This is a genomic window from Paratractidigestivibacter sp. (assembly GCF_963660155.1).
In the GTDB taxonomy this organism is placed as follows: domain Bacteria; phylum Actinomycetota; class Coriobacteriia; order Coriobacteriales; family Atopobiaceae; genus Paratractidigestivibacter.
In genome coordinates, this window is sequence record NZ_CAVKWG010000013.1 from 1 (window position 1) to 51,898 (window position 51,898).

Annotated in this window: 47 protein-coding genes and 1 riboswitch; of the genes, 26 read left to right on the forward strand and 21 right to left on the reverse strand. The window is 63.9% G+C overall.

Annotated features, from left to right (window positions below):
• The 3 genes from U5709_RS01660 to U5709_RS01670 form a co-directional block, all read left to right on the forward strand.
• On the forward strand, window positions 1-720 hold a 720-nt coding region (locus U5709_RS01660; RefSeq protein ID WP_321972625.1), incomplete at its 5' end, for a SpaA isopeptide-forming pilin-related protein.
• A gap of 33 nt (window positions 721-753) precedes the next feature.
• Complete coding sequence (locus U5709_RS01665) at window positions 754-1,635, forward strand: class C sortase (RefSeq protein WP_321972626.1); 882 nt, start codon at window positions 754-756, stop codon at window positions 1,633-1,635.
• Window positions 1,616-2,371, forward strand: coding sequence for a hypothetical protein (locus tag U5709_RS01670; RefSeq protein WP_321972627.1), 756 nt, complete (start codon window positions 1,616-1,618; stop codon window positions 2,369-2,371). The genes U5709_RS01665 and U5709_RS01670 overlap by 20 nt, the downstream gene beginning before the upstream one ends.
• 143 nt (window positions 2,372-2,514) lie before the next feature.
• Here U5709_RS01670 and U5709_RS01675 read toward each other — a convergent pair whose 3' ends face one another.
• Together U5709_RS01675 and U5709_RS01680 are read right to left on the reverse strand one after the other, a co-directional pair.
• Window positions 2,515-5,766 carry a response regulator gene (locus U5709_RS01675; protein WP_321972628.1) on the reverse strand — a complete coding sequence of 1,084 codons (3,252 nt, stop codon included), beginning with the start codon at window positions 5,764-5,766 and terminating at the stop codon, window positions 2,515-2,517.
• 85 nt (window positions 5,767-5,851) lie between these two features.
• Window positions 5,852-6,595 carry a hypothetical protein gene (locus U5709_RS01680; protein ID WP_321972425.1) on the reverse strand — a complete coding sequence of 248 codons (744 nt, stop codon included), beginning with the start codon at window positions 6,593-6,595 and terminating at the stop codon, window positions 5,852-5,854.
• Window positions 6,596-6,697: 102 nt separating this feature from the next.
• On the opposite strand from U5709_RS01680, the gene U5709_RS01685 reads away from it, so the two are divergent.
• Window positions 6,698-7,762 (forward strand): YdcF family protein, encoded by a 1,065-nt coding sequence (locus tag U5709_RS01685; protein ID WP_321972424.1) that lies wholly within the window; start codon window positions 6,698-6,700, stop codon window positions 7,760-7,762.
• Window positions 7,763-7,931: 169 nt separating this feature from the next.
• Here the strand turns inward: U5709_RS01685 and U5709_RS01690 are convergent, their stop codons facing one another.
• Both U5709_RS01690 and U5709_RS01695 read right to left on the reverse strand, forming a co-directional pair.
• Window positions 7,932-8,375: a hypothetical protein gene (locus U5709_RS01690; protein WP_321972629.1), complete on the reverse strand. Its 444-nt coding sequence runs from the start codon at window positions 8,373-8,375 to the stop codon at window positions 7,932-7,934.
• A gap of 398 nt (window positions 8,376-8,773) precedes the next feature.
• Window positions 8,774-9,094: a hypothetical protein gene (locus tag U5709_RS01695; RefSeq protein ID WP_321972422.1), complete on the reverse strand. Its 321-nt coding sequence runs from the start codon at window positions 9,092-9,094 to the stop codon at window positions 8,774-8,776.
• A 324-nt stretch (window positions 9,095-9,418) separates the two neighbouring features.
• On the opposite strand from U5709_RS01695, the gene U5709_RS01700 reads away from it, so the two are divergent.
• A complete protein-coding gene (locus U5709_RS01700; RefSeq protein ID WP_321972630.1) occupies window positions 9,419-11,119 on the forward strand; it encodes a Wadjet anti-phage system protein JetD domain-containing protein in 1,701 nt (566 codons plus the stop codon).
• A 284-nt stretch (window positions 11,120-11,403) separates the two neighbouring features.
• On the opposite strand, the gene U5709_RS01705 is transcribed toward U5709_RS01700, so the two are convergent.
• From U5709_RS01705 to U5709_RS01730, 6 genes are all read right to left on the reverse strand, one after another.
• Entirely contained in the window at window positions 11,404-11,961 is a 558-nt protein-coding gene (locus tag U5709_RS01705) for a TetR/AcrR family transcriptional regulator (RefSeq protein ID WP_321972420.1), read from the reverse strand.
• Between the two features lie 203 nt (window positions 11,962-12,164).
• Window positions 12,165-13,190, reverse strand: a complete 1,026-nt coding sequence (locus tag U5709_RS01710) for a YeiH family protein (RefSeq protein ID WP_321972631.1) — start codon at window positions 13,188-13,190, stop codon at window positions 12,165-12,167.
• 2 nt (window positions 13,191-13,192) lie between these two features.
• Window positions 13,193-13,804 (reverse strand): HAD family phosphatase, encoded by a 612-nt coding sequence (locus U5709_RS01715; protein WP_321972418.1) that lies wholly within the window; start codon window positions 13,802-13,804, stop codon window positions 13,193-13,195.
• 310 nt (window positions 13,805-14,114) lie between these two features.
• Window positions 14,115-14,591, reverse strand: a complete 477-nt coding sequence (locus tag U5709_RS01720) for a hypothetical protein (protein ID WP_321972417.1) — start codon at window positions 14,589-14,591, stop codon at window positions 14,115-14,117.
• 486 nt (window positions 14,592-15,077) lie between these two features.
• The gene (locus U5709_RS01725; RefSeq protein WP_321972416.1) at window positions 15,078-15,731 is read right to left on the reverse strand and encodes a rhomboid family intramembrane serine protease; all 654 of its coding nucleotides are present in this window, start codon (window positions 15,729-15,731) and stop codon (window positions 15,078-15,080) included.
• Between the two features lie 18 nt (window positions 15,732-15,749).
• Complete coding sequence (locus tag U5709_RS01730; protein WP_321972632.1) at window positions 15,750-16,979, reverse strand: CapA family protein; 1,230 nt, start codon at window positions 16,977-16,979, stop codon at window positions 15,750-15,752.
• Between the two features lie 379 nt (window positions 16,980-17,358).
• Here U5709_RS01730 and U5709_RS01735 point away from each other — a divergent pair, with 379 nt between their 5' ends.
• Entirely contained in the window at window positions 17,359-18,024 is a 666-nt protein-coding gene (locus tag U5709_RS01735) for a YczE/YyaS/YitT family protein (protein WP_321972414.1), read from the forward strand.
• 156 nt (window positions 18,025-18,180) lie between these two features.
• Here U5709_RS01735 and U5709_RS01740 read toward each other — a convergent pair whose 3' ends face one another.
• Both U5709_RS01740 and U5709_RS01745 read right to left on the reverse strand, forming a co-directional pair.
• A complete protein-coding gene (locus U5709_RS01740; protein WP_321972633.1) occupies window positions 18,181-20,313 on the reverse strand; it encodes a HelD family protein in 2,133 nt (710 codons plus the stop codon).
• Window positions 20,314-20,396: 83 nt separating this feature from the next.
• A complete protein-coding gene (locus tag U5709_RS01745; protein WP_321972412.1) occupies window positions 20,397-20,882 on the reverse strand; it encodes a hypothetical protein in 486 nt (161 codons plus the stop codon).
• 239 nt (window positions 20,883-21,121) lie between these two features.
• On the opposite strand from U5709_RS01745, the gene U5709_RS01750 reads away from it, so the two are divergent.
• Window positions 21,122-21,319 carry a hypothetical protein gene (locus U5709_RS01750; protein ID WP_321972634.1) on the forward strand — a complete coding sequence of 66 codons (198 nt, stop codon included), beginning with the start codon at window positions 21,122-21,124 and terminating at the stop codon, window positions 21,317-21,319.
• Between the two features lie 194 nt (window positions 21,320-21,513).
• Here U5709_RS01750 and U5709_RS01755 read toward each other — a convergent pair whose 3' ends face one another.
• The gene (locus U5709_RS01755; protein ID WP_321971549.1) at window positions 21,514-24,156 is read right to left on the reverse strand and encodes a DEAD/DEAH box helicase; all 2,643 of its coding nucleotides are present in this window, start codon (window positions 24,154-24,156) and stop codon (window positions 21,514-21,516) included.
• 120 nt (window positions 24,157-24,276) lie between these two features.
• Here U5709_RS01755 and U5709_RS01760 point away from each other — a divergent pair, with 120 nt between their 5' ends.
• The 3 genes from U5709_RS01760 (at window position 24,277) to U5709_RS01770 (ending at window position 26,616) form a co-directional block, all read left to right on the forward strand.
• Window positions 24,277-24,792: a nitroreductase family protein gene (locus U5709_RS01760; RefSeq protein WP_321971548.1), complete on the forward strand. Its 516-nt coding sequence runs from the start codon at window positions 24,277-24,279 to the stop codon at window positions 24,790-24,792.
• 179 nt (window positions 24,793-24,971) lie between these two features.
• Window positions 24,972-25,562: a TetR/AcrR family transcriptional regulator gene (locus U5709_RS01765; protein WP_321971547.1), complete on the forward strand. Its 591-nt coding sequence runs from the start codon at window positions 24,972-24,974 to the stop codon at window positions 25,560-25,562.
• Between the two features lie 46 nt (window positions 25,563-25,608).
• On the forward strand, window positions 25,609-26,616 hold the full coding sequence (locus U5709_RS01770; RefSeq protein WP_321971546.1) for a DUF5692 family protein: 1,008 nt from the start codon (window positions 25,609-25,611) through the stop codon (window positions 26,614-26,616).
• A 232-nt stretch (window positions 26,617-26,848) separates the two neighbouring features.
• Here the strand turns inward: U5709_RS01770 and U5709_RS01775 are convergent, their stop codons facing one another.
• Together U5709_RS01775 and pyrE are read right to left on the reverse strand one after the other, a co-directional pair.
• Window positions 26,849-28,018, reverse strand: coding sequence for a hypothetical protein (locus tag U5709_RS01775; RefSeq protein WP_321972635.1), 1,170 nt, complete (start codon window positions 28,016-28,018; stop codon window positions 26,849-26,851).
• A gap of 250 nt (window positions 28,019-28,268) precedes the next feature.
• Window positions 28,269-28,931 carry an orotate phosphoribosyltransferase gene (gene pyrE / locus U5709_RS01780; RefSeq protein ID WP_321971544.1) on the reverse strand — a complete coding sequence of 221 codons (663 nt, stop codon included), beginning with the start codon at window positions 28,929-28,931 and terminating at the stop codon, window positions 28,269-28,271.
• A 108-nt stretch (window positions 28,932-29,039) separates the two neighbouring features.
• Here pyrE and asnS point away from each other — a divergent pair, with 108 nt between their 5' ends.
• The 3 genes from asnS (at window position 29,040) to U5709_RS01795 (ending at window position 32,619) form a co-directional block, all read left to right on the forward strand.
• Window positions 29,040-30,449: an asparagine--tRNA ligase gene (asnS, locus tag U5709_RS01785; RefSeq protein ID WP_321971543.1), complete on the forward strand. Its 1,410-nt coding sequence runs from the start codon at window positions 29,040-29,042 to the stop codon at window positions 30,447-30,449.
• A gap of 111 nt (window positions 30,450-30,560) precedes the next feature.
• Window positions 30,561-31,808: a CapA family protein gene (locus U5709_RS01790; protein WP_321972636.1), complete on the forward strand. Its 1,248-nt coding sequence runs from the start codon at window positions 30,561-30,563 to the stop codon at window positions 31,806-31,808.
• Window positions 31,809-32,124: 316 nt separating this feature from the next.
• Window positions 32,125-32,619 carry a hypothetical protein gene (locus U5709_RS01795; protein WP_321971541.1) on the forward strand — a complete coding sequence of 165 codons (495 nt, stop codon included), beginning with the start codon at window positions 32,125-32,127 and terminating at the stop codon, window positions 32,617-32,619.
• Window positions 32,620-32,966: 347 nt separating this feature from the next.
• Here U5709_RS01795 and U5709_RS01800 read toward each other — a convergent pair whose 3' ends face one another.
• The 4 genes from U5709_RS01800 to U5709_RS01815 all read right to left on the reverse strand — a co-directional run bounded on the left by U5709_RS01800 (window position 32,967) and on the right by U5709_RS01815 (window position 37,063).
• Window positions 32,967-33,713, reverse strand: a complete 747-nt coding sequence (locus U5709_RS01800; protein WP_321971540.1) for an energy-coupling factor transporter transmembrane component T — start codon at window positions 33,711-33,713, stop codon at window positions 32,967-32,969.
• Entirely contained in the window at window positions 33,706-35,472 is a 1,767-nt protein-coding gene (locus tag U5709_RS01805; RefSeq protein WP_321972637.1) for an energy-coupling factor transporter ATPase, read from the reverse strand. The genes U5709_RS01800 and U5709_RS01805 overlap by 8 nt, the downstream gene beginning before the upstream one ends.
• Window positions 35,473-35,666: 194 nt before the next feature.
• Complete coding sequence (locus U5709_RS01810; RefSeq protein WP_321971538.1) at window positions 35,667-36,239, reverse strand: hypothetical protein; 573 nt, start codon at window positions 36,237-36,239, stop codon at window positions 35,667-35,669.
• Window positions 36,240-36,538: 299 nt separating this feature from the next.
• Window positions 36,539-37,063, reverse strand: a complete 525-nt coding sequence (locus tag U5709_RS01815; protein WP_321971537.1) for a hypothetical protein — start codon at window positions 37,061-37,063, stop codon at window positions 36,539-36,541.
• Between the two features lie 363 nt (window positions 37,064-37,426).
• Between U5709_RS01815 and U5709_RS01820 the strand changes: the two genes are divergently transcribed.
• The 3 genes from U5709_RS01820 (at window position 37,427) to U5709_RS01830 (ending at window position 40,651) form a co-directional block, all read left to right on the forward strand.
• A complete protein-coding gene (locus U5709_RS01820; RefSeq protein WP_321971536.1) occupies window positions 37,427-37,876 on the forward strand; it encodes a MarR family winged helix-turn-helix transcriptional regulator in 450 nt (149 codons plus the stop codon).
• Between the two features lie 80 nt (window positions 37,877-37,956).
• Window positions 37,957-38,805 carry a DegV family protein gene (locus tag U5709_RS01825; protein ID WP_321972638.1) on the forward strand — a complete coding sequence of 283 codons (849 nt, stop codon included), beginning with the start codon at window positions 37,957-37,959 and terminating at the stop codon, window positions 38,803-38,805.
• Between the two features lie 532 nt (window positions 38,806-39,337).
• The gene (locus U5709_RS01830) at window positions 39,338-40,651 is read left to right on the forward strand and encodes an NCS2 family permease (protein WP_321971534.1); all 1,314 of its coding nucleotides are present in this window, start codon (window positions 39,338-39,340) and stop codon (window positions 40,649-40,651) included.
• Window positions 40,652-40,742: 91 nt separating this feature from the next.
• Here the strand turns inward: U5709_RS01830 and U5709_RS01835 are convergent, their stop codons facing one another.
• Window positions 40,743-41,084 carry a hypothetical protein gene (locus U5709_RS01835; RefSeq protein ID WP_321972639.1) on the reverse strand — a complete coding sequence of 114 codons (342 nt, stop codon included), beginning with the start codon at window positions 41,082-41,084 and terminating at the stop codon, window positions 40,743-40,745.
• A gap of 183 nt (window positions 41,085-41,267) precedes the next feature.
• On the opposite strand from U5709_RS01835, the gene U5709_RS01840 reads away from it, so the two are divergent.
• The 5 genes from U5709_RS01840 to U5709_RS01860 all read left to right on the forward strand — a co-directional run bounded on the left by U5709_RS01840 (window position 41,268) and on the right by U5709_RS01860 (window position 45,899).
• Entirely contained in the window at window positions 41,268-41,390 is a 123-nt protein-coding gene (locus U5709_RS01840) for a hypothetical protein (protein WP_321971532.1), read from the forward strand.
• Window positions 41,391-41,432: 42 nt separating this feature from the next.
• A complete protein-coding gene (locus tag U5709_RS01845; protein ID WP_321972640.1) occupies window positions 41,433-42,155 on the forward strand; it encodes a hypothetical protein in 723 nt (240 codons plus the stop codon).
• A 182-nt stretch (window positions 42,156-42,337) separates the two neighbouring features.
• Window positions 42,338-43,633: an ABC transporter permease gene (locus U5709_RS01850; RefSeq protein ID WP_321972641.1), complete on the forward strand. Its 1,296-nt coding sequence runs from the start codon at window positions 42,338-42,340 to the stop codon at window positions 43,631-43,633.
• 213 nt (window positions 43,634-43,846) lie between these two features.
• Window positions 43,847-43,932: riboswitch (ZMP/ZTP riboswitch) on the forward strand.
• A gap of 83 nt (window positions 43,933-44,015) precedes the next feature.
• Window positions 44,016-44,654 (forward strand): IMP cyclohydrolase, encoded by a 639-nt coding sequence (locus U5709_RS01855; RefSeq protein WP_321971529.1) that lies wholly within the window; start codon window positions 44,016-44,018, stop codon window positions 44,652-44,654.
• Window positions 44,655-44,717: 63 nt separating this feature from the next.
• On the forward strand, window positions 44,718-45,899 hold the full coding sequence (locus U5709_RS01860; protein WP_321971528.1) for a phosphoribosylaminoimidazolecarboxamide formyltransferase: 1,182 nt from the start codon (window positions 44,718-44,720) through the stop codon (window positions 45,897-45,899).
• A gap of 138 nt (window positions 45,900-46,037) precedes the next feature.
• On the opposite strand, the gene U5709_RS01865 is transcribed toward U5709_RS01860, so the two are convergent.
• Window positions 46,038-46,610, reverse strand: a complete 573-nt coding sequence (locus tag U5709_RS01865) for a manganese efflux pump MntP family protein (RefSeq protein WP_321972642.1) — start codon at window positions 46,608-46,610, stop codon at window positions 46,038-46,040.
• 608 nt (window positions 46,611-47,218) lie between these two features.
• On the opposite strand from U5709_RS01865, the gene U5709_RS01870 reads away from it, so the two are divergent.
• From U5709_RS01870 to U5709_RS01890, 5 genes are all read left to right on the forward strand, one after another.
• A complete protein-coding gene (locus U5709_RS01870) occupies window positions 47,219-48,088 on the forward strand; it encodes a transporter substrate-binding domain-containing protein (protein ID WP_321971526.1) in 870 nt (289 codons plus the stop codon).
• Between the two features lie 78 nt (window positions 48,089-48,166).
• Window positions 48,167-48,820: an amino acid ABC transporter permease gene (locus U5709_RS01875; RefSeq protein ID WP_321971525.1), complete on the forward strand. Its 654-nt coding sequence runs from the start codon at window positions 48,167-48,169 to the stop codon at window positions 48,818-48,820.
• 90 nt (window positions 48,821-48,910) lie between these two features.
• Window positions 48,911-49,672: an amino acid ABC transporter ATP-binding protein gene (locus U5709_RS01880; protein ID WP_321971524.1), complete on the forward strand. Its 762-nt coding sequence runs from the start codon at window positions 48,911-48,913 to the stop codon at window positions 49,670-49,672.
• Between the two features lie 142 nt (window positions 49,673-49,814).
• Window positions 49,815-50,984 carry an ATP-binding protein gene (locus U5709_RS01885; RefSeq protein ID WP_321972643.1) on the forward strand — a complete coding sequence of 390 codons (1,170 nt, stop codon included), beginning with the start codon at window positions 49,815-49,817 and terminating at the stop codon, window positions 50,982-50,984.
• Window positions 50,985-51,020: 36 nt separating this feature from the next.
• Window positions 51,021-51,827 carry an HAD-IIB family hydrolase gene (locus U5709_RS01890; RefSeq protein ID WP_321971522.1) on the forward strand — a complete coding sequence of 269 codons (807 nt, stop codon included), beginning with the start codon at window positions 51,021-51,023 and terminating at the stop codon, window positions 51,825-51,827.
• The last annotated feature ends 71 nt before the right edge of the window (window positions 51,828-51,898 follow it).

A 51,898-nucleotide genomic window follows, 5' to 3' on the forward strand; every position in this document is an offset into this window, starting at 1 on the left:
CTGCCGACGAGCGACATGGTCTCCACCGGCACCATGAACGGCACCAACTCCGCGACGCTCTCCTACAACACCAGCGCTGCGGACACTCGGTTCACCACCACCGCCTCGAATACCACCGTGTACACCTACGGCCTCAAGCTGACCAAGTTCGGCTCGCTTTCCGACGAGAAGCTGGCCGGCGCTAAGTTCCAGGTCTTCGCCGATGCCGTGTCAACGGATGCGATGAGCTTCATCCCGTTGAAGGATACTTCCGGCAACATCATCTACTACCAGTACACGACCGACGCCAACGCCAGCGGTGCGGTAACCGAGATTGAAACCGGCGATGACGGCACCTTCCAAATTCGCGGCATCGACGCCGCGAGCAACAAGTCGCTCTACATCCAGGAGACCGTGGCGCCCGCGGGCTACAAGGTTCCTTCCGGCCGATTCGCGGCAACGCTAGCTTCCGATAAGAGTGCCACGGACGGCGAGCACAATGGCAAGCTGTCCAACATGTCTTCCTTTACTGCGCAGCAGGCTGCCGACACGCCGCTGGTACAGAAGGTTTCCGTTGATGACGCCAATCTGTGGCAGCTCGACGTCGAGCTGAACAACGCCAACACCCACGTGCTGCCCACCACGGGCGGCATGGGCACGGTGCTCTTCGCCGTTGTCGGCGTCGCGCTGATGGCTGCCGCCGCGGGCGCCTTCGTGGTCGTCCGCCGTCGTCGCCAGTAGGCGCATGCCTGGGGGCAGGGCATGCCGGCACACATGGCAAAACGTCATTCTCGCGCGGGTCGTGTGCTGTCGAATGCTCTGATCGCACTTGTTTTCCTGCTGGGGCTGGCGATCCTGCTTTACCCAGCCGTCAGCAACCTGTACAACCAGTGGCGGCAGGACCAGCTGCTGGGCGACTACGAGACGGCCGTCCAGCAGCTGAGCACCGAGGACTACTCCGAGGTGCTCGCCGCCGCCGAGGCCTACAACGCGGCGCTGAGCCCGACGTTCACCGACGCTTTTACGGACGCGGAGATCCCCGCCGACGACGAGTACTGGTCGCTTCTGAACGTCGCCGGCAACGGGGTGATGGGCTACATCGAGATCCCCAAGATCCAGGTGCGCCTGTCCATCTACCACGGCAGCGACGAGGAGGCGCTTCAGACCGGCGTGGGGCACCTGTACGGGACCTCGCTTCCCGTGGGCGGCGAGGGCACGCACGCGGTCCTCTCCGCGCACCGAGGCCTGCCCTCGGCGCTGCTGTTCACGGACCTGGACCAGCTTGAGGTGGGCGACCGGTTTGCCCTGCACGTGTTGGGGGTGACCCTGGCCTACGAGGTGGACCAGATCCTGGTGGTCGACCCCACCGATGTCTCGAGCCTCACGGTCCAGGCCGGCGAAGACTACGTGACGCTCGTGACCTGCACGCCGTATGGCGTGAACACCCAGCGGCTGCTCGTGCGCGGGCACCGCGTGGACTCCATGGGCGACGCCGGCGAGGTCACCGTCGCGGGCCAGGTGGCGCAAAGCTTTGCCTGGTGGCAGGTGGTCGTGCTCCTGGGCGCCTTGGTGTTCTTGGCGTTCGTGATCTGGCTTTCCCGCGGGGTGGCCAACAAAGAAAGGAGGCGAGAAGGCCTTGATCAGCAAGAACCGTAAGGTGCGCGCGCTGCTCGCGGCGCTTCTCGCCGTTGTGTGCGTGCTCGCGGCGCCGGCGCGCGCGTGGGCTGCGGGCGCCTGCTCGCTTTCCGTCGAGTGCGAGGTCTCCGGAGCCGCGGTGGCGGAGGCGGGGTTCTTCCTGTATCGCGTCGGTGACGTGGGGGAGGACGGCGCCTTCGGGTTGACCGAAGAGTTTGCCGGCGCGGGCGTCGACCTTGCGGGATGCGCGCTCGCGAGCGAGTGGGGCAAGGCTGCCGAGGAACTTGCCGCGTTCGCGAAGGCACAGGGCGCCGAGGCCGTTGCTTTCGGCGTCACCGGCGCCGACGGTGTGGCCACGTTCGCGGGGCTCGAGCCGGGCTTGTACCTGGCGCCTGCCGCCACGGTCAAGACCGCGGCGGGGGAGGGCTACGTGAGCTCGGCGTTTCTCGTCGCGCTGCCCGGCCAGGACGCCGACGGGAGCGCGGCCTACGCCGTGACCGTGGAGCCGAAGCTCGAAAAAGCTGCCGACAACAGTGACGTGAATGGCGATAGCGATTGGAAGAACAGGCCTGGTGGGGACGCCGATTCCGGCGACGGCTCAGGCGCTTCTCTGGCCAACGGCGCCTCGGGCGCGGCCGCGCGTTCCGGCTCCGGCCGCGTCGCCACCACCGGCGAGACCATGGCCGTTAGCGTCGCCGCCGGTTTTGCCCTTGTTGGCATCGCCTTTATGGCCGCGTCTCGGCTCCGCCGCAGCTAGCGCTTTGCCTGCAATTTGGGGACAGTCCCCTTTTTGCACACGTGTGGCCGCTGCGGCCTCGTCGCCGAACCATTCGGCGAATTGCTTGAAACAGCGGTTCGTGTGCAAAAAGGGGACTGTCCCCAAACTGCAGGCCGGTTGCGTTACTTGGCGGCGTACTTGCGGATGACATCGATGGTCTTCTCGATGTCGATGGGCTTGGTAATGTAGTCGTTCATGCCGGCCTGCTCGGCCAGGGCGCGGTCCTCGTCAAACGCGTTCGCCGACATGGCCACAATCGGAATTTCGGCCACGCCCGCTTTGCCCAGCGAGCGGATGGCGCGCGTGGCGTCGTATCCGTTCATGCGCGGCATCTGGATGTCCATGAACACCAGGTCATAATCGCCGGCTTTGGCCTTGCTCAGTACTCTGACGGCTACCTCGCCGTCATCCACCACGTCAACCACAATCCCGCGCTGCGAGAGAATCGCCTCAGCGATCTCCTGGTTCATGGTGTTGTCCTCGACGAGAAGCACGCGCGTGCCGGCAACGTCAGAGTCATCGCACGCCGCTTCGGCTTCCAAAGCCTCCGTTGCCGCAGTCTTATCCGCCCCCTCACCGCTGGCCTCGCGGCAAAGAACTCCGCGCAGCTCAGACATAAAGATCGGCTTTGACACGAACGCCGTCACGCCGGCCGCACGCGCCTCATCCTCGATGTCGGCCCAGTCGTATGCCGTAAGGATCACGATGGGCACAGAGTCGTTTCCGATGTGGCGGCGGATCTGGCGCACGGTTTCGATGCCGTTCATGTCGGGCATGAGCCAATCGATGATGTAGGCGCCGTACGCGTCGCCCTCGTCGACGGCCACGCGCGAGCGCAGCACGGCTTCCTTGCCCGAAAGCGTCCAGTCGCAGCGCATGCCCACGCTCTTCAGCATGTTGCTCACGTTGACGGCGGTGTCGGAGTCGTCGTCGGCCACGAGCGCGCGAATGCCACGCAGCTCCTCGATCTCGCCGATCTCCACGGGGGCGTCCGCCGTGCGGCAGTCCAGCGTCACCACGAAGGTGGACCCGCGGCCCAGCTGGCTCGACACCGAGATCTCGCCGCCCATCATATCCACGATATTCTTGGTGATGGCCATGCCGAGGCCCGTGCCCTGTATGCCGCTCACCGTGGAGCTCTGCTCCCTGGTAAACGGCTCGAAGATATGTTGCTGGAACTCGCGGCTCATGCCGATGCCCGTATCGCGCACGCTGAACTCGTAGCGCGCGTAGCTCGAGCTGGTTCCGGGCTTCTCGGTGACGCGCAGACCCACGGTGCCGCCCACCTCGGTGAACTTGACCGCGTTGCTCAGCATGTTGAGAAGCACCTGCTGTAGACGCAGGCTGTCGCAGATCACGTTCTCGTGCACTACGTCCACGGTGTCGATAAGGAAGTTGAGCTGTTTGGCGCTCACGTTGGCCTGCATGATCGTGCGGATGTCGTGCATGACGTCGGGCAGGCTCGTCTCCTTCTCCTCGATGCTCACCTTGCCCGACTCGATGCGGCTCATGTCCAGCACGTCGTTGATCAGGCTCAGCAGGTGGCTGCTCGAGACGGAAATCTTGCTGAGGTAGTCGCTGACCTGCTCTTTGTTGTCCAGGTGCGCGGCCGCGAGCGCAGTGTAGCCCATGATGGCGTTCATCGGCGTGCGGATGTCGTGGCTCATGTTGTTCAGGAAGGTGGTCTTGGCGTGGCTGGCGTGCTCGGCGGCGGCGAGCGCGTCCTTGAGCAGCTGCTCCTGGCGAAGCTGCTCGCGCATGATGTCGTCGACGTCGTAGTGGTAGCCGCGCAGCTCATAGCCGCCCTCGATCGACCGACTCGTGCTGCCGCAGCGCACCCAGCGCTCGCCCAGGGTGGGGTGCATATACAGGTAGGTGTTCTCATCGCGCTTGCCGGCCTCCATGGCGGTCGCGCTGTCCAGCACCGACTGCGCGGTTTCGGGCTTGATGCGGCTGTACCAGGCGTCGTAAATCTCTTCGGGCGACATGTTGTCGCTTATGTCAGCAAGGCCGAGAAGCTCGAGCATGCGGCGGTCCGGGTACATCCGCCCGGGTTGGCCCTCAACGAGCTCGATGCGCCAAGTGCCCATCTCGGCCGCCTCGATGATGGCGTGCATGGTGGAAAGCTCGGCGTTCTTGCGCTGCTCCTCCTCCACGATGCTGGTGATGTTGCGGAAACCGATAACCAAGAACGGCTGGCCGTCCTCGTCGGTGAACTTGGCGGAGATCAGCTGGTAGTGGTAGGTCTCGCCGTTCCAGATGCGATTGTAAGTGATGGTGTGGATGCCTTGCTCGGGCGTGTCGCGCACGAGGGCCCCGCTGTCCACCAGGCTGTGCAAGCGCTCGCGGTCCTCGGGCGCGACGAAGTTGTCGAAGTAGACGCCAAAAGCCTCGATGTAGTTGCTGTGCGGCAAGACGGCGTCCAGGGCGCCCTTGTGCATGCCGGTCTCGTCGAGGCGAAGGTCCAGGTAGGTCTCGTCGGCGATGCGCACCAGGAAGAGGTTCTCGAACTCGCTGCCCAGGGCGTTGATGATGCCAAAGTTCTCGCGCAGCTGCCTTTCCTGCTTGTTGCGGTCGGCTATGAACTCGGTAATGTCGGTAATAAATCCCTGGTAGAACGTGGTGCCGTCCACGCTGATCTTCATCGTGGAGTCGGTGACCCAACGCCAGCCGCCTTGCTTTGCTGCCAGGCGGTAGACCTCGTCCTGTGGAGTTTCGCCCTGCGTGGACTCGATACGCTCCACGTAGCTTGTCGTGAGCTTGCGGTCGTCCGGGTGCACCAGGTTGATGAAGCGGTTGTCGAACTTGGTGCGAATCTCCTCCTCGGTCCAGCCCAGGATGTCCAGGAAGCGCTGGCCGATATAGAGGAAGGTGTAGTAGGGGTCGTCCGCGCAGCGGTGGTAGCCGCCGGGCAGGCTGGCGAACATGGACTCGGTGAGGACGGTCTTCTTCTCGAGTTCGGCCTGGCGTTGCATGAAGTTGGTCATGTCCGTGCAGACGCTGAGAATGGCCAGTCGCCCGTCCTCGGCGCGCACGAACTCGCCGCGGTCGACGGTCCAAAACCAGGTGCCGTCCTTGCGGGGCATGCGGTACTGGGTCACATAGGTCATGCCCTCGTGCCAGTCGGAGCCGAGGTCTGCCGTTACGTGGTCCATGTCGTCGGGGTGGATGGTGTTTGCCACCAAGCCGTCGATGCCGCGCCTGAGGTCGTCGAGGTCGTCGTAGCCGAGCATCCTGACCATGGCCTCGTTTGCGTGGAAGAGCGGGAAGCCCTCCTCGCAGTAGCCGCCGATGATGCCGGAGCCCTCGTTTTTGCCAGCGAGTCCCGAGATGACGGCGTTGACGTCAACGCCGGTGATGTTTTCAGAGCTCATTTGCCCACCTTTCACAGATAGCGGAGATTATACGTGAGGGGTGGTTGCGCGGGCAGGTGCTGCGTGGTCGGACGGCGGGCCTGCGCTAAAACAGCATGAGGTGGTTGACGAGGGCGTAGGCCACGACTGCGCCGAGCGCCGCCGCGACGGTCGCGAAGCAGATGAGGCGGTCTTTGCGGGTCTTCTGGATGGCGAAGGTCATCACAAAGATGGTGGCCACGCACACAATGACGGTGAGCAGGTGGAAGGGCGGGGTTCTCAGCACCTGCGCCGCGTAGTTGATTGCCATGACAGCCAAGATGGCGTTGCCGAGGCCCAGGACGATGGCGCCCAAGGGGTCCTGGCGCTTGATGAGGTGCGCGACAAAGCCGCCGGGCAGCGTGAACAGGGTGGCCGGGCCCCAGATGGTGCGGTAGTAGTAGATGGCCATGTCCAGCTGTAGGTTGCCGGTGAGGACCTCGATGGCGTAGACCAAAGGCTGGCTGATCAGGAAGAACACGAAGATCTTGAGCGCAGCCTCCCAGCCCTTCCCGCAGTTCGCGGCGATGATAAAGGCGAGGATGACCCAGCACTCGTAGGAGACGCAGATGTCGTGGAAGGACGTGGGCGCCAGCGCGGGGATGGAGCCCATGATGCCGGTGTAGAGGCCGGCGGCAAGGGCAAAGATGATGACGGCGGGCCAGTTCATCTTGAGGCCGCCGAAGAGCTTCTGGGCTGCGGCGAGCAGGGGGTTTTGGCTGGCCTGCCCGGCGGCGGGCGTGGCGGCGGGGGCGGGGCTGCCGGCGGGGGCTTGGCTGCTGGCGGGAGCTTGACTGAGGTGCTTGGGCATGGCGGTCCTTCTTATTTGCGCAGGGAAGCGATGGGGCGGAGTTTGCAAGAGACATCGTAGCGCTACCATGGGGAGGTTGGGTTAAAACTCGAAAGGAACCGTATGTTTCTAAAGGGTGCTGTCTGCTGCGTTTTGGGGGTCGTGCTCGGCCTCGTAACGTATTTGCGCATGAGGCGCCGCGCGAACCTCATCTCGACCGGCTTCGGGTTCGAGCTTGGGTTTCTGCTGGTCGCGGGCGGGGCGGTCGATATGCTCTGGGGCGCCGTGCTCGACGGCGTCGTCGAGGTCACGCCGCTTATGGAAGTGGTGTTCATCGGGGTGATCTTCGGGCGCGGGATCCTGTACGCGCTCATCGGCGTCGCGCTTCTTGCCGACGGGGCCTACCTGGTGAGGCGAGAGGGGTTCTCGCTCGCGCACCTGCTGCCTTTTGGGCTTGGCGTCGTTATGCTGGCGGTTGCGTATTTGATTACGCTGGGGCCGGGAACGGGTGATTCTCAAGGGCTTATAGAATGGGCCGAGAATTTGATCTCCATGGTCAGGATGCTCGCGAGCTACATTCCGATCGCGCTCTTTGGCGTGTGGATCTCCAACGAAATCTGCTACCGGTCGCGCCGGCCGCCCGAGCGCGAGTACGTCATCGTGCTGGGGTGCGGCCTGCGCCCCGACGGCAGCGTGACGCCACTTCTGCGCGGGCGCCTCGACGCCGCCATCCGCGCCTACGAGGAAGGCGGGCAAGAGGCGAAGATTATCTGCTCGGGCGGGCAGGGGGCCGACGAGATCGTCTCCGAGGCGCGTGCCATGGCCAACTACCTTGTTGAGCAGGGTATTCCCGAGCGCGACGTTCTGCTGGAGGACAAGTCCACGACCACCGAGGAGAACCTGCGCTTCAGTCGAGCCATTATCGACGAGTGCGGCGGGGCAAGCCACTGTACCATCGCCACGAACTCCTATCACTGCCTGCGCGCGGCCATGTGCGCGCGCCGCGCCGGGATCCGTGCGAGCTGCGTTGGCGGGCGCACGGCGCTGTTCTACTACCCGGCAGCGTTTTTCCGCGAGTACATCGCGCTCGTGGTGCGCAACCGCTATGCCGTGGGCATCTTCTTTGCGCTCACCATGGTCCGCTTCGCGCTCTACCTCACGGGTGTCCTGCCCGAGGGCGTCTTCTAGACCCGCCCGAGCTGCACCGGGTGACAGGTTCGTTGCCTGCGGTTTGGGGACAGCCCCCTTTTTGCACACGCGTGCTTGCTGCGGACTCGTCGCCGAATCGTTGGGCGAATTGCTTGAAGCTGCGGTTCGTGTGCAAAAAGGGGACTGTCCCCAAACCGCAGGTCGCGACTTATTCGTAGGCTTTCTGCAGGTCGGCGACGGTGCCGTTACCGTAGTCGACCAAGACGGACTCCACGGCGGACACGTTGCCGCCCTCGAGGCGGTACTCGGTGAGGACCAGATCGAGGCTTGCCGCGCCGTCCTGCGACTTGAGCTTGACGGAGAGCTTCTTGCCGTTGCGGGTCACGGTGTCGATCTCTTGGCCGGGGATGGAGCCGCCGGAGAGCTGCAGCTGGATGTAGTCGTCGCGCGGGGCCCAACCGTCGCCCGGCATGGCAATGACGCTGCCGCCCGCGACCCGCATGGTAAGGACGGCGAGGCTGTCGTCTTGCGTGGCGGCCCAGGTCTCGGCGACGTTCTTGCCCGAGTCGCCGGCTGCGCAGCCCGCCAGTCTGAGGCCGCCGAGTATTGCTGCCGTGCCGCCGATAAATGACCTTCTGCTCATGTGCGTCATCGCTGCTCCTTTTGCGCTCGAGTCCTGTGGTGTTTGAGGCCCTTGTTCCCGCGGCGCGGGCTTTCTTTCTTGGGCGCGGGGTTATCGCGATGCAAATGAGCGCAAATATGGCCCACGATTATGCGCGAAACGGCAGCCTCAGGCCACTCGGCTGCAAAAAATCGGGGATGGCGGCAGTTTTTCGGGAACCCTCCGAGTATCCTGCGCTTTGCATCCGACAAAACCGCAGGTAGACGGGTTGCTCGAAATTCGTCTACTTGGACGGTTCGCAAAAAACTGCCGCCATCCCTGTTTTTTTGCGCGCTCCGGCCCGCGTCGAGCGTCTCACGCCCTCTGGTCAAGAAAAAAGCGGGCACACGAGGTGCCCGCTGACAGTTCGGTCCGGTGCTGTCGCGTTCTTACTCCATGACGACCCAGGCCCAGGTGCCGTCTCCGTCGTCGATGTCCATCGGGGCCAGGGCAACGAAGCCCTCGTGGCGGGTCTCGGGGACGACGATGTGGCAGACCTCGGCCTCGACCGGGCTGCGACCCAGGGTGTTGGCGGGAAGGTCGATCCAAACATTGCCGACGAGCTCGGAGTGGACGTCCTCGCCGGGGCGGCCGTCGACGGTAAAGCTGCCGAGGACGCAGCGCTGGGGCTCGCCCCAATCGAAGCCGTCGAGCGCGTTGGCCAGGGCCTCATAGGCGATGGCGAGCTTCTGAACCTGCGGGTTGCTCATGTAATCCCCCTTAGTTGGGCGCGGCTGGGGGCCGCGATGGATGGCGTGCGTTAGAGGCGAGTATGGGCGCTGGCGGCGCCTCGGGTCGCAACGATTTGGTGTGCGACGGCAAATCGTCGGCGGTCGGTTGCGCAGGGAAGCCGTTGTGTAGCTCGGCAAAAAAGGCCCGCGGACCGCGGGTAAGCTGCCAAAATGCTGAGATTCGATTTAAGTGGATGATTTGAACGTTTGGGAATGGCCTGCGCATTGTGTGGTCGATTAGGCCGCAGGGGCGCAATAGCGTACACTGATTCGGCCGTATATTTCATTGAAAGGACCCTCTTTATGGCTCGCAAGCTCACCGAAGAGGAGCGTAATAACATCAACCTTCTTACCGCCGCGTTTGTGGCGGCGCTGCCGTCGCACCTGCGCAGCCACGCGAGCGCCATCGCGAGCTCGCTCGTGCGCATCCCGCGCGAGACCATCAAACCAGCCGACGTGAACCGCATCGTCGGCCGCTGCGGTGAAGATGCGAAGCAAAAAGACGAGCTCAGAGCCGCGATTCGCGAGCTGGCGCTCGAGCCGGTCGAGGCCGAGAACGGCACCGGCGAGCAGTTTATGCTGCGGATTCCGGAGGCCGATGAGCCGGTTGCGGAGACCGCCGCCGCGCACGCGGAAGAAGTCGCGGCTCACGAGTCTGCGCCTGTCGAGACTGTCGAGGCCGCGGTTGCGGTTGAGGAGACCGCGCCGGCCGCGATTGCCGCGCCGGCCGCGATTGCCGCGCCGGCCGAGGCCCCTGCGGACGAGCCCGAGGCGAAGCCGAAGCGCCGTCGCACGCGTCGCTCTCGCAAGAAGGCCGCCCCGGCAGAAGAGCAGAATGAGCCGCAGATAGACGCTGCGGCCGAGGTTTCGGTTGCCACCGAGAAGCCTCTTGCTGGGGCGGGTACCGCCGCCGCGCCCGAGGCCGAGGCGCCCGCCCCCGAGCCCGCTGCCGAGCCTGAGTCCGTAGCCGTGGACGTCGCCGCCGACCCGGACGTCGTCTCCGACGCGGATTCTACCTCCGAGCCCCCCGCCGAGCCCGAAGCCCCCTCGGCTCCCGAGCCTGCCGTCCCCGCGCAGAGCGTCTCTCGCGGCCGCGGTCGTCGCGGCGGCGCTGGCCGCTCGCAGAACGGCAACCCGAAGCAGCAGGGAAAAACCCTCGCCGAGGTCCCCTATATCCGTCGCGGCGGCCAGACCGAGGCCGACCTGCGCGCCCGCATCGTGCAGCTCGGCCAGCGCTTCTGGATGAACGGCTGGCTGCTCTCGCACCCCGGCGCCTTTCAGCTCTATGAGAAGGAGCTTCTCGCGCTCAATGAGTTCGTGGTCAGCGGCACCATGATCGGCGACGTCACGCGCCGTCAACTCGCCTACCAGATGGGCGGCGACGAGAAGTTCTTCGAGTACGGTTCCGACGGCTTTAAGCTGCTGCGCTCCATGGGTGTCGAGGATCTGATCCGCCATCGCCCCATGCCCAAGGCCGACCTGGTCTTCCACGCGCCGCGCCGGCGCAAGCACATGCGCGTCCTTGTTACCGAGAACCTGGACCCCTGGCTTGACGTGCACGACCTTATGTATGAGGACGGTGTTTCGCAGATCCTGGGGGAGCGCATCCACGCGGTTGTGCTCGGCGGCGGCATGCCCGTGCTCGAGCAGAATCGCCTGCACCTGCTGCTCGACACCCTTGGCGCCGACAGCTACGAGGTCCTGTACTGGGGCGACATCGATCGCGCGGGCCTCGATATCCTCATCAAACTGCAGGCCCTTCTGGACGGAAAATTCGAGGTCAAGCCGTTTACGCCGGCCTACCAGCTCATGTGCGACCGCGCGATGGAGCGCTTCCCAGACCCGCAGAGCAACGAGCGCACGGGGCAGATCAACATCGAGGTGGGGGACACCTCGGTGATCTGCGGTGGCCTCACGCCCGAGGCCGCCGACTACGCGCGCGCCGTCATCGTGGGTTGCGGCCTCGTTCCGCAGGAGATTTTGACCAAGCGCGATCTTAAGTAGGCGCATCGAAGTAATAACGGCGGGCCCGCAGCTGTGGGGTCCGCCGTTTTTGCTTCTTGATGACGCGGCTTTTGACGACTCAGCCCATTCGCGGGGCACTTTGAACATGTCGACCGACTTTTCCGGGACTAAATTTGAAATGTCTCGGTAGACTCATTCGCTCAACTGGGAAAACGTAGCGGAAATAGCCCCTGCTACTCGGCAATCGCCAATTTAGTCCCGGAAAAGTCGCGCGAATGGTTTTCGGACCTCGCACACCGTGCCGAATCTGGCCCAAATGAGCGTCAAGTGGTCAGTTTTTCGGCGGCGGAACAGATTGCGGCCTTCACTTCGTCCTTGGTGAGGCTCTCGGGGTCCTCGCACCACTGCCCGGCAAGGCCGATGCAGCCGTCGAAGAGCAGGTCGAACACGAGGCCGTCGGACCCGGGGCACGCCACTTGTTCCCAGTGGGCGCGGGCAAGCTCGCGGAGCTGTTCGCGGCCGCAGCCGGTCGCCTTCGGCCCCGCGATCCACGCCAGCGATTCGCGGTCCTCGAGCAGGGCGTCGCAAAGGATGGTGCAGGCCTCGGGCACGGTGGTCGTCAGGGTCCTTGCCAGCGCTTCTTCGCAGCGAGCGGCGATGGCGCCGGCGACGTCGGACTCGATCGCCGCCGCCAGCTCGTCGAGGTTCGCGAAGTGCGCGTAGAAGGTCGCGCGGTTCACGTTGGCGAGCGACATGACCTCTTTGACGGTGATCTGGTCGGCGCCCTTCTCGCGGCTCAGCGAGAGAAAGCTCTCTTTGATGGCGGCGCGGGTCCTGCGGACCCGGCGGTCGAACGGTGCCTTGGTCCTCGTCGTCTCCATTTGGCCCCTCGAACGTTTCGGCAACAGTTTTACTGCCTAATCGTAGGAGCCGAGTGTTAAGGCATTTTTGCGTCTCGCAACAGATGTTGGTTACGTTCGGTTGCGGCAGTGTTTCGGGCGCCGGAGCCGCCTGTCGGTGTCGCGCTCACGCCGGGGCGGCGCCACCCGCCGGCGTGGCGCCGCAGCCCGGAGCCCGCAGCCCGCTACCAGATGCCGAGCACGCGCTGGCCACCCAGGCTCACGAGCGCGATGGCGACCCAGCAGCACGCTCCCAGCGCGATCGGCTTTCCGCCGCTGCGCACGAGCTTGACGATGTCAGTGTTGAGGCCGATGGCGCTCATGGCCATGACGATGAGGAACTTCGAGAGGGTCTTGAGCGGCGCCGTCACGGCGGCGGGCAGCGCGAACACCGTGGTCGCCACGCTTGCCAGCACAAAGAGGCCGACGAACGCAGGGAAGGCGCGGCGCAGGCTGAAGGTGTTGCCGCCCTCGCCGCCGGCGCGGCGGTCGGCGCGCATCTGCCACACGGCGAGGACCAGCGTGATAGGGATGATGGCCAGCGTGCGCGTGAGCTTGACGATGGTCGCGGCGTCGAGCGTGTTGGCCCCGGGGTGCATGCCGTCCCAGGCCGCAGCCGCAGCGGTCACGGAGGACGTGTCGTTGACGGCCGTGCCCGCAAAGAGCCCGAAGCCCTCGTTGGTAAGCCCGAGCATGCCGCCGAGCGTCGGGAAGATAAGCGCGGCGACCACGTTGAACAGGAAGATGACCGAGATGGCCTGCGCCACGTCTTCGTCGTTCGCGTGGATCACGGGCGCGGTGGCCGCGATGGCCGAGCCGCCGCAGATGGAGGAGCCGACGCCGATGAGCGTTGCGATCTTTCCCGGCACCTTGAGAACACGGCACATCACAAAGGCAACTATAAGCGACGTGGCGATCGTCGATGCGATAATGGGCAGGCTCGTCACGCCGACCTTCGCGACCTGCGAAAGGTTGAGTCCGAAGCCCAAAAAGACAACGGCGGCCTGCAGCACGTACTTCGACGTGAACTTGACGCCGGGCTGAAGCGTCGCGGTGTCGCGGCCGCGCAAGGCGACGGCGAGCAGCATGCCGAACAGGATGCCGAAGACCGGCCCGCCGACGACCTCCACCTGCGTGCCGCACACCCACGCGACGGCGGCGATGGCGAAGCAGAGTGCCATTCCTTTGAGCTTCTCGGTAACGCTTTGCATGCTTAGTCCTCCAATGCGGCGAGAATGGCCGCGACGTCTCCTGTGTATTGCACGGCGCGCATGCCGGCCACGCGGGCGCCCTCGCAGTTGTCGGCGTTGTCGTCCACAAAGAGGCACTCGCCGGGCTCGAGGTCGTATCGCTCGCAAAGCAGCTGGTAGATGGCGGGGTCGGGTTTCATCATCCGCTCACAGCCCGAGACCACGGCGCCGTCCATGAGCCCCCATGCGGGCATGTGGTCGAGTTGCTCGTGGATGCGCGTGCCGGCGTTGGAGAGCAGGTAGATGCCGTACCCCTCGCGCTTGAGCTCGGCTGCCAAGGCGTTCGTCTGGTCGATGGGGGAGGAGTAGGCGGCCCAGCCGGCAAAGCACGCATCGAGGTTCGGCCAGAGGCGCTTCTCGAGGTGTGCCTTGGCGACGCGCAGCGCGGTGTCGTAGCCCACGGTGCCGGAGTCCAACAAAGCCCAGGTAGTGCTGCCAAAAAGCGCGCGGTGAAGCGCATGTGCGTCCGCCTCGCAGTCGGTGAACTGCGCCGCGAAGTGCGGCCCGTCGAAGCGCATGAGCACGTTGCCCATATCGAAGACGATGTTTTTGATCTGCGCGGTCCGCAATGCCATGCGAGCGCCTTTCTCCGTGTCCAAACAACCCTTAAATAGGATACTCGCCTGCACCGGGCGACAGGTTCGCGCCTGCCATTTGGGGACAGTCCCCTTTCTGCAGCGCTTTTGGGACAGACCTGCACGTGGTGACAGGTTCGATGTGCTGCACGATAAACCTGTTGCCTGCAGCTGCGCAAAATGGCGGGTTTGCGGCTTACTCGCCGAGCGCCTGAGGCGGCGCTGCTTGCCTGCGTCGCGTCCTCTTCGTCGCCGGCCCCGGCCCCGGCGCCCTGCGTATCGTCATCGCCGGCAATCGTGTCCAGCACGCTCACCGGCAGCGTGGGTAGCCGTTGCTGAATTTGTTCGCGTTGACGCCGCCGCCGGTAAGCTTGAGCGAGCAGCCGACCATGCTCGACTCGCTCAGCTTTCTTGCGTCGACGGGCACATCGAGCGAGACCAAGCTCCTGGTGCCCGAAGCCGCCGTGTTCTTGGCGTTGAGCACGGAATCAGGGGAAAGGCTCAGACGGCCGGCGGGCGCGTCAAAGCCGCGGATAATCGCTGCCTTCTCGAACGTCGTGTCCTCGTTGGAGGCGCGCACGGCGATGGTCTTCGCCCCGTTCACGTATCCGCTGACGCCATAGTCGTTGGTCTGCGCGGCCACGATGCCGGCCACGACCCGGGCCGACGTCTCGGACGTCTCGGATGCGGCATCGGCCTCGAGCGCTACCAACGCGGTGCCCGTATAAGCCTGGGCGCTCTCGGTTGCGGGATCCGTGCTCAGCGTTTCGTCGTCTGAGGTCAGCACTTCGTCGTCTATCGAGAGCTCGCCGCCCCCGCCCGCACCCTCGTCCTCGGTGACGGTGAGCTAGTTCCGAAACGCCGACAGCACCTTGCTCAAGGGCGCCCACTTCCGGCTCCACGAGAAGGGCAACGAGGGGAATGTGCTGGTCAACGACCTCGAGATCGAGTTCAGCAGCGCGAACGTCGTCGACTCCGCGGACCGAGGCACGGACTCCGAGGACAAAAAGCCCAGGTCCAGAGCGCTTATGAGGGCCGCGACTGCCACGCTATGGGCGACGACCGGGGCGGATGATTCGGGGGCCGTTGACGTCTCGGAGATTATGATCGGCGGCTCCGATAGCAGCGACGACGGCTCCGATAGCAGCGACGACGCGGCTAAACATTTCGGCCGCGGGACGCCGGCGACGGGCGACCCGCTCGGCTTCATGGGCGTCGCGTCTCTTGCCGCGGGCGCGCCTGCAATTTGGGGACTGTCCCCAAATCGCAGGCGTTACTTGGCGTCGTGCGCTTTGGCCTGGTTGAGGGCAAAACCCGCCGCGCAGCCGATGAAGCCGCCCACGATGTGCGCGAACTGCGAGATGCTGTCGGCGGTGAGGCCGTTCACGACCTCGCGGCCGATGTAGAGCACGGCCACGAGGATGAGAGTGGCCGGTACGGTGCCTTCTTGGTAGCTGGCAAAGCTCGAGAGCAGTATCAGCGCGAAGGCGACACCCGACGCGCCGATGAGCCCCGTGTGGAATAGCAGGTTGTTCACCGCGGCGGTGGCAAAGGTCGTGACCAGGATGAGGACCAGCGTGCGGCGGCTGCCGTACTTCTCCTCGATCATAGGGCCGACGATGAGGATGATGAGGAAGTTGGAGAGCCAGTGCTCGAAGCTCGAGTGGCCGAGCACGTAGGTAAACATGCGAAGCCACATCAAGGGGTTAAGCATCGAGCCGTGGCGCGTGATGAACAAGAGCCTGTTGGCGATGCCTCCCGTAAGGTAATTGGAGAGCATCGCCGCAAAGCTGAGTGCCGTGAAGGCAAGGATCACCGGAGCGTTGAAGGCGATGCGGTGGCGGCGCTTGGGCGCAGGCCCGGTGCCCGATGAGGTGTTGCTGCCGGCCTTGCCGCCACTGGTGTAGTCGGAAAGAAAATCGCTCATCTAGCTGCTTCTTATTGCTTATGCGTCAATCTGGAAGTTGCTGCCCACGACCTCAATGCTTGTCTGCTTGAGCCAAGCCACGGGGTCCTCGAGGCCGCTGAAGATCGAGTCCTGCGCCGCGAGCTCGTTCGTGTAGTCCTTGAGGGCGTAGATGCGGTAGGTCTCGCCGTCGGTGTGGTTGACAAGCGGGGTCCAGACCACGTTCTGCACCGTGACCGCGCCGTCGTCTCCGCGCACGAAGTCGCAGCTCAGCATGCCCTCGAGTTCGTTTCTGGGCTTCGGGGACTCATGGCGAGAAAGGAAGTTGCCCAGCGAATAGGCCACCAGGGTCTTCTTGCCGCTCGTGCCCTCGACCCACTGCATAGGGCCGATGACATGTGGGTGCGAGCCGAGGACCACGTCGACCCCCAGGTCGGCGAGGTACTGCGCGTACTCAACCTGCGTCTCGTCGGCCTCCATGAGGTTCTCGGTGCCCCAGTGCATGGCGACGAGCACGACGTCGGCGGCCTCGCGCGCGCGGGCCACGTCGGAGGCGATGCGGTCCTTGTCCATGAAGTTGACGGCGTAGCTCGGCAGGTCGGGCTGCTCGTAGCCGTTGACGCCGTAGGTGTAGTCGAGCAGCGCGAAGGTGATTCCGTTGCGCTCGATGGTTGCGATTTTGTTGGCGTCATCCGCGTTGTCGGCAGTACCGGTAAACACGACGTCCTTGGTCTTCCACAGTTCGCAGGAGTGGTCGTTCGCGCCGAAGTAGCCCCAGTCGTAGGAGTGGTTGGAGGCGGAGGCCACTAGGTCGAAACCAGTATCTACCAGGGCGTCCGCCATGGAATCGGTGGTGTTGAAGGAGGGGTAGCCCTTTGGGCCGATGTCGTCTCCGCCGCAGTGGGTCTCTTCCTTTACGTAGGCGAGGTCGGCTGATTCAATATAAGGTTTGATGTTCTCGTAGATGCTCGTGTAGTCGTAGTTGCCGTCGCCGGTTGTGCCGGCCTGGGCGTCGGCGTAGGCTCCGATCTGCTCTTCGGGCAGGTTGTCGCCCACGGCAACGAAGTGGACGGTGGCGGGGGAGGGCGCGGCCTGGGTCTCGCTGCTGCTGCTGCTCTCGGCGGGGCTCACCGCCGGCGTGAAGCACGACGAGACGATGCTGCCGAACGCGAGCGCAAAGAGCACTGCGATGGCGATAAGCGCAGGTGCAAGGGGGCGCGGGCACGCCTGCGGCTCCTTGTGGTCCATGCGGCGGCGCTGATCGCTCACGGGGCGGCGCATGGTGTCGGCGGAGGTTCGGGTGCTTGCGGCGCGGTGCGCGGCGGGCTCGCGGCGGGCGGCGTCATCGACGCGCGCGCGTTCCCGCGCATGCTCGCGTGCCTCGGCTCGCGCTTTGGCGCGTGCTTGGCTGCGCGCCTGTTGTTCCGTCGCAGAATATCGCCTGGCCCCAGATCTTCTGCTGGGGCGATGGTAATTCTGGTCGTCCCCCATTGGTTCTCCCTTGTGCGGGAAGTTGCGTGAATTAATTGTATCGCGGGGGCGCCCGCGGCATCCGGCCTGCTGGCAAACGGCTGTAAGATGCAAGGGCGCCTCTTTGCGCGCACATCCCGAGTCAATTAAATAGATTATGCAGGTGAATTATACACGCATGGATGGATTCAACACGAACAACCTTGGTAAGCGGCTCTTTTGGTTCTGTTTAGGGCTTGCTGTCAACTCGTTTGGCATTGCATTAATTACAAAGGCGGGGCTCGGCACGTCGCAGATCTCGAGCATCCCGTACGTGTTGTCGTTCCAGTTCACGTGGCTGCCGTTTGCCGTGGGCACCTTCATCATGAACCTCGTGTTCATCGTGGTGCAGATCGTGCTCATGGGGCGGCGCTTCTTCCCGGTCCAGTTGCTGCAGATCCCGGTGAACATCGTCTTCAGCTCGTGCCTCGGCGTGGCCATGGAGGCGCTCGGCTGCGTGAACCCGACGTTTTTGCCGCTGCAGATCGCGACGCTTCTGGCCGGATGCTGCGTGCTTGGGTGCGGAATTGCCATCGAATGTGCCCCTGACCTGGTGTTTGTTCCCGGCGAGGGCATCGTCTACGCCATTGCCGAGGCCATCGGCAAGAAGCTCGGGTCGGTCAAGGTGATCTTTGACCTTGTGCTCGTGGCGTCGTCCGTCACGCTGAGTCTCGTGCTCTTCGGCGAGCTGCGTGGAGTGGGGGTGGGCACCATCGCTACGGTCTTCATCACCGGCAACGTCGTCAACTTTGCCAACGACCACTTCGGCTTCCTCACCCGCGTCCGCGCCCTCGCCACCGCATAACCCTTGCTCTCGCCCACCTCCCCTGCAATTTGGGGACAGACACCTTTGCGCACACGCGTCGTGGTTGCGAGGTAGATGCCGAACCTTTGGGCCAATTTGCCAAAACCGAGGTGCGTGTGCGCAAAGGTGTCTGTCCCCAAATTGCAGGGGAACCTGTCACCAGGTGCGGGCGAGGGGGGTTAGGGGGCCTTGGGCGAGGATCGTCACGCGGTGCATGGCGCGGCTTATGGCGGTGTACAGGCGGCGGCGGCAAAGCGGCGTGTCCGGGTAGACCTCGGCCTGCGCGTCGGGTATAACGACATGGTCGAACTCGAGGCCCTTCGCCACGCGCAGGGGGAGCAGCACGACGCCCGCGGCCGGCAGGTCCGAGTCCTTGCCGAGCACCGTCACCGCCTCGCCCAGCTGCTTGGCCAGCCAGCTCACGCGAGAATCGCTCTCGGCCACGATGGCGGTAAGGCCCTCCTCGGCCGCGGCCTCCTCGGCAATGCGCCGCAGCTCAGACACGTAGGCGTCCACATCATCGGCGTCCATCTCGCGCACCACGGGCGCCACGCCCGCGCGCTGGACGCTCGTCAAGGTGAGCTGCTCGTCGGAGTCGAGCAGGCCCGTGAACATGGCCGTGATCTCGGGGCTCGAGCGGTAGCTCGTGAGCAGGCGGCACTCCTCGACCTGCCCGTGCGTCTCGCCGAAGACCTCCGCGATCTGCGCGAAGCTCGCCGTTCCCTCAAAGATCGCCTGGTGCTCGTCGCCCAGCAGCAGGAAATGCGCCCGCGAGAAGTGCCGCGCGAGCACCATGAGCTGCGCCACGGTGTAGTCCTGCACTTCGTCGATCATCACGTAGCGTGCGTTCTTGTCGCCGGAGCCGGTGATGCAAAGCCGCAGGTAGAGCCACTCGGTGGCCGTGAGGGCCTGCGTGCCCAGCAGCCTCATGCCGATGCGGTCGAAGCGCAGCCAGCTGAGGTCGTCGATGCGCTCGTGCGCCTCGGCGTACGCCTGCTCAACGTAGCGGCGCGCAAGGCCCGCGCTCTCCTCCTCGTTTTCGGGGCTCACCGTCTCGCCGAACCAGTGGACCTGCTCGTCGAGGTCGAAGCCGAGGACCTTCTCCTGCAGCTCCTCGTCCTTGGACATGGCGGTGAAGCGGCGCTCCAGGCGCTCGTGCAGCTCGTCGGTCACAAGGGCGCAGAAGCGCGAGCCCACGCCGAAGCGCTCGAACTTGCGCACCGCGCCCTCGATCTGCGAGGGCTTGAGCAGGACCGCGTCGTCCACGCGGATCTCGCGCAGATCGCCTGTCTCGATGGACAGGTCCTTTACCGCCGCCTCAATGCGCCGCAGCTCAGCGGGGTCGGTCTTCTCGCCGCCGCTGCGCTGGCCCGCGCCTTGGGCCTCCACGAAGTCTCGCCACGTGAAGACCTGCGGGTTGGACTCGCCCATGGAGGGCAGCACCGTGTCGATGTAGCGCTCGAACACGTTGTTCGGCGTAAAGAGGTAGACCTGGTCGGGGTCGAGCGTCTTGCGCTCGCGGTAGAGCAAAAACGCGATGCGCTGCAGCAGCACCGACGTCTTGCCCGAGCCCGCGATGCCGTTGACCAGCAGCGCCGGTACATCCTCGTGCCGCACGATGGTGTTCTGCTCGCGCTGGATGGTGGCGGTGATGGCCTGCAGCTTCTCGGAGTGGTGCTTCTTGAGCGCGCCGAGCAGCAGCGAATCCTCGATGGCCACCGTCGTGTCGAAGTACATGTTGAGCTTGTCGCGCACGATGTCGAACTGGCGGCGGAGCTCGAGGTTCACGGTGCGCTTCTTGCCGTCGACGTTGTAGCTGGTCTCGCCCATCTGCTGGTTGTAATAGGTTTCGGCCACGGGGCTTCGCCAGTCCACGACGAGCGGGATGGAGTGCTCGTCGGTCATGCCGGCGGCGCCGATGTAGACGTCGCGCGCGGGGCGGCCGGGGCGCATCTGCAGGCGGACCTTGGCAAAGTAGGGCTGCATGAGCAGCAAGACGACGCGGCGGAGCTTGTCCACGTTGAAGTCGTGGTACTGGTTGTACGCGTCGATGACGGAGTTCAGGGTCTCGATGGAAGCGAGCGTCTCGATGGTCTCGTCGGCGCCGCCGAAGTCTAGGCGGACCTCCTCGGACATGTCGATAAGGTCCTGGCGTGCGCCTTTGTGGTTGGTCTCGAGGTCCTCGCCGATGGCGTCGCGCATCTGCAGCAGCTTGGCGTAAAGCTTGGAGAGATGTTCCTGCTCCTGCTGGAAGATGGGGTCGTTCGTCTGTTCGAGCTCGTCGGACATGCTTTGCTCCTGCCGTTCGCGCGATATTTTGAGTTTCTTATCGTACGACATTTGGGCATGCGGATTAAACCCTGCAATCGGGGTCAGTTTGAGGGGCGAAAGTGACCCCAATTGCAGGGTTTTGCGTGGCGGGCCGCCGGCAGTTTGTGGACCGGCCGCCCCTTGCCCTCCATGTAAATGCGGGCCAGGTACTCGTCGATAATGCCCAGCGTGAGCAGGATGAGCCCGCCGATGAGCAGGATGAGCCCGCCGATGGTGGGGTAGTCGTCGGGCATGTTGCGCAGGCCGTTAGCTTGCGGATCGACCACTTGCTCGTGCCGGCCGCGCGCGGCGACGTCGCGACGGAACACGCGGAAGTAGGAGGCGCCGGGGATCATGTCGTCGCAGTCCTCGGTCGCGGCCTTAAAGGTGCGGTAGAACATGCGCTTGAGAAACGCCTGAGCCGCGCCTTCGTGGCGTTTGGCCTGGTAGGCGGCTACGCAATCGAGCACAGGATTAGCCATGAGCTCGCGATATATCGCCAGCAGCGTCTCGGGCTCCTGCTGCAGGACGGGCCGCCCTACGTGCACATTCCCATAATGACCACGCTGCGCTGTCCGTACAGCGTCTGCGTCGACCAGCAGCTTTAATACTCCGTGGGCGATAACTTCAACAGCGGCGTCATCTACCTCGGCGAGCGTAAGGTGGGGGAGAGCGCGAGGTTCGGTCTTATCGCCTACGCCGGGCCGAGCTGCAGACACTCGGTACGCGTCCTTCTCAGCTCCTCGGTATGCGACCTGGTCGTCGCCAAACGCTGGATTTGGACGAGATGCAGCGGCAGCTTGTCCTGCTCGATTCAAATGAGGTGCAGGTAGAGAACTATGAAGATGGGCATGTGGTGATTAATTTCTCGGCCGATGAGGACGAGACGCCGGGGCTTGTTGCCGGCTGCGCGATCAGCGCGGTGAGCGTCGCCGCGTTCGGCGCGTGGCGCGCGGTTTCTCGCCGCCGGACCTGCAGCTGGTGACAGGTTCCTGCTGCTGCACGAAATGACAGGTTCACCCCTGCCATTTGGGGACAGTCCCCTTTCTGCAGCGGTTTGGGGACAGTCCCCTTTCTGCAGCGGTTTGGGGACAGACCTGTGCCAGCTAACCTGCACGGGGCGACAGGTTGGCTGCTGCTGCACGGGGAGCCTGTTACCAGCTGCAGGCGCGGCGGTGGCTAGTCGTCCACGAAGCCGACGCGGTACTTGCTAAAGACGACGGCGCCCTCTTCCTGCGTGGCGTCGAGGTCCACGTCGCCCCAGATGCCGAAGTCGCGGTCGTCGTCGGAGTCGCGGAACACCTGGTGAATGTGCCAAACGTGCCCACCGTCCTCGCGGGCGCGCTTCTCGTCGGCCTCGTCGATGGTGTAGTACGCGGCCGAGCGCGCGTCGCCGTCGAGCAGGATCTCGTCGTGCTCGTCGCGGAAGCGCGCGAGCGCCTGGTCCCACACCGGCTTGCGGTAGCCCCAATCGGCGTCGAGACGGCCGAGCTCCTCGGTCGAGTCGAACGCTGCCAGGCGCACGCGGGCAAACAGCGCGTTGCGTACCAGCAGCGTGAGCGCGCGGCGGTCGTGGACGACCTCGTCTGCGGCCTCGGGCGGTGCCGCATCGACGCCCTCCGCGCTGCCGGCGGCGCTCCACTCGTCCACGAGCGACGAGTCGACGCTGCGCACAACGAGCCCGAGCCAGCTGATGATGTCCTCGAGGCGCTCGTCGCGCTTGTCCATGGGCACGGTGCGGTCGAGCGAGCGGTAGGCCTCGGAGAGGTAGCGAAGCAGCGTGCCCTCCGAGCGCGAGATTCCGTAGCGGCCCACGTACTCCTTGAAGTCGCTGGCTGTCTCCACCATGTCGCGCAGCACGGACTTAGGCGAGAGCGCGAAGTCGCGCGCCCACGGCACCTTGTCGCAGTACTCGGCGAAGGCGGGCTCGAGCAGCTCTTCCAGCGGTTTTGGCCAGGTGACCTCCTGCAGGCGCTCGATGCGCTCGTCGTACTCCACGCCGTCGGCCTTCATCTCGGACATCGCGCGGTCGCGGGCGACGCGCTGCTGGGCGCGAAGGATCTGCCCCGGGTCCTCGAGCGTGGCTTCGGCCATGGAAATGACGTCGAGGGCGTAGGTCTCCGACTCGGGGTCCAGCAGCTCGAGTGCCGCGAGCAAGAAGGGCGAGAGCGGCTGGTCGAGCGCGAAGTCGTCGGGCAAATCGACGGTCGTCGAGAAGACCGCGCGGGTCTGCCCGTCGTCGTCCGTCTCCTCTTCGCGCGTAACCACGCTAGCGTCCATAAGGGTGGCGATGATCTCGTCGGCCCGCTGGTGCAGCACCGCCTTCTCGGTGTCCGGCTGAGCGGAGTCGTCGACCAGTTTGTGTACGCGCGCCATGGCATCGCCGCCCTGCTCAACCTCGGCGAGCACCATAGAATGCGAAACCTTCATGCGGGGGCGCAGGGGCTCGGGGACTGCTACTTCCAGGCGCTCGAAGGTCTTCTTGTCCCAACCCACGTAGCCCTCGGGCGGCTTTTTGGCTTTCGATTTCTGCTTGGCCTTCTTGGGGTCGCCGCCGGCCTTGCGCAGCGCGCGGGCGTTTTCGATGTCGAACTCGGTGGCCTCGGCGATAACGCGCCCCTCGGTATCAAAACCTGAACGACCTGCGCGGCCGACGATCTGGTGGAACTCGCGCGCGTTCAAGTGCCGCATGCGCCGGCCGTCGAACTTGGAGAGGGCCGTGAGCACCACGGTGTGGATGGGCACGTTGATGCCCACACCCAGCGTGTCCGTGCCGCAGATGACGGGAAGAAGCCCCTGTTGGGCGAGCTTCTCGACGAGCAGGCGGTAGCGCGGCAGCATACCTGCGTGGTGGACGCCCACGCCGCAGCCGAGCAGGCGCTGGAGGGTCTTGCCGAAGGTCGTGGTAAAGCGCGTGCCCTTGATGGCGGCCTTGACGGCCTCGCGCTGCTCCTTGGTGCTGACGCCGTAACTTGCGAGCGACTGCGCCGACTTGAGCGCCGCGTCCTGCGAGAAGTGCACGATGTAGAGCGGCGCGTCGCCCGCGCGCAGGGCGAGCTCGACCGTGCCCTCGAGCGCCGTGTCCACGAACTCGTACGAGAGCGGCACCGGGCGCGGGGCGTCTGCCAGCACGTCCACGGCTCGGTCGGTGTGGTCGGCCAAGGTTTTCTCGATGCCCGCCGTGTCGCCCAGCGTGGCGCTCATCAGGAGGAATTGCGTGTGGGGGAGGGTGAGCAGCGGGACCTGCCAGGCCCAGCCGCGGTCGTGGTCGGCGTAGAAGTGGAATTCGTCCATGGCAACGCAGCCCACGTCGCAGTGCTCCCCCTCGCGCAGGGCCTGGTTGGCCAGGATCTCGGCCGTGCAGCAGATGATGGGCGCGTCGGCGTTGATGGACGCGTCGCCCGTGATCATGCCCACGTTCTCCTTGCCGAAGAGCTCCACGAAGTCGAAGAACTTCTCGCTGACCAGGGCTTTAATGGGCGCCGTGTAGTAGCTGCGCCGATCGGTGCATACGCTCATGAAGGCGAGGCCGAGAGCCACCATGGACTTGCCGGAGCCGGTCGGGGTGCCGAGGATCAGGTGGTCGCCGGCCGCGAGGTCGAGCAGCGCCTCCTCCTGGTGGTCCCACAGCTTGATGCCGCGCGACTCGACCCAGCCGAGGAAAATCTCGAGGGCCTCGTCGGCGGGGATGTTGGGGTAGGTCTCGTCGTCTGGCCAGGGGATGAGACGGCCGAGCGAGCCGTGGCCGTTGGGGCCATCGTCGATGAGCTGGTCTTCGTTTGAGTCCGCGGTTGCGATTCGCGTCGCGTCGTGTTCTGCCATGGGTGGCCTTTGCGTCGTTGCTGCTTGTTTTCGGCCTTCCATTCTAGCGCGGCGACATGCCCCGGCACGGCGGTATACTCAGCCCATCAGCAGTCGTTTCTTGGGAAGAAAGGCCCCGCCATGTCCGATTTCCTCTCGCTCGCGCAGTCTCGCTACTCTTGCCGCATGCTCAGCGATAAGCCCATCGAGCCCGAGAAGATCGAGCAGATCCTGGCCGCCGCCATTTGCGCGCCCACCGCGGTGAACAAGCAGCCGTGGCACGCGTGGGTCGTCACCGACGCCGACGCCGTCGCCCGCGTCAACGAGACGACGCGCTTCGGGTTCGGCGCGCAGGTTTTCATCGTTGTGGGCGCCGCCGCCGATGCGGCTTGGGTGCGCAAATTCGACGGCCGCAACTTCGCCGACGTCGACGCGAGCATCGTGGCCACGCAGATCATGCTCGAGGTTCAGGACCTGGGCCTGGGGACCACCTGGGTCGGCCATTTCGACGCGCCGGCGCTCAAGGAGATGTTCCCGCAGATGGCGGATTACGACCTCATCGCCATCTTCCCCATTGGCTACCCAGCAGATGACGCGCAGCCTGCGCCCATGCACGCTACCCGCAAGCCCCTTGCCGACCTCGTCGACCGCATCTAACCTGCAAAAAGGGGCACCCGCTTGTGGACGAAGGGACAGTCCCTTTGTCCACAAGCGGCTGTCCCTTTCTACAGGCGGGCCCGTTGCATGTCCCGGAGCTTTCCGCCATTTTTCCTCCACAATTGCGCTATGCTAAGAAAGTTGACACACCGTCAACGCCCTGAGCACGGAGAGGATACATGGAAGAGCCTTCGGTTGCGGGAAAGCGCCGCGAGCAGATCGTGAGCGCCGCCTGCTCCCTCTATGAGCACAAGGGCATCGACCGCACCTCAGTCAAGGACATGACCGATGCCGTCGGCATCACGCGCAGCCTCTTTTATCACTACTTTTCTAGCAAGGACGAGGTGACCGATGCGGTGCTCGATCGCTACGTCGAGGGCTTCGTGGCCGAGGTACGCATCTGGAACGAGCTGCGCGTCGAGCGCGACGTCGCTGGCGCCCTGCGCTCGGCGGTCAAGCTCCTGCGCGGCCTGCTGCTCGAGCGCGATTCGCTTCGCCTCATGCTGCTCAAGGACGAGAACGCCTCGCTTTACCTGCGGTTTGCTCAGCGGGTGTCCGAGGCTGTGGCGCACTACCTGACAGACACCACCGCCGTTGACTACGCAAAGTTCCACACGCTGGAGATTAAGCGCGTTTACGAGAGCTTCTACCTGCTGACCTTTGGGCTCATCGGCTACGTTCGCCAGCACCCAGAGGCCTCCGACGAACTTCTCGCCGACCTCATCGCCGATACGCTGCACCTCGATCTGTCCGAGGCGCACGGGAATTAACGTGCGCGGCATGAAGCTGCGCCCAAAGCATGGAAAGAAGGTTCATATGCTGTTTGACGTTTGGGATTCCAATACTCTGTATCACTGGCTCGGATGGGCCATGGTTTTCGTGGGCCTAATCGTGGCCAACGAGATCGGCCGCCGCACCAAGATCGGCGCGGCGCTTATCTTCGGCGTCTGCCCACTGGCGATGACCATCTACTGCCTGGCCATCGCGATTGGCGTCGGACAGGGCGCCGAGTGGGCGCTGGCCAACCCGACGCACGTGTACCAGAACAGCTGGTTTCACTACGCCAAGGTCTACGCGGCGCTGACCGGCTGCTGGGGCTTCATCGCCATCAAGTACCAGTGGGGCAAGATCGGCAAGGCCAAGTGGTTCCGCGCCTTCCCGTTCCTCATCGTGGCCATCAACATCCTGATCGCCGTGGTGTCCGACTTTGAGAGCGCCTATCACTTCCTGGCGCTTGGCGAGAGCACGTGGGTGACCTCCGAAGGCGCCACGCAGCTTGCCGGCTGGAACAACGTGTTCAACGGCATCGCCGGCCTGATCAACATCTTTTGCATGACCGGCTGGTGGAGCGTCTACGCCTCCAAGGACGAGTCCGACATGCTGTGGCCCGATATGACCTGGGTCTACATCGTGGCCTATGACATCTGGAACTTCTGCTACACCTACAACTGCCTGCCCAACCACTCCTGGTACTGCGGCTTTGCCCTGCTGCTTGCCCCGACCGTGGCCAACTTCTTCTGGAACAAGGGCGGCTGGATCCAGAACCGCGCCTTCACGCTGGCCATCTGGTGCATGTTCGCGCAGGTGTTCCCGTACTTCCAGGAGGAGTCCGTCTTTGTGACGCACTCCAACCTCAACCCGACTGCCGCCACCGTGGTTTCCGTGCTGGCGCTTGTTGCCAACATCGCCGCGATCGCTTACATCGGCTACCGCGCCAAGAAGCTTGGCCGCAACCCGTACAAGCAGGACGTCTTTGAGGGCACGAAGGACTGGAACCAGGCTACCGCTCGCCGCGGCGAGGTCGACTACGCCACCCAGGCGTAAGCCCCGCCCGCAATAGCCCGCCAAAAGCGCGCCAAAAGCCCGGCAACCTACCGGTTGCCGGGCCTTTTTCGGCCTTTATAGCTGCTAAAACGTTGCCTTGTTAAACATCTCTGCGTTCTAATTCGGACTTACCAAGTAGGACGCTTGGAGCGGAGGAAGTTTTCCCAGTTGGTTGAGGGGCAATGTACGGTGCTACTCTGCAAGTTGAGATTAAAACGCAGAGATGTCGTATTCAGTCCGCAAAAACTAGATCTGGAAGCTGTCCCCAGTCAATTAGGACCCTGTTTCTGAGCGATTCAGCCGCTTCAAGTTCCTTTTGGGTCTTGGGGCGCTGTTTGGTTTCGAGGCTGTATCCCACTGCGTGGGAGAGCGCCTTAAATCGTCGCGCGCTTTTGAGCTGCCCGAAGGTGACGGGCAGCACCTCGATCCCCATCAGCTTTAGAGCTGCGGTTCGGTCGGAGTCCGATATGAAGCTATCTGCGTTGTCATGGTGTTGGGCGCTTTGGCACTCGACGTCCAGTCCGCTCTCCCAATACAGGTCGCACAAGCAATAATCGCGCCCCGCCAACAGCCTGGCTTCGGCCGAGAGGTCTATCCTCTCGTTGTGCCGGATGTCTTTGTGGCCCTCTCCACCGAGGTTTCTTGGGAGCCCCAACAACATTCCTGTTTGGACTTCGAACGGCGAGGCAGCTCCGGGCAGTACGAGCGACGCAGCCTTTGCGAGACGACGGCACCCGCGGCGGGAGTCGGACCTGCTTGCAACCAAGGCGAGGTCAGTAGGGTGGATGAGCGGGGGTCTCATCCAGAGGTCGGTGAGCTTGCCGTTGCTGAGCGACGGCTGCCAACCATCGATTATGGGGAGCTCCCCACGGTTAAGAAGCGCCTGCAGAGCATTTGCGATGCACGTTGGTGCGCGGTAAACCGAGAACGAGCCGCAGAGTTCGGAGGCCAGAAGGACTGTCGATATGAGGTCTACCTGGCTTGCGAGTTGAAGCATGGTGAATTCCGGGCGCGTGACGGAGATGTCCTCGGTTAGCTCCATGGTCGAGCCCGACGGCAGGTCGGCGCTCCAGAGGCATGGATGGATGAGCCCGGAGCTGTGGCAGTTGCGATGTTGCTTCACGAGCACGTCGATAGGGGATTGCGCCCATGGGGCAAACAGCGGCAGCGCCTCTTTGACGCGGCGTGCATCGGAGCCGGCCCTGCGCCAAGACGACCCATAATTGATGCTGGAGCTGAACGGCGATGCCGTGGCAAGCTTGAGCTGTAATTGCTCGAGCTTAGTCGAGTCGATCTTGCCGCGCAGGTTCGGATCGTCGACGGAACCGATGGCAAGCAGAAGAACTATGGGCGGTACCCTCCAAAAACGGAAGGCAGAGACGCTGCAGATGAGCGTATCCACGCGTTTCTCCCTTCGACGAAGCCTCCATGGACATCTGAATTAACATCTCTGCGTTTTAATTTGGATAACATGAGTAGAAGCCCAAATTGAGTTGGAAAAACCGCAGGTCAGCTTTGCTGGATAGCTAGTTATACCCAGGCATTCCGAATTAAAACGCAGAGATGTTTAAGACGGTGCCAACGGAGCGCAATCGGGCGCCCGCCGGTTGGACCGACGGGCGCCCGATTGCGTTTTGTGGACGTGCCTGAGGCTACTTCACGCCGTACTGGGCGTAGTACTCGTCGATGGCGGCGTGCAGCTCGGGCGTGATGAGGCTGCCGTCAAGCGCCTCGACTACCTCGGCCATGCTCACGATGCTCGCCACCGGGAAGCCGTACTTCTCCTGGATCTCCTGCTGGGCGGTCACGACGCCGCCCTTGCCGACCTCCATGCGGTTGAGGCTGACGATAAGCCCCTTGACCTCGACGTTTGCGGCTGCCATAACCTTGGGGTAGGTCTCGTCGATGGACTTGCCGGAGGTTGTCACGTCCTCGACCATGACCACGCGGTCCCCGTCCTGCAGCTGGTAGCCCAGCAGGTTGCCCTTGTCGGCGCCGTGGTCCTTGGCCTCCTTGCGGTCGCAGCAGTACTTGACCTCCTTGCCGTACAGCTCGCTGTAGGCGATGGCGGTCACGACGGCCAGGGGGATGCCCTTGTACGCCGGCCCGAAGAGGACATCAAAGTCGTCACCAAAGTTGTCGTGGATGGCCTGCGCGTAGTACTCGCCGAGCTTCTTAAGCTGATAGCCGGTCACATAGGCGCCGGCGTTCATGAAAAACGGCGACTTGCGACCGCTCTTCAGGGTGAACTCGCCGAACTTGAGGACATTGCTCTCGACCATGAAGTCGATGAACTCGCGCTTGTACTGTTCCATGGGCGGCCTCCTGCCGTTCAGGGTCTTATGCTGCATCGATTCTAGCCGCTCGCGCGCCTTTGGGGTACCGTAGACAAGTCAAATATCAAAGCAACCCAGGAGGGTTCCATGGACCGCAACACCATTGCCAGCTTGTACGCCGACGCCGACGCGCTGGGCGGCCAGACCGTCACCGTCGCCGGTTGGGTCCGCTCCATCCGCGACATGAAGAACTTCGGCTTCGTCACCTTAAACGACGGCAGCTGCTTCAAGGACCTGCAGGTCGTCGTCAACCGCGAGAAGCTCGGCGACGAGCTCTACGACTCCACCATTGCCCAGTCCGTGGGCGCCGCGCTCTCCTTCACCGGTGAGCTCTGCCTCACCCCGGACCGCCCGCAGCCCTTTGAGCTGCAAGCCGAGAAGATCGAGGTAGAGGGCGCCTCCGCTCCGGACTACCCCATGCAGAAGAAGCGCCAGACCCGCGAGTTCCTGCGCACCCAGCAGCACCTGCGCAGCCGCACCAACCTCTTCCGCGCCGTCTTCCGCGTGCGCAGCGTGGCCGCCTTCGCCATCCACCGCTTTTTCCAGGAGCGCGGCTTCGTCTACGTCAACACGCCGATCATCACCACCTCCGACGCCGAGGGCGCAGGCGAGATGTTCCGCGTGACCACCCTTGACCTCAACAACCTGCCGCGCACCGAGAAGGGCGAGATTGACTTCTCCCAGGACTTCTTTGGCCACGCCGCAAACCTCACGGTGTCCGGTCAGCTCCAGGCCGAGAACTTCGCTCTCTCGTTCGGCGACGTCTATACCTTCGGCCCCACCTTCCGCGCCGAGAACTCCAACACCCGCCGCCACGCCGCCGAGTTCTGGATGGTCGAGCCCGAGCTTGCCTTCTGCGACCTGGCCGGCGACATGGCCTGCGCCGAAGAGATGCTCAAGTACGCCATCAACTACGTGCTGGAGATGTGCCCGGATGAGATGGACTTCTTCAACAAGTTCGTGGACAAGGGCCTGCTCGAGCGCCTGAACCACGTGGCCAGCTCCGACTTTGCGCGCGTGACCTACACCGAGGCCATCAAGATCCTGGAAGACGCGCAGGCCGCCGGCAAGCAGTTCGAGTACCCCGTGAGCTGGGGCGCCGACCTGCAGACCGAGCACGAGCGCTACCTCACCGAGGAGTACTTCCGCCGCCCGACCTTCGTCACGGACTACCCGGCCGCCATCAAGGCCTTCTACATGCGCCTGAACGACGACGGCAAGACCGTGGCCGCCGCGGACTGCCTGGTCCCGGGCATCGGCGAGATCATCGGCGGCTCCCAGCGCGAGGAGCGCCTGGACGTGCTGGAGTCTCGCATCCGCGAGCTTGGCATGGACCCCGAGCAGTACAAGTACTACCTTGACCTGCGCCGTTATGGCGGCTGCCAGCACGCTGGCTTTGGCCTGGGCTTCGAGCGCCTGGTCATGTACCTCACGGGCGTGGACAACATCCGCGACGTCCTGCCGCACCCGCGCACCGTGGGCAACGCGGACTTCTAGGCCGTGGCGAGTCGTCGCGACGCGCAGCCGCAAGCCGCGCAGCCGCAAGCCGCGCGCCAACTTTTGCGGCGCCCTCAATCAGCAAGAAGCACGAGGACAATGGAGCACCAGATGACAAACGCAAATCTGACTCGCCGCTCGTTCGTGGCCGCCCTGGGCTGCGGGCTTCTTGCCGGCTGCTCGGCTGCCAAGAACGCCTCAACCGAGACCGACGCCTCGGCGTCCAAGGAGGTCGTCTACGACCGCGGCACCCCCGAGGCCGCGGCAGCCAACGGCGTCGACACCGCGACGACGGCTCCCGACGCCACCGTGACCATCGGCATGGTCGGCGACATCCTCGTGCACACCTACGTGTGGAAAAGCGGCGTCCAGGACGACGGCACGCGCAACTACGATGCCCTGTTCGACCACGTCCGCGACGACATCCAGGCCCTCGACCTCTCGATGCTCGACCAAGAGACCATCCTCGGCGGCGAGAGCCTCGAGTTCTCCGGCTACCCCAGCTTCAACAGCCCGCAGGAGTTCGCGGACGCCGAGGTCGCGGCCGGTTTCGACATTATTCTCCACGCCAACAACCACGTGCTCGACCGCGGCATGACCGGCATCGAGTCCGAGCTCTCGTACTGGCGCGAGCACTTCCCGGACACCGTGGTCACGGGCATCGCCGACTCGGCGGAGGCCGCTGCCGTCGTGCCAGTCATCGAGCTCGCCGGCCACAAGGTCGCCGTCCTCAACTTCACGCAGGACACGAATGGCATCGATCTGCCCTCCGACGCGCCGTGGTGCACGCGCATGCTCACCGACGAGCAGGTAGACTCCGACTTTGCCGCGGCCAAGGCGGCCGGCGCCGAGGCCATCATCGTCTGCCCGCACTGGGGCGAGGAGTACACCGAGGGCCCCAACGACTTCCAGCGCGAATGGGCCCAGCGCTTCATCGACCTCGGCGCGACGGTCATCTTCGGCAACCACCCGCATGTCATGCAGACCTGCGAGTGGCTTGAGGCTTCCGACGGCCGCGTCGTTCCCGTGTACTGGTCGCTCGGCAACTTCGTGTCAACGATGTCGCGCATGGACTCGATGATCGGCGGCCTGGCCCGCGTGATCATCGATTTCTCGGACGGTGACGTCGAGGTCGAGGAGGCGCGTCTGACGCCGCTCGTCACGCACAAGATCTACGGCCCCGGCCTCACCACGTATAAGCTCGTTGACTACACCGAAGACCTCGCCGCCGCCAACGCCATCCGCAACGACACCGGCTGCTCGGGCTTCTCGCGCGCCTGGTGCGTCGACTTCTGCGCCGGCCGCTTGGGCGACGGATTCGACCCCGAGACCTGCGAATTCGTGCCGGCCATCGACTAGGCAAGAGGCGCACCGACCGATTGTTCATCCCCCCGGCTGACCTGCGAATTGAGTCGCCATTATTAACATTTGATATTGAAGCAGGTCTTTCGCGGGAGGCAAAATTACAAAGTTGGCTGAAGCGCACACGTGCGTAAACGGGGGGCTCTTGATCGATTCAGGTCTAATCGCAAGCGTTATCAAGGTCGATGGCGACGAGGCTCGCGAGATTCTTGCCAAGATCTTTACCCTCAAGAAGGTTCCCGATGGCACGCTTATTTATGAGTAAGATAAGCCGTTCAGCGAGGCTTACCTGCTCGTCAGTGGCGGCTATCGCATGTTCTCCCTCTCGTCGGATGGCGAGAAGACGACCGAGTGCTTTAGCTTTTGGCGCGGGACGCCTGCCGCGGCCAATGTGAATCTTGGTGCGCCGTCGGTATGCTCTACTGAGGTGCTAGGCGACTCCGAGTTCCTCTGCTGCGAGGCCTCCGACCTTCTCTGCGCCGCGTCCAGCAACGCCTCGGTCATGAAGGCATGGAACGATATCGTCCTTGCGACCTTGGAGTTCCAGATGGAGTACCGCAACGTTCTCCAGGTTTGCGACAACAGGGGTCGCTACCTGTGGTTTCTTAAGAGTTACCCTGGCGCAATCTACAAGGTCCGTCACTATCAAGTCGCGTCGTTTCTCGGCATGACCCCCGTCACGCTCTCGCGCGTCCGCGCGAAAGTCGCCAAGGAACAGCTGGATTTGGAGGCCGAGCCCCAGCTCGACGAGGGGCTTCCGCTGGTGAGCAGATGGCTGCTGCTGCGTCAACACTTCCAAATCATTTAATCAGGAACCGCAGAATACCGCTGCGCTCAGGCGGAAGGCATCTGCTCGCGGTGAGCCTCTGCGAGGTGCTCAGCTAGGCGACGGTCCTCTCACTTTGCCGCGCATGTTGAGATTTTTGCGCTGCCCAGTGGTTTTGAGCCGCGATCGGCGACGGAATCGCACAAAACTCGTCGAGTGCGCACCTTAATTGCGGCCCTTCGAGTATCTCGGAATATGACGATGCGGTGACCTGCGGAAATGCGGGCGCATATCGCCGGGCTACTCATACGGCTCAAATTAAGGTGCGCACTCGACGACTTTTGGTTCCTTAGACGTCGCGAAAGCCCTTCGTCGCGGCGCCGGAACCCCTAAAACAGCACGCCGAGCGCGATGAGCCCTGCGCAGCAGGCCAGAACGGCGAAGTCGGCGGCGCGCAGCGGATAGCGCTTGTAGCTGCTCTCGCGCGTGCGCAGGTAGAAGCCGCGCTGCTCGGCGGCCAAGGCCGTCGCGTCCGTCTTGCCGACGGAGCTTACAAGCAACGGCACGAACAAAGGCAGCATGAGCTGCAGTTTCTTGATGGGGTTCTTGGTGTCGTACTCCACGCCGCGGGCCGTCTGTGCCTCCATGATCGCGTTCATCTCCTGACTGAATACGGGCACGAAGCGCAGCGCCGTCGTAAAGGTAAAGGCGTAACGGTACGGCACGTGGAGTACCTCGACCACGGCGTTTGCCAGGTCGTTCAGCTTGGTCACGCTGAGCATCAGGATCAGCGGCAGCGCCACGCCCAGAAGTCGCAGACCCGCCTTGCTGCCCGTGACCAGGCCGTCCATGGTGGCCCACGCAAAGACCGGTTGTCCGGTGCGGATGAAGGCCGTCTGCAGCACCAGCATCACCATCGCCAGCGGCACCATGAGCTTTGCCAGCGAGACCAGCCCGCGCGAGGCCTTGGCGTAGGCGCCCAGCGCAAACGTCAGGACGAGAAGCGCGAGCAGCAGGGCGTAGGTGTCGCCCAGGAAGGTCGCGATGATGATGGCCGCGGCCAGCGCGAGCTTGGTCACGGGATTCAGGCGGTGCAGCAGGGAGTTGCCGGGGATGTAGTCGATGACGCTACCCACGCTTGATCATCTCCTCCACGATGTCGACGATGCCGGAGACCTGGGTCACGCCCGCAAACGCGGGGCTGACCGTGGCCGCAAGCTTCTTTGAGAGGGCGTTTACCTGCGGGGGCTCCACGTAGGCGGCGGCCATGAGCTCGTCGTCGGCAAACATGGCGTCGGCGTCGCCGGCGCCCGCGATCTTGCCCTTGGTCATCACCACCACCCGCTCGGCGAAGTCGCTCACGACCTCCATGTCGTGGCAGACCATGATGACGGCGCAGCCGCGCTCGGCCATCTCGCGGACGGTCTCCATGACGGTCATGCACTCTCGGTAGTCAAGGCCGCTCGTGGGCTCGTCGAGCAGAACGACCTCGGGGTCGAGCACGACGACGCTGGCCAAGGCAACCATCTGGCGCTGGCCGCGGGAAAGCGAGAAGGGCGACTCGTCGGCCGGCAGGTCGAAGCGCCTGATGACCTCGGCCGCGCGCTCGCGGGCCTCGGCCTCGGGCGTGCCGTGCAGCGTGAGGCCGAAGGCCACCTCCTCGAGCACGGTGTCCTTGCAGAGCTGGCGGTCCGGGTTCTGGAAGAGCGTGGCGCACTGGGCGGCGATGGCACTCGTCGGCACTTCTCGCGTGTCCATGCCGACAATGCGGATGCTGCCGGACTTGGGCTGCAGAAGGCCGTTCAGGAGCTTGGTGAACGTGGTCTTGCCGGCGCCGTTCTGGCCGATGATGCCCACGAGCTCGCCGGGGTAGACCTGAAGGTTCAGGCCAGAGACGGAGTCTCCCTGGTTGGGATAGGCAAAGCAGACGTCGCGGACGTCCACCACGGCATCGGCTGCCTGCCAAGGGTGACAGTCATTGGTGGCAGGTACGCTTTGCCTGCCACCAATGACTGTCACCCTTGGCAGGCCGCTTACGGTCCTCGCGATAAGCTCCACGCACTCTTCCACGTTCAGGCACGGGCGCTCGACGCGCTCGATGGCGCCGTGCTCCAGCAGGCTGTTGGCGATTCTCGCCACGCGGGGGCTGTCAACGCCCAGGGCGCGCAGCTCGCGGGGGTGGCCGAAGACCTCGTGCGGCTCCCCGTCAAAGGCGAGCTCGCCCTCGGAGACGACAAGGACGCGCTTGCAGTACTTGCACAGCAGCGCGACCTTCTGCTCGATGACCACCACGGTGATGCCGCCCAGGCGGTTCACCTGCCGCAGGGTCTCGAAGACCATCGTGGAGCTCGCGGGGTCAAGGGCCGCCGTGGGCTCGTCGAGCACGAGCACCCGCGGGGCCAGCGCCAGGATGGCCGCGATGGCCACCTTCTGCTTCTGGCCGCCGGAGAGCGTAGCGATCTCGCGGTCGCGCAGGTGGGCGATGCCGACGGTCTGCAGGGCGCCCTCGATGCGGGACTCGATCTGGTCGTGCGGAACGCCGAAGTTCTCGAGGCCAAAGAGCATCTCGTCCTCGACGACCGAGGCCACCATCTGGGCGTCGATGTCCTGCAGCACGCTGCCGACGACGGCGGAGATGTCGGTGAGAGAGACCTCGCAGGTGTCGCGGCCGCCCACCAGCACGGCACCGTAGAGCTTGCCCGCAAAGTGGTGGGGGATGGCGCCCGAGAGCGCGGCGGCGAGCGTCGACTTGCCGGCACCCGAGGGGCCGATAACCCCCACGAACTCGCCTTCGTTGATGGCGAGGCTCACGTGGGAGAGGGCGGGGGCGCCCTCGGCGCTATAGGAGAAGCTCACGTCGCGGAGCTCGATGATAGGTGCTTGGTCTGCGCTCATTGCGCGCCTTTCTTCGTAGATGCCGTGCGCCTGCGGTTTGGGGACAGTCCCCTTTTTGCACACGAACCGTCGTTGCAAGTAATTTGTCCAACGATTCGGCGACGAGGCCGCAGCAAGCAGGCGTGTGCAAGAAGGGGACTGTCCCCAAACCGCAGGCAACCTGTCACCAGTTGCGGGCCCAGGCTCCGCAAAAACTACTCGCCCAGCTTGAGCGCGCTTCGGACGGGCAGGTAGAGCGCGGCGACGATGATGCCGTTGCAGACGCCGGTCGCGGCCACGACGGGGGCCATGACGCCGATGAGGGCGGGGTTGCGCTGCACGAAGCAGGCGAAGATGACGGCGTAGATCATGCCGGAGATGAAGGTGACCACGAAGGTGCCGACGAGCGGGAGCCCCGCCTTGGCGCCGGTCTTGCCGAGGGTCGAGACGAGAAGGGCCATGACCACGGCGGCGACGGGTTCAGCGATGAGGTCGGGGCCCTTGACGGAGGCGGTGATCTGGATCACGACGCCGGCGAGAAGGCCGATGACGGCGGCCTGTCCGACGTTGGGTTTGATGAGCAGAATCTCCAGGCAGAAGGCCGCGATAATGAACTCGGGGGAGAGGATGCCGCCGGTGAGGCCGCTGAAGAACTTGGAGACGGTCAGGTTCAGGACGAAGCCCGCGGCAAGAAGGATGGCGTAGAGGGTGAGCGCCTTGAGGTCGAGCTTGCCGTGGTCGACGGTCTCGATGGTGCGGGCCTGCTGCTGGTTGGCGTTCTCGGACATGGTGTTTCTCCTAACTGGGTGATTGGTGAACAAAAAAGGCCCCCGGTCAAACCGGGAGCCCTTCTGTGTTCGCGAAATTATGGCGCGAGAAGACTCACGATCGACCGACCGAAATCGAGTTGCGCCACCACCAGTTGTTGTTCTGGGACTTGAACATGTTGGCGCTCCTCTCTTTTGGTCGTCGTGTGCTTGCGCGTGTGGCCACCATAGCGCGTCCCCGCGCGTTGACGCAACCCACATTGCGTTAACGCTTTGTGAACGGGCAACGAAGCGGACAAAGGGACAGTCCCTTTGTCCACTTAGGCGGTGTGCTTGCGGGCCGCCTCGTCCTCGGCGTCCAGACGCTTCTGCTTGGCGCGGCCGTAGATGGCGCGGAAGACGACGCGTGAGAGCGGCCCCACGATGATGAGCTGCAGCGGCAGGGCCATGATGAAGTTCTTGCAGTAGGTCATGATGTAGTCAGGCAGGAGCTGGCGCGTGAAGCCGTAGCCGTGCCAAACGCCTAGGATCGACGCGAGCGCTACCTGGCAGATCACAGTGAACGTCTGGATGGCCATGATGACGTAGATCTGTCGGTCTCCGGGGCGCACCACCTGGAACGCGAAGCGCTTGGCCACGGGCCCCGAAATAAAGTACGCGCACAGGAAGATGAGCACGTACTCGAGCCACATGCTCTGCAGCGCGATGAGGAACGTGCGGTTGTAGAACTCGCCGGTCGCAAGCACCGTGTTGTACAAGGTCATGAAGTAGACCATGAAAAACGCGGTGATGGCGGTGAAGACGATGGACTCGATTCTGCTTTGCGGCATGCACTTGTACTGCATAAAGGGCGGCTCCTTTCGGCCATGCTTTTCTCGGCGCCACGGGCCCGCATAAAGAAATGCCGCCCCTCCGTCCGACAGTGGAGGGGCGACATTTAATGTCTCGCGGCGCGTATGTGGCGGTGCGTCCGTCGGCCCGTGCGCTCGAGCCGCGAACATCTCGAAACTATAACGCAAATGCGCTGCAGGTAGAGGCGCATCTCCACAAACCTTTCGCTTACGAAGTGGACAAAGGGACTGTCCCTTTGTCCACTCATATGTGTATAAAAGATGCGCCTGTTGACCAATCAACGGGCGTGCCTTTATTGTTGAGAGGTCAACAAGTCATGTAGCAACCCTATGCCGCGCCGCCGCGAGGAGAGGACCATGTTCGAGGAACGTTTCGAGGATTTCGTCGGCCTGATCGCCACCATCGAGAAGGAGATCCAGCGCATCAAGACCGCCGAGCTGGCCCGTTTCGGGCTTCGCGCGGGCGACCTGATGTGCGTCTACAACCTCCAGAAGCACCCCGAGGGCCTGACCTCGGCCGAGCTCGCGCGTCTCGCTGGCATCGACCGCGCAGCCGTCTCGCGCGTGGTGTGCCGTCTTTCTGCCGAGGGTTTCATCGAAGTGGGGGAGGACGACGGTCCCTCCAACGGCCGATATCGCGCGCCGCTGCGCCTCACCGAGAAGGGCCACGCCGTCATGGTTGAGGTCGACGACATCATCCGCAACGTGGTCTCCGCGGCCGGCAGCGGCCTTTCGGCGGAGAACCGCGAGGCGATGTATAAGTCCCTCTCGTCGGTCCTCGAGCAGCTGAAGAACATCTCCGTGTAAGGCGCACCGCGCCCCAACAGCCCATCTACCTGCAAAAACCCAGCCGCGTCACCGCTATGCCCGGAGCAGAAGGGATACCCATGTCTGTACGCATCATCACCGATTCCGCCTCCGACATCCTGCCCGGCGAGCACGAGGGTCTCGTCGTCTTGCCGCTCTCCGTGAGCTTCGGCGAGAAGAACTACTCCGACGGCGTCGACCTTTCCCACGAGCGCTTCTACGAGCTGCTGGTCGAGGGCGACGAGCTGCCCCGGACCGGGCAGGTTAACCCCTATGCGTTTATCCAGGCGTTCGAGGAGGCCTACGCCGCGGGCGACGACGTCGTGTGCGTCACGCTGTCGTCAGCGCTCTCGGGCACGAACCAGTCGGCGATAACCGCCGCCGCCGAGGCCAAGGTCGTCGTGCGCGTGGTGGACAGCATGAGCGTCTGCGTGGGCGAGCGGGTGCTCGTGGAGTATGCGCTGCATCTGGCTGCCGAGGGCCTCACGGCCGTGCAGATTGCCGACGAGCTTACGGCCGCGCGCAGCCGTATCTGCGTCGTCGGGCTGCTCGACACCCTCGAGTACCTGCGGCGCGGCGGGCGCATCGGCGCCGCGGCCGCCGGCGTGGGGTCGCTTCTTTCCGTCAAACCCGTAATTACCGTCGAGAACGGTGCGGTCAAGCTGCTCGGGCAGGCCCGCGGCTCTAAGAACGGCCGAAACCTGCTGAACCAGCAGGTCATGGCTGCAGGCGGCATCAATTTCGACATGCCGGTGGCGCTTGCCTACGCGGGCCTCTCCGACAAGCTGCTGCGCAAATACATCGACGACTCGCGCGGCATCTGGGAGGCGGGTTTCCCGGAGGGCGACCTGCCCGTCCACACCGTCGGGGCCACCATCGGCACGCACGTGGGCCCCGGCGCCGTGGCGCTGGCGTTCTTTAAGGCTTAGGCGAGCCGGCCGCGGTCAAAAACGCCCGCGTCCCTCCGCGAATCTCGAGAAACGCCAGTAATGTGGCCAACGACCGCCCGCATAATGGCGTCTGCGGTCCGACTGCTGCAAAAAATCGGGGATGGCGGCAGTTTTCCGCGGACCTTCTGAGTATGCCGTGTTTTGCGCTCAATAAAACCGCAGGTAGACGGGCTGCCCGAAATTCGTGTACTCGGGCGGCTCCTGGAAAACTGCCGCCATCCCCGGTTTTGTGCGCGCGGGGCCGCGCTGGGCCCGCGGACGGCGGCCGCACGTCGCTGGAGGGCGATGTTATGCAGGGGATCGAGGGCCATTGCCGCTGATTTGCGGCGCGCAACGCCAATGGCAAGGCCAAATTCGCCGAGAGAGCTCGAGTTCTACGAACAGCAATCTTCTACTTTTCCCGCAGGTTGCAATCTGGGTACTTTTTGCGCTGCGCATTCAATTGATTAATGGCATTGTGATTAACTTCTGGACCGTTCTGCGTTTTGCATTCCGTTCGAAAAGAGGGTTCATGGACAAGTTCTTCCACATTAGCGAGCGCGGCTCGTCGGTGGGCACGGAGCTCCGCGCCGGCCTGACCACGTTCCTCGCGATGGCCTACATCATCGCCGTCAACCCGTCGGTGCTCTCCGCCGCGGGCATTGACGCCGCGGCCTTGGCGTGCACGACCTGTCTGGGCGCCGGTATCATGACCATTTGCATGGGCCTCTTCGCCAACCGCCCGCTCGCCTGTGCGTCCGGCCTCGGCATCAACGCTATGGTCGCCGGCATCACCACCACGCTGTGCGGCGGAGACTGGCACATCGCCATGGGCGTCATCTTCCTCGAGGGCATCGTCATCCTGCTGCTCGTTGTCTGCGGACTGCGCGAGGCCATCATGGACGCCATCCCGGTCGTGCTGCGCCGCGCCATCTCTGTTGGCCTCGGCTTCTTCATTGCCCTGATCGGTCTCGTCGACGCCGGCATCATCGTCACCGGCAACGGAACCCTCGTCAGCATCGGCGATGTGACCTCGCCCTCGTTCATCGTCGGCGTCATCTCCATCCTCGTGACGGTTGCGCTGGCCGCCAACGAGACCAAGGGCGCCCTGCTCATCGGCATCATCGTGGCCGTGATCTTGGGCATCCCCCTGGGCGTGACGCAGACCCCGACCGCGCTCGTAGCCCCGCTTAACATCTCCACTTTCGGCGCGCCCTTCGCAGCCACCTCCGACGGCAGCATCGCCATCGTCAAGGTGCTCACCGACCCGACCCTGCTCGTCGTGGCGTTCTCGCTTCTGATGAGCGACTTCTTCGACACCATGGGCACCGCGATGGCCGTCGCCAACCAAGGCGACTTCCTCACTGAGGACGGCAACGTCGAGGACATCCGCGAGATCCTGCTCGTCGACTCTGCCGCCGCGGCTGCCGGCGGCCTCTTTGGCGTCTCGTCCATCACGACCTTCGTCGAGGCGTCCTCCGGCGCCGCCGATGGCGCCCGCACCGGCCTCGCCTCGGTCTCAACAGGCGTGCTCTTCATCCTCGCCGCGTTCTTCTCGCCGGTCGTCGCCTGCGTTTCCAGCGCCGCGACCTGCGGCGCATTGGTCTACGTGGGCTACCTCATGATGGCCGAGGTTGCCGACATCGACTGGTCCGACATCTCCCAGGGCTTCCCGGCCTTCATGATTTGCATCGGCGTGGCGTTTACCTACTCCATCTCGGCCGGCATCGGCCTCGGCTTCATCTCCTACGTGGTCGTCGCCCTCTTTATGGGCAACGGCAAGCAGATCAAGCCGCTCATGTGGGTTGCCGCCGCTGCCTTCGTGGTCTACTTCCTCGTGTCGTAGCGCCGCTTCTTGCATAAAACAATAAACGAGGCGGAGGGGCTGTCCCTCCGCCTCGTTTTTGGTTCGCCGCTGTTCGCCGCCGTTAGTTGGGTCAGTTGGATTCATCGACCTCGGGATAGACCCTGTAGTACTCCTCGGCGGCAATCTCTTTCCAGAAGCCGTTCGAGAGGTTGAGGCTGTTGGCGAAGTGGTACTCGAAGTACCAGTTGCAGTCGCACGGATCGCAGTAGAACTTGTTGAACATGCCTCTGTGAACAGGGTTGCCGCACCTCGGGCACAGGTAAGCATTGTTCCAGTCTAGTGCGCAGCGGGCGCCGACGGCCTTGTAGTACTTGCCGGTCTTGTCCGCGTACTGGTACTCCTTGTGACCACCGTTGACCTGCTCAAGCTCGTTCTCGTTCAGCTGCCTGACCTGCTCGTTGTTGGTGCTCATTGCGGACCTCCTTTTGATTGTGGCGACTAACGCAGGGCTATTGTGCGCACCCAAGCGAATCAATAGCGCATCAAATCCGCGAGCATAAATTACTTAACAAGACAAGGGGACAGTCCCTTCGTCCCATTATTTGCGGCGACACCCTTATACTTTGGATAAACGCTGGTGAGATAGGGGTTCGTTATGTCCTACATCGAGTTTTGCGACGTCGTGCGCAGCTACGGCGAGGGCGCGACAAAAATCAACGCTCTGGACGGCGCGACGTTTTGCATCGAGAAAGGCGAGCTCGCCGTCATTCTCGGCTAGTCCGGCGCCGGCAAGACCACGGCGCTGAACATCCTCGGGGGCATGGACCGAGCGACGAGCGGCGAGACGAACGCGGCCTCGAGCGACGCCGAGGACGACGCCGAGGACGACGCCATCGACGTGGACGTCGACACCGACGCCGATGCGGCCGGTACCACGATCTTTGCGCGCAAGGAATACAAGATCTCGGCCATCGTGCTCGACCGCCAGGACGTCAACGCGGGCGAGGGCACGATCTCGTTTCGGTCGAGCGGCGGCGCTCAGTATGCCTTCTTCGTGACCGACGACAACGTTGAGACCGACGTTTACACCGTGGTTTACCTGGCTGTTTCTGGTGCCGACGCCCCGCTGTGCTATTCGGACGAGCATGAGGGCATGGTTGACGCCGTGAAGCAGCGCGCCGAGGGTGTGCGCGAGGAGCGCCGGGCGGCCCGCGGCGACGGCATCCGCGCGGACGCCAACGCGACCATCGACGAGGCCGAGGCCACGGCCAACCAAAAGATCGCCGACGGCCAAAAGGAAATAGACGACGCGCAAGCGGAGCATGACGCCAACGAAGCCCAGCTCCTTGACGGTATGGCCCAGCTCGAGGACGGCATCGCGCAGGCGCAGGGCGCCCGCGACGGTCAGGTCGCTGCGGCCAAGCAGAAGGTCGAGGACGCCGTTGCCCAGCAGTTCGCGCAGGGCCGGGCCGAGGCACAGAGTGCACTGGCCGCCCTCGACCCCGCAGCCGAGGACTATGCCACGAAGAAGGCGGAGCTCTAGGGAGCTTTGGCTGGTCTTTCCGAGGATGCCGAGGCTCTTGCCAAAGCGCAGGTCTGGAGCGAGCAGTCCGAGTCGATCGCGCAGCAGGTCGACGACGGCATCGCCGAGCTCGCCGACGCGCAGTCCACGCTCGACTCAAAGAGCTCCGAGGCGCGGGCAAGATCGCCGGTGCGCGTGTCGAGGTGGCAGACGTCGAGGACGCCACGTGGTACGTGCAGGACCGCGGCCTCATCGGCCTGTACAAGGCGCTCGGCTACTCGCGCGGGCGGATCCTCTCCAACTACGCGGTCTATGTGGGCGCGGCGTGCCTGACCGGCGGCCTTATCGGCGATTTCTTCGGCTTCATCGTGCTTCCGGCCATTATCTTCACCATCTTCTCGACCATGTACGCGCTGCCGGCGTTTACCTACCACGTCGACATGGTTTATTCGGCTGCGGCCATCGTGCTTCTCGCGGCCGGCATCATGGGCGCAACTATCGCTACCTGCGCCTTCGGGCTGCGCGAGTCGCCGGCCTTCCTCATGCGCCCGAAGGCACCAAAGGCCGGCAGCCGCATCCTGCTCGAGAGCATCTGCCTCGTTTGGCGCCGCATGGGCTTCCTCAACAAGGTCACGGCGCGCAACATCTTCCGCTATAAGCGCCGCTCCCTCATGACGGTCTTCGGCATCGCCGGCTGCGTGGCCCTGTTGATCTGCGGTTTCGGCATCCGCGACACGGTGCTCTCACTTTCGGGGCGCCAATACGGCGACGCCGGCGTGCAGCGCTACGACGTCCTGGCCGTGACCAACTACGACGACCTCGACGCCGTTTCCGGCGAGCTCGCGGCCGATGCTCGCGTCGCGGAGCTCCAGCGCATCTGCGTCGACAGCCTTACCGCGAGCTTCGGGCAATCGTCGGAGCCCGTGGCGCTCTATGTGGTGCCCGATGGCTGCGACCTCCCCGATTACATCGGGCTCGCCGACGATTCGGGCGCGCAGCTTTCGATCGGCGAGGCCGGCTGCATCATCACAAAGAGCGCCGAGCAGCTCATGGGCCTTGCCGTGGGCGACGCGATCCACGTGCAGGACGCGACCCTGGCCGAGGCCGAGGCAACGGGCGTCGCCATGAGCTACCTGGGCGACTTTATCTATATGAGCGAGTTCGCCTACAAGGCCGCCTTTAGCAAGGCTGCGGAGCAAAACGGCCTTCTCGAGCGCCCCTACCCTTATAAACACCGTGGTCTACGTGGTCATTATTCTTGCCGCGGCGCTCGCGTTCTTGTGCCGCGGGGTCCATGCCTACATCAACAAAGAGACGTTGATTCTTACCGGCGTCGGCGTTCTTGTGGGCTTGCCGGCCGGGTACTTCCTCACACGTGGGCTGACCGCCGCGCTCAAGATACCGTCGCTGTATTTCGACACGGTGGTGGCGTGGCCGACGTATATCATCGCTGCGGCGCCCGCCTTTGCCTTTACCGTCGCGGTGAACGCGCTGACTAACCGCAGACTCGGCTGCATCGACATGGTCGGTGCCCTCAAGTCCGCGGAGTAGGGGATGGCCCGCCTGCTGTTTGGGGACTGTCCCCAAACAGCAGGCGTGTAGCCGAGGAGCGCGCCTCGCGTCTACTGCGTGGAATACTTGCGAATCGTCGGTAAATAGGCGGCTTGCCGGGCGCGCGGCACGCATGCTCCCTGCTACAATGCAGCCCGTATATAGCACGCTGTGACTGACGGGTAAGCGCGGGAGACCGCGGGGGAGCAGCGCGACCAATATCATGCCGACCGTCTGGGCAAGCCGTTCTCCGCACGAGGGGTGGCTTGCCTTCTTTTTTGACGGCAAGTCCCGACGCCATGAGCGGTTCCTTACCGAAAGGATGCGCCGATGCAAGAACTGACTGAGCTCCTGAGCAACAACCCGTACCCCGGCCGCGGCATCGTGGTGGGCAAGGACGTGGTCTACTACTGGATCATGGGCCGCAGCACGAACTCTCGCAACCGCGTCTTTGTGGCCACCGAGGACGGCATCCAGACCCAGGCCCACGACCCGGCGCTTCTGGAGGACCCGAGCCTCATCATCTACCACCCGGTCCGTACCATGGGCAACAAGCTCGTGGTCACCAACGGTGATCAGACCGACACCATTGTGGAGAAGGGCGACTTTGTCGCCGGCTGCATGGCCCGCGAGTTCGAGCCCGACGACCCCAACTTCACCCCGCGCATCAGCGCCGTCATCAACGAGGACGGCTCCTTCCAGATCTCCATCCTGAAGCACCAGGCAAACGGCCGGTGCCTGCGCGAGTTTTTTGCCTACGAGGGCGCCGACGAGGGCGTGGGCTACTTCATCTCCACCTACCAAGGCGACGGCAACCCGCTGCCCACCTTTGCCGGCGAGCCGCTGGAGGTCGCGCTTCCCGCCGAGCCCGCGGACGCCTGGGCCGCGCTCAACGCCGACAACAAGGTGAGCATGTACGCCAACGTGTCCGGCACCGTCACCCTCTTCAACAAGCACCTCGGCGACTAACCTGCAAAAGGGACAGTCCCTTTTGCAGGTCCCATCCCCCGCAAATCCGTAAAGGAGAACCCCATGGCATCTGAGCTCGAGCTCAAGTACGGCTGCAACCCCAACCAGAAGCCCTCCCGCATCTACATGAAGGACGGCTCCGAGCTGCCCGTCACCGTGCTTGCAGGCAAGCCCGGCTACATCAACTTCCTGGACGCCCTGAACTCCTGGCAGCTCGTGCGCGAGCTCAAGGAGGCCACGGGCCTTCCCGCCGCCGCGTCCTTCAAGCACGTTTCGCCTGCCGGTGCGGCCGTGGGCCTGCCGCTGTCCGAGACCGACAAGCAGATCTACTTCGTTGACGACGAGGGCGAGCTTTCCGCAATCGCCTGCGCCTACATCCGCGCCCGCGGCGCCGACCGCATGAGCTCCTACGGCGACTGGGCGGCACTCTCCGACGTCTGCGACGAGCGCACCGCCCTCTACCTCAAGCACGAGGTCTCCGACGGCATCATCGCCCCTGGCTACACCCCCGAGGCGCTGGCCATCCTCTCCGCCAAGAAGGGCGGCAAGTACAACGTCGTGCAGATCGACCCCGACTACGTCTGCCCCGCAACCGAGACCAAGGACGTCTTTGGCATCAGCTTCGAGCAGGGCCACAACTTCTTCCAGATCAACGAAGAGCTGCTCAGCGATGTCGTCACTGCCAACAAGGACATCCCCGAGGCTGCCCGTCGCGACATGATCGTCTCCCTCATCACCCTCAAGTACACGCAGTCCAACTCGGTCTGCTACGTCAAGGACGGCCAGGCCATCGGTGTGGGCGCTGGCCAGCAGAGCCGCGTGCACTGCACCCGCCTTGCCGGCAACAAGGCCGATACCTGGTACCTGCGCCAGCACCCCAAGGTGCTCGGCCTGAAGTTCGTCGACGGCATCCGTCGCGCCAACCGCGACAACGCCATCGACGTCTACATCTCCGACGAGCACGACGACGTGCTGGCCGAGGGCGAGTGGCAGAAGTGGTTTGCCGAGAAGCCCGAGGCCCTCACCCGCGAGGAGAAGGCCGCCTGGGTGGCCACGCAGACCGGCGTGGCGCTGGGCTCCGACGCCTTCTTCCCCTTTGGCGACAACGTCGAGCGCGCCCACAAGTCCGGCGTGGCCTACATCGCCCAGCCCGGCGGCTCGGTGCGTGACGACAACGTGATCGAGACCGCCGACAAGTACGGCATGGCCATGGCCTTCACCCACATGAGGCTCTTCCACCACTAGGCGCTTTTCGCTAACTAGCTGCGCGTCTGACACGCCTGCCCGTCGGTCCAGGACCGGCGGGCAGTTTTTTCCTTGAGTTTTTATCTCGCGGGTCATTCGTTGCGGCCCCTCGCGCTGGGCCTGCCAGTCTGCGCGCCGCTAGAAGAACAGGTGCTGCACGAGGACCTTGAGGCCGATGAAGATGAGCACGCAGCCGCCGACGATGGAGGCGGGCTTCTCGTAGCGCGAGCCAAAGTAGTGGCCCACGACGACGCCCACGATGGTGAGCGAGAACGTGATGACGCCGATGAGCGATGCCGCCGGGACGATGTCCACGGAGAGCGCCGCAAGGGAGATGCCCACGGCCAGCGCGTCGATGGACGTCGCCACGGCGAGCATGAAGAACTCCTTGAGGTCGATGCGCACGTCGCCCTTCTCGCCCTCTTCTTCCTCGCCGTCGGGGTGGGTGGCGTCCCAGAGCATCTTTCCGCCGATGTAGGCGAGAAGCACGAAGGCGATCCAGTGGTCGATGGGCGCGATGAGCCACATGAACTGGCTGCCGAGCGCCCAGCCGATGATGGGCATGAGCGCCTGGAACCCGCCGAAGAACAGGCCGAGGACCACGGCTACCTTGACGTCGATCTTCTTCATGCCGAGGCCCTTACAGACGGAGACGGCGAACGCGTCCATCGAAAGCCCGACGGCCAACAGTAAAAGCTCCCACAGATCCATGATGTCCCTCTCGCTCGGGCCGGGTCGCCGGGAGCCTCATCCCCCGCGATCCTGGCCAACAAAAAAGACCCGCCACCGCGCCCCCTGCGCGATATACGAGTCTCGTTCATTAAGGCAAGCCAGGTAGGCGAACGAACCGCCACCAGTATGTTGACTTGCCGCAACCGATCCTGCCGGCTGCGACTACTCCCTCAAGTACGTTTGGCAGGGTAGCACGACTGGGGCGCGCGCGGCAAGTGAGCTTTGCGCCGCCTGGCTAGTCCTCGGCTAGGAGCAGGGCGCCGTAGCGCTTGTTGAGGCCTTCTTTGAGCTGCTTCCAGCCCAGCTTGAACTTGTTGCGCGCGGGGCCATGGCGTCAAACCCTGCAGTTGGGGTCAAAATTGGGCGCGATTTTGACCCCAACTGCAGGGTTTGATACTCGGCGACCGCGGCGCACCCGCCGAGAAGGGGCCGCGCCCCGTGTTTCGGCCTTGGAAACGCTCGGCAGGCGCCTTGTGCTTTAGTGCGCTAAAGCGTATAGTCCTCTTCATTGCACTTTAGCAGAGTAAAGCGCCCGCGCGGCAGCCGGAAGCCGGCGTCCCGGGCTCCCAGGGAAGGGAACATACGTTATGAAGCTCAACATGAACCGTCGCGAGTTCCTCGCGGCCTTCGGCACCGTCGCCGCCTCCGCCGTCCTGGCCGGCTGCGGTAGCAGCACCTCCGGCTCCACCGCGAGCAGCAGCAACCAGACCGGCGCCGGCGACGACAAGTGCGCCGTCGCAACGGGCAATCTCATCGTCGGTTTCGACTCTGCCTATCCGCCCTACGGTTACGTGGGCAATGACGGCTCCTACACCGGCTTCGACCTGGAGCTCGCCCAGGAAGTCGCTAAGCGCATGGGGTGGGAGATCCAGCTCGAGCCCATCGATTGGGACGCCAAGGACACCCTCATGGACTCCGGCGCAATCAACTGCATCTGGAACGGCTTCACCGTCGAGGGCCGCGAGAACGACTACACCTTCTCGCAGAACTACATGATCAACGCGCAGGTCGTCGTGGTAAAGAAGGGCGCGGGCCTCTCCGCCTTCGCCGACCTGGCGGGCAAGACCGTCATCACCCAGGTCGACTCCGCTGCCTACAACGTACTCGCCGGTGAGGAGGCCACCCAGGCCGAGCTCAACGCGACCTTCGCCAAGCTGGAGACCATCAGCGACTACAACACCGCCTTCATGCAGCTCGAGTCCGGCGCCGTCGACGCCGTGGCCTGCGACCTCTCTATCGCCGCCTACCAGATCGCGGCCAAGCCCGACGCCTATGAGCAGCTCACCGAGACCCTCTCCAGCGAGCACTACGCCGTGGGCTTCAAGAAGGGCGACGAGGACACCGCCGACGCCGTCAACGCGACGCTCGCGCTCCTCGACCAGGAGGGCTTCGTCAAGACCCTCTGCGACAAGTACGCCGACCAGGGTATTTCTTACAGCAACTGGTGCCTCGCGTAGCCGCGTCACGTTAGTTCGCGCCGGCACCGCCGCCCCGCCCGGGCGACGGTGCCTTTGCGCTTTTGAAAGGGGAGTGCGTTGGACTTCGCCACCATGACGGGCATGCTCGGCCAGGGCTTTCTGGTCAGCCTGCAGATTTTCGCCTTCACGCTCGTGGGCTCGCTGCCGCTCGGCATGCTCGTGGCCTTCGCGCGCATGAGCAAGTTCAAGCCGCTGGCGCTCGTGGCCCGCGCGTACATCTCCATCATGCGCGGCACCCCGCTCATGCTGCAGATGTTCGCAATCTACTTCGCGCCATACTACGTGTTCGGTATCAGCCTGACCACCGACAGCAAGTGGTACGCGACCATCGTGGCGTTCATCATCAACTACGCCGCCTACTTCGCCGAGATCTACCGCTCCGGCATTCAGTCCATCCCGCGCGGCCAATACGAGGCGGCCGAGATCTTGGGCTATTCGCTTGCGCAGACCTTCGTGCGCATCGTGCTCCCGCAGGTCGTCAAGCGTATCTTGCCGAGCGTGACCAACGAGGTCATCACGCTGGTCAAGGACACGTCGCTCGCGTTCTCCATCGGCGTCATCGAGATGTTCACCGTGGCCAAGCAACTCGTGGCCTCGCAGGTAAGCATGGTGCCGTTTGTCATTGCCGCCGCGTTTTACTGGGTGGCCAACTTCGTCATCGACCTCGTGGCCGGTCGCCTCGAGCGTCGCCTCGACTACTACCACGACTAGCCGGCTAAACCTGCAAAGGGGACAGTCCCTTTTGCAGGTTTGCGACACCTGAAAAAGGGACTGTCCCCTTTGCAGTTTTTGGAGGAAAGAATGGCTGAGAACAACGCGCCTGTGGTCAAGGTCGACCACCTCAAGAAGTGCTTCGGCGACGTCGAGGTCCTGCGCGACATCAACATGGAGGTCAACCCCGGCGAGGTCGTGGCCATCATCGGCCCGTCCGGCGGCGGCAAGTCCACGCTGCTGCGCTGCATGACGCTGCTCGAGCAGCAGGACGCCGGCGACCTTTCCTACGGCGACCTCGCCGTGTGCCGCGACGGCGTCTATGGCGACAAGAAGATCCTTGCCGAGGCCCGCCTGCGCTTCGGCCTCGTGTTCCAGAACTACAACCTGTTTCCGCACTTCAGCGTGCTGCGCAACGTGATGGACGCCCCCATCTGCGTCCAGAAGCGCGACCGCGCCGAGGTGGAGGAGCAGGCCCGCGCGCTTCTTGCCAAGATGGGGCTCACCGGCAACGAGGTGAAGGTCCCCTGCCAGCTCTCCGGCGGCCAGCAGCAGCGCGCGAGCATTGCCCGGGCGCTCGCCATGAATCCGCAGATCGTCTATTTTGACGAGCCCACGAGCGCCCTTGACCCCGAGCTCACGGCTGAGGTCCTCAAGGTGATCAAGGGCTTGGCCGCCGAGAACATGACGATGGTCATCGTCACGCACGAGATGAGCTTTGCGCGCGAGGTCGCGGACCGGATCGTCTTTATGGACGGCGGCGTCATCGTGGAGCAGGGACCGGCCCGCGAGGTCATCGACAACCCGCGCGAGGAGCGCACTCGCGCCTTCCTGGCGCAGCGCAGCGCGTAGAGTTGCGTTGTCTACCTGCATTGATGTAAAAACGCACTGTCACAGTGCGATTTATCGAGAAAAACGCACTGTGACAGTGCGTTTTCTTGTTAAAATCGCACTGTGACAGTGCGTTTTTGTATTTATCCAGACAGGAGTTTGTATGCAACGCCTATACGAGGCTATGTATCGCCTACTTGATCAGATGCCTGTTGAGTTCCATCGGTATCTATACGACCAGATCAAGTGGGACAACCGCATGCTGGGAATCGTCGGCCCGCGGGGTGTTGGCAAGACGACCCTGATGTTGCAGCATCTGCGTGAATCGCATGCGACCGACGAGGCCCTGTACGTCTCGGCCGACAACATGTACTTTACCGACCATTCCCTGTTTGATGTCGCCGAGGACTTGGTGCGAAATGGGGGCCGGTACTTCTATATCGACGAGGTGCACAAGTATCCCGAATGGTCTCGCGAGCTCAAGGCCATGTACGACTCTCTGCCCGGGCTTCACGTGTACTTTACCGGCTCGTCGGTCCTAGATATCGAGAAGGGCCAGGCCGATCTGAGCCGCCGTGCGCCCAAATACGTGCTCCAGGGCCTCTCGTTTCGCGAGTATTTGGCGATTGTCTATGGACTCCAGGGCCCGTGCCTCTCGCTTGACCAGATCTTGGCCGGCGGTCGGCTTCTTCCCGAGGTCGAGCACCCGCTCCCTCTGTTCAAAGACTATCTTCGTCGAGGCTATTATCCGTTCGGTACCGATCTGGATTTTGAGACCGAGCTCGAACAGGTCATTGTGCGCACGCTCGAGTCCGATATTCCCCAGTTTGCGGAGATGACCGCGGCAACGGGGAGAAAGCTCCTCAAGCTGATGTCCATCGTCAGCACGCTTGCGCCGTTCAAACCCAACATGACGAAGCTGGCAAGCCAGATTCAAGCAAGCCGCAACAGCATGGAGGACTATCTCCTGTACATGGAGAAGGCCGGTATGATTGCTCAGCTGCGTACGGGCGCTTCTGGACTGGGGGCTCTTGGTAAGGTCGAGAAGATCTACCTGGACAACCCAAACATCATGTATGTTCTGGGGGGCGAAAACCTGGACATCGGCAATGTGCGCGAGACGTTCTTCTTCAATCAGATGCGCGTGAAGTATCCCGTGACGGCATCCGGGCAGTCGGATTTTGAGATTCAGGGAGCGACGTTTGAGGTCGGCGGCAAGAGCAAGACCCAGGACCAGCTCAAAGACGTCGAGCGTGGCTATGTGGTTAAGGATGACATCGAGTATGGGCACGGCAACGTCGTGCCACTCTGGGCGTTTGGATTGACGTATTAGTAAGGTTTCCCATGGATGGGGTTTAAGGGAGAAGAAATGGCTGAGCCTGCTTCGGCGCCCGTGGTGGCGTTCTTTGATGTCGACGGAACCCTGACGTATCGCGATCCCGTGACGGGGCCGACCAGCGTGCCGACGCCGCGCGTGGCCGATGCGCTGCGGCGCTTCGTCGCGGCGGGCAACGTGGCGGCGCTCTGCACGGGGCGCAGCATCCTCGGCATCGGCGAGCTCATGGCGGCCGCGCCCTTCGCCGGGGCGGTTACGCTCGACGGCACGCACGTCGTGTACGGCGACAGGGTCGTCTACGATCGCGTGATCGAGCCCGAGCTGTGGGAGGCGTCGCTTGCCGAGATGCGGCGCATCGGCATGGAAGCGCTGGTAGAGGGCACGTATGGCTGCGTCATCGTGAGCGGCGACCGCGACTCGAGCTTCTGCCGTATCCTGCATGGCCTCGAGTTCTTCGAGGACTACGTCGCCCGCGGCGGCGAGCAGTCCTTCGGCAAGATCGACTTCGACGACACGAGCCTCGAGGTCGTGCAGTCGAGCGAGTTCCTCATGTCCAACTACCACTACATGAACGTGGGCGGCGGCTTCCACGAGCTGGCCATCCCCGGCACGAGCAAGGCGGTGGGGGCGCGGGCGTTCATCGACGCGCTGCCGTTTGAGCCGTCGCGCGTGTATGCCTTCGGCGACTCCGAGAACGACCTCGCCGTGCTTGAGGCGGCCGACGTGGCCGTGGTGATGGGCAACGCGCACGACAACGTGAAGGAGCTCGCCGACTACGTGACCGACGCCGTGGAGGACGACGGCGTGGCAACCGCCTTGGAGCACTTCGGCCTTATCTAGCCGCGCAAACAGGCCCGTCCCCAAACCGCTGCAGAAAGGGGACTGTCCCCAAACCGCTGCAGAAAGGGGAC

Coding starts and splice junctions, on each gene's coding strand:
- U5709_RS01810 (WP_321971538.1), bottom strand. CDS start 36,239: ATGTCCGAGAACGCCAACCAGCAGCAGGCCCGCACCATCGAGACCGTC.
- U5709_RS01700 (WP_321972630.1), top strand. CDS start 9,419: ATGGCTCGCAAGCTCACCGAAGAGGAGCGTAATAACATCAACCTTCTT.
- U5709_RS01755 (WP_321971549.1), bottom strand. CDS start 24,156: ATGGCAGAACACGACGCGACGCGAATCGCAACCGCGGACTCAAACGAA.
- U5709_RS01685 (WP_321972424.1), top strand. CDS start 6,698: ATGTTTCTAAAGGGTGCTGTCTGCTGCGTTTTGGGGGTCGTGCTCGGC.
- U5709_RS01855 (WP_321971529.1), top strand. CDS start 44,016: ATGCAAGAACTGACTGAGCTCCTGAGCAACAACCCGTACCCCGGCCGC.
- U5709_RS01845 (WP_321972640.1), top strand. CDS start 41,433: ATGGACCGAGCGACGAGCGGCGAGACGAACGCGGCCTCGAGCGACGCC.
- U5709_RS01710 (WP_321972631.1), bottom strand. CDS start 13,190: ATGCAAAGCGTTACCGAGAAGCTCAAAGGAATGGCACTCTGCTTCGCC.
- U5709_RS01680 (WP_321972425.1), bottom strand. CDS start 6,595: ATGCCCAAGCACCTCAGTCAAGCTCCCGCCAGCAGCCAAGCCCCCGCC.
- U5709_RS01890 (WP_321971522.1), top strand. CDS start 51,021: ATGGCTGAGCCTGCTTCGGCGCCCGTGGTGGCGTTCTTTGATGTCGAC.
- U5709_RS01820 (WP_321971536.1), top strand. CDS start 37,427: ATGTTCGAGGAACGTTTCGAGGATTTCGTCGGCCTGATCGCCACCATC.
- U5709_RS01765 (WP_321971547.1), top strand. CDS start 24,972: ATGGAAGAGCCTTCGGTTGCGGGAAAGCGCCGCGAGCAGATCGTGAGC.
- U5709_RS01770 (WP_321971546.1), top strand. CDS start 25,609: ATGCTGTTTGACGTTTGGGATTCCAATACTCTGTATCACTGGCTCGGA.
- U5709_RS01795 (WP_321971541.1), top strand. CDS start 32,125: ATGTTCTCCCTCTCGTCGGATGGCGAGAAGACGACCGAGTGCTTTAGC.
- U5709_RS01815 (WP_321971537.1), bottom strand. CDS start 37,063: ATGCAGTACAAGTGCATGCCGCAAAGCAGAATCGAGTCCATCGTCTTC.
- U5709_RS01705 (WP_321972420.1), bottom strand. CDS start 11,961: ATGGAGACGACGAGGACCAAGGCACCGTTCGACCGCCGGGTCCGCAGG.
- U5709_RS01790 (WP_321972636.1), top strand. CDS start 30,561: ATGACAAACGCAAATCTGACTCGCCGCTCGTTCGTGGCCGCCCTGGGC.
- U5709_RS01760 (WP_321971548.1), top strand. CDS start 24,277: ATGTCCGATTTCCTCTCGCTCGCGCAGTCTCGCTACTCTTGCCGCATG.
- U5709_RS01735 (WP_321972414.1), top strand. CDS start 17,359: ATGGATGGATTCAACACGAACAACCTTGGTAAGCGGCTCTTTTGGTTC.
- U5709_RS01835 (WP_321972639.1), bottom strand. CDS start 41,084: ATGAGCACCAACAACGAGCAGGTCAGGCAGCTGAACGAGAACGAGCTT.
- U5709_RS01860 (WP_321971528.1), top strand. CDS start 44,718: ATGGCATCTGAGCTCGAGCTCAAGTACGGCTGCAACCCCAACCAGAAG.
- U5709_RS01805 (WP_321972637.1), bottom strand. CDS start 35,472: ATGAGCGCAGACCAAGCACCTATCATCGAGCTCCGCGACGTGAGCTTC.
- U5709_RS01725 (WP_321972416.1), bottom strand. CDS start 15,731: ATGAGCGATTTTCTTTCCGACTACACCAGTGGCGGCAAGGCCGGCAGC.
- U5709_RS01750 (WP_321972634.1), top strand. CDS start 21,122: ATGCAGCGGCAGCTTGTCCTGCTCGATTCAAATGAGGTGCAGGTAGAG.
- U5709_RS01885 (WP_321972643.1), top strand. CDS start 49,815: ATGCAACGCCTATACGAGGCTATGTATCGCCTACTTGATCAGATGCCT.
- pyrE (WP_321971544.1), bottom strand. CDS start 28,931: ATGGAACAGTACAAGCGCGAGTTCATCGACTTCATGGTCGAGAGCAAT.
- U5709_RS01830 (WP_321971534.1), top strand. CDS start 39,338: ATGGACAAGTTCTTCCACATTAGCGAGCGCGGCTCGTCGGTGGGCACG.
- U5709_RS01880 (WP_321971524.1), top strand. CDS start 48,911: ATGGCTGAGAACAACGCGCCTGTGGTCAAGGTCGACCACCTCAAGAAG.
- U5709_RS01715 (WP_321972418.1), bottom strand. CDS start 13,804: ATGGCATTGCGGACCGCGCAGATCAAAAACATCGTCTTCGATATGGGC.
- U5709_RS01675 (WP_321972628.1), bottom strand. CDS start 5,766: ATGAGCTCTGAAAACATCACCGGCGTTGACGTCAACGCCGTCATCTCG.
- U5709_RS01870 (WP_321971526.1), top strand. CDS start 47,219: ATGAAGCTCAACATGAACCGTCGCGAGTTCCTCGCGGCCTTCGGCACC.
- U5709_RS01665 (WP_321972626.1), top strand. CDS start 754: ATGGCAAAACGTCATTCTCGCGCGGGTCGTGTGCTGTCGAATGCTCTG.
- U5709_RS01840 (WP_321971532.1), top strand. CDS start 41,268: ATGTCCTACATCGAGTTTTGCGACGTCGTGCGCAGCTACGGCGAGGGC.
- U5709_RS01865 (WP_321972642.1), bottom strand. CDS start 46,610: ATGGATCTGTGGGAGCTTTTACTGTTGGCCGTCGGGCTTTCGATGGAC.
- U5709_RS01695 (WP_321972422.1), bottom strand. CDS start 9,094: ATGAGCAACCCGCAGGTTCAGAAGCTCGCCATCGCCTATGAGGCCCTG.
- U5709_RS01690 (WP_321972629.1), bottom strand. CDS start 8,375: ATGACGCACATGAGCAGAAGGTCATTTATCGGCGGCACGGCAGCAATA.
- asnS (WP_321971543.1), top strand. CDS start 29,040: ATGGACCGCAACACCATTGCCAGCTTGTACGCCGACGCCGACGCGCTG.
- U5709_RS01740 (WP_321972633.1), bottom strand. CDS start 20,313: ATGTCCGACGAGCTCGAACAGACGAACGACCCCATCTTCCAGCAGGAG.
- U5709_RS01825 (WP_321972638.1), top strand. CDS start 37,957: ATGTCTGTACGCATCATCACCGATTCCGCCTCCGACATCCTGCCCGGC.